Genomic DNA, 57671 nt, shown 5'->3' with positions numbered 1-57671 from the left:
ATTCACACAGTCCTCAACAGCAAGGGGATGAAAGTCAAAAAACGTACGCAATAGATTGGTTTCACCCGGAGTTGGACTGTCAAAATCCACCCAGAACCAATCAGGCTTCATTTCATTGATTTGTCTAAACGGTGGATTGATGATTACTTTATGATCGATGATAGCGATTGTTCGGACCATGATTACACCTTCTTTCTCTTATTATCATTTCCCTAATCTCATTAACTTTTATCAGGGGTTTGAAACATTTATTAGGAATGCAGCATTTATCTACAATAAGCTATGCTTTTTATTTTGACAATGAAAAAACGGTACCTAGTGATGGATAAATAACTTTCATATTTCCTTAATCTGTTAAAATATAATGTAATTATGAGAGGTGGAGTGTAGTATTGAAAAACAGAATCGTAATTTCTTTTGTTTTAATTATTTTGATAATTTCAAGTGTCGCAATATATAAGTACGTGCTAGAAAAAGATCGTTACTCATCCGTTTCCATAGTTCCTGAGAATCGCAACGACCTCCCCCTATACGATGGATTAGAATTTCAAGAACATCATTACTTGATAAAGGGAAACTATTGGTATGATATTTATGAATTTTATAGAGACACTCTTCCGAATCATGGCTGGAAGCTCGTTTTTAAACAAGCTTCTATAGAAGATTCGGGAGGCTTTATGTTGAGATTTCAAAAAAATGATAAAGAACTACATATTGGTGGTGGCTGGAACCCTTATGCTAACGAAACTGAGACTACTTTTGACCTAAACCCCGTTTTGCATAAGACGATGTGGATTGATCAGAAACCCAGAAGCATTTGCGTTTACCTTAATAAGAACGCAGTTAACTGCAATAAGATTACCGATCAAAATAAGATAGAACAGTTTATAAAAATGGTCGACGAAGACGCTGTAAATAAAGACGATGCTCCTTTACAAAAGGAATTTGGGATTGTTGATGTGAACGGGGAAAAGATTGAGATTCATTATGATCCCCTTCTATCCTCTTATACGTTAAAAACAGCCGATGAACGAAAACAGTTGAAACCTGAGGCTTTGTTGGAACTTTTAGGCCTGACCCACTTAAAGGAAAGGTAATGAATCAATCAATTTAAATAAACCCTCGGCCGTAAAATGGGCCAAGGGTTTTTATCTACGCGTTCTTTTGACTAGCTTCTAGTAATGGCTCGTACATCATGATGGCATGGTTCTCGGTTACATATTCATCATCGATCTGTTTTCTTTGGCGGTTAAATACTTTGCGATGAATTAAGTTATGCCTTAAATATCCACCCCAGTAAGCTGGTGTGATCCAATGTTCTTTTTCATACACTTGATACGAGTGCAAAGGTTCTTCGTCTGTCCGCCATTCTCCAACAAGATGAGTATCGGTTAAGTATAGGTGAAGCTGGTAAGTCTGATTAGTCGTGTTCTTAATTTGAAGGTCTAGGTAGTTATAAGCACAAGTCGCTCCGCTTCCAAAAGGCTGGGTGCGCTTCGAATCTGGAAACACATCATAGCTATGACGATGACGCTCTGTTACAGAAAGCGGAGTATGCAATGTCATCCAATAGATTAAGTTTGATAGCTGACACAGCCCTCCCCCCGTCCCCTTCTTAAACTTACCGTAAAACAAAACCATACCATCGACGTACCCTTTCGATCGCGTTGTCGTCCCAATGCTTTTCCAATACGAAAAAGTTTCCCCTGGTTCGACTACGATTCCGTTTAATTGTTTGATAGCAATTCGGAGGTTTTTAACTTTGTTGTGCTGATACCACATATCTACATCTTTTAATTTGCGAAGAAGAATCGTCTGATGCGAAAAATGAATAAAGGAAAGTTGTTCACTCTTCTTTGTTTTGGCATAAGTCTTTTCATCTGTAAACCATTCTATATATCTTCTAAACGTATAATACTTTTTCCCTAACGAGATTCGTAAAGGCGATCGCCGCTTCGGCCGCAGGTCAAAATGGTTCATTTGCTTACTCCTTTTGCTCAATTTCATTATGGGAAATAAATTGTTTGGGGTCAGACCCTATTTCCCATTATCTTCTAATTCTTCATTTGTCATTTATTTTCCTTTGGTGCTTGCGTTATAGTGGGGATATTACAAATTAAATTTACTTCATAAAGTTTATCTTTTATGATGATAGGTAGTTTATAGAGTTGGAGGAATTATCGGATGCTCGACAAATCGTTTTTACAGATGAATACCGTATTTATAAGCATCCTCATCGAGGCACTTCCGTTCGTTCTGATCGGTGTGCTCATTGCTGGTGTCATACAGATGTTTGTCACTGAGGAGATGGTGGCACGCATTATGCCCAAAAATAAGATAGGTGCTGTTCTGTTTGGAACTGTTATAGGTGCGATCTTTCCTGCGTGCGAGTGCGGAATCGTACCGATCACAAGAAAGCTGATTGAAAAAGGTGTCCCTGTTTTTGCGGCCATTCCTTTTATGCTTACAGGTCCGATCATCAATCCTGTCGTATTATTTTCAACGTATGTTGCGTTCGGCAACAGATGGGAAGTTATGATCTATCGAGGCTCTCTTGCCATGATTGTTGCTGTTTTATTAGGTTTTATTCTTGCCGTTCAATTTAAAAATGCAAAAGTACTTAAGAATGAAATAGGTGCTGTTTCCCGCTCACCGTTCAACAACGAAACGGCAGCAACGGTTTCAGCACCAAAGGTTTCTTTTTACAACAAACTGAAAGGTACGTTTGTGCATGCCGTAGAAGAATTCTTCTCTGTCGGAAAATATTTAGTGATCGGTGCTTTGATTGCAGCGAGTATGCAAACTTACGTAAAAACATCAACGCTCCTTGAGATTGGTCAAGGTGAAGTATCATCTTCACTTGTAATGATGGGATTAGCCTTTATACTCTCTCTCTGTTCAGAAGCTGATGCTTTTATCGCGTCTTCGTTTCAAAGCACGTTTACAATGAGTTCAATTGTTGCGTTTCTTGTCTATGGTCCGATGCTTGATGTGAAGAACGTCTTGATGATGCTTGCGGCGTTTAAGAAAAAACTCGTGTTTAGTCTTGTTGGATATATTACGATCCTTGTTCTACTCGGATCTCTATTTCTTTAAAGGAGGTGCACATCTATGATTCGAATCCTGATTTTAATCGGATTTACCTTTTTGTTCATGCACCTGCATGCTACAGGTGATATTAGCAAATATATTAACATGAAATATTCATATATCTCGTTCTCTGCCATATTTATTCTTGGCTTTCTTACGCTCGTTCAGTTCTATATTTATGGAAAGAGTGATGATGGTGAACATGAACACGATGATTTATGCACCCCTGATTGTGGTCACGATCATCATAAGAAACCTTCTCGATTAAAGAATATCACGGTAAACAGTATACTCATTTTCCCGATTATTTCAGGGTTATTCTTTCCTATCGCATCTCTTGATTCTGAAACCGTAAAAACGAAAGGTTTCCACTTTAAAGGTCTTGAGAACGAAGGGGATTTTGGTGAGCACCAGTTCTTAAAGCCTGATACGAGTGTTTATTACGGAAAAGAAAGCTACAATTCAATCATGGATCAAGAACTGAAGCCCTTTACAAAAGGAAATCAGGTTGTACTAAACGATAAGAATTATCTAAAAGGCATGGAGAGTATCTATTATAAACCTGGTATTTTTCTCGGAAAAGAGGTTCAGTTCAAAGGGTTTACTTACAATGCAGAAGATCAAACTTCAAAATCAAACGAACTTTTTCTTTTACGTTTTGGAATCATCCATTGTATTGCCGATTCTGGTGTGTTTGGCATGATGGTCGAATTCCCAAAAGGCACATCATTTCCTAATGACAGATGGATCAAGATTGAAGGGAGTATAGAAACCCAATATTATCAACCCTTTAAAGCCGATATCCCTTATGTAAAAGTGAAGGACTGGAAAGAAATCGAGAAACCAAAAGAAGAGTATGTGTATCGAGGATACTGAGAAATAACCGGACATCTTTCGTCCGGTTATTCTTCTTTCATTATATATTTTGCGATTGTATTAAATTCACTACGATATCACCGAGCTGTCTTCCAAGTGATAATCCTTCATCATTATCTACTTTAAAATGGACACCTGCATATAATCTAGACATCGCGCACTCTTCCATAAGAAAGTGAATGCGGTTTCTTTCTTGAGGAAAATAATAGCTCAATATGGGTTCCGTACAACCCGCCATAACGGCATGTGCGGAAGGATATCCTGGAAAACTCGGAGTCATTAAAACTGTCTTTAAGTTTCGGTCGTATTGACAAGGACGAGCTACATCCCAAAGATATTTAAAATGCCACGTTATGACGAAAGCATCATTGATTGCAGCTTGATAAAACGCTAAAAATCTGGCCGCTCTTGTTGAAGCAAGTCCATATGTTTCCATCATTTGAAATACGATTGGAATGATCTGTTTATTCACTTCTCCTGCAGCCCACATTTGTGCAATGCGTATCTGTTCAGGCGTTATCTGCTGCATCACCTGTTGCACAATTTGAAGTTCATTGGCCCAATTAATTGAATTTGGATCCTTGATTCTCCATGTGATTTGGTTTCGAAATGGATCCAAAAATCTATTACCATCTCGAGCAATGAAAAACATCGGCCAATTACCTGCTTCTGGGGTTACAGGAGTCGGGGGATTGCTCTCACCCGGATAAGGTATTTTTGACCACCTCAAATAACTTCTCATTTCATCCCCCCTGTTTCATGTAATACCTCATGTTATGTAAAGGGACAAAAATTTTAGAACAAGGTATTGATCTTAATAAGGGTTAAACAAACATTTTTTTATATTTTGAGAGATTAACAGCAAATGAAGTTCCTTAAGTACCGTGTATACATATAATGATATATAGTTGACCAAGCTCTAACAGCTTGTGGCAGCTTTTTTAAATGGAAGTTGGTGGATGATTTGAAGAACGTTACAAAAAATGATGTATCCTTTAATGTGTCTGACGATAAACAGTTTGCATACTTTTGGCACACTGTGTTTCCCAATCATTGGGAAGACTTTACATTTGAAGTCTTGGATCATTTCTTACATCCTGATCGAAATTATTTAGATATCGGCTCTTGGATCGGGCCAACTCTACTCTATGCAGCGAGTCTAGCAAAACAATCGTTTGGCGTTGAACCAGATCCAGTAGCCTATGAAGCATTGAAGGCGAATATTGAGTTGAATCAAGAACTCAAAGAGAAAATCACGACTATAAACAAAGCTATGTCTTTTAAGTCAGGAACGATGAACTTATATAAAAGAACACGATTTGGTGATTCTAGTTCAAGTTTAGTTCGATCATTGTCGGATGATTTTCAACCTGTTTCCGTAAGCACCCTTAAAGACTTGGTGTCTGATTATCAGATTACGGATTTGTCACTTATCAAAATGGATATTGAAGGCGGAGAATATCTACTCATACCCGCTATGCGGAAATATTTAAAACGGTACAAGCCCCCCCTTTATCTATCTCTTCATCCCGAATTTTTAAAAAGCTCGATGAAAAAGAGATGTCCTAATTCTTCAGAAAAGAAACTACAAAAAGCCTATTTTAAAAAAGTAAAAAAACTTATTCAAAGCTTAGATATGTATGATTATATTTATCTTTCATCTTCAGAGAGAATTGAAAAATCAAAATTAGTTCAAGCTCTTTTAAAGAATGATAATCCGATAGAACTACTTTTTACAACTACTTCCTTTAATTTAAAACAAAGTTGAGGTGTTGCCGGATCCGCACCTTTTTTCCTTCCTCTATTCAACCCGCCTTTCTTTTGGTATCATTTTCCTTAAATTATTGGGAGCTGATTTTAATGACTTCGCTTAAACAATCGTTTAACCTTGTTGCTGATTCGTATGAAAAATACCGACCAACTTATCCAAAGGAGCTTTTTGAAGATATTATTCGTTTTGCAAACCTTGATGTAAATCACACTCTTTTGGAGGTAGGAAGCGGGACTGGTAAAGCTACAGAAGGTTTTGTAAAACACGGCCTCTCGAAAGTTACATGTATTGAATATGGACAAAACTTAGCTGAGCTGACTCGAAAAAAGTTTTCACCGTATCCATCTCTTCAAGTGATCAACTCTAGTTTTGAAGAATGGAATAATCAAGAAAAAGTCAAATTTGACCTTGTTTATTCTGGGACTGCTTTTCACTTTATTCCTCATGAGACTGGGTATAAAAAAGCCGCTTCTCTGTTAAAAGATAGTGGCGTTCTTGCGCTCTTTTGGTTTGTTCACATTCCTTCTCATGAACCCGTCTACCAGTCCATTCGAAATGCGTATGAATCCTTTGCTCCACATTTAGAAGACAGCAAGGTTCCTACCCTAGCTGAATTTATTGAAGAGCGTAATAAACTGACGCTGCAGTCAGGAGCCTTTCAAGATTTGTGTACACATACTTATACGTGGAACCAAACCTATACAGCCGATGAATATGTAGGACTATTGAACACACATTCAGGTCACCAAATATTGTCTCCTGAACGTAAAGAAGCTCTCTATGAAGCAATCAAAAACGCGATTCTGGAACAAAATTCAGGTGTAATCTCTAAAAAACATGCAGTTGCATTATTTCTTGCCAAAAAGAAAATTGTTTAGTATTAAAAAAAGTTTGTCATCCCCCTTCAAATGTCCTGTTTTCACTTTATCCGATACGTTCCTAGGAAAGCTGTACTATTGTTTCGACAATTAAGAGGATATTTATCGATTGAGAGAGAATTATGGAGAAAACTAAGAAGGGAGGAATAGAAAATGAGTGAAGTGATCATCCGTCATCTTGTGAAACGTCATTTCACAAAGAAAAACATACAAGATCAGCATCTTCAACAGCTGCTTGTGCATTTTCTTCTTTCAGCAAGGAAAGACAAACATTAAAAAAGATAAAGATATCGCCATCATATAATTTCTTTATTAAACAAGAGTATCTGATTTTAGCAGATACTCTTTCTTATTTAGTCGTACTTAATGATTTAGTTAATATTTTTAAAGCTTGTATGATCGTGTTTCTTTCAAATTCAGAGAGTCCTTTAATATTTTGATTTAGCCGTGTGCTTAAAATCGTATTCAAGTGAGATATCGTATGAACACCTTTTTCTGTTAATAGAAGGAAAGAAATTCTTTTGTCATTTGGATTCACTCTTTTTTCAACAAGACCTGTTCTTATTAGTGATTTAACTTGCCTGCTGAATGTCGTAATGTCTACACCAACGTTATCTGCAATGTGCTGCATAGAAGGCTTTGAGTGTTTACTGATTTCATAAAGGATATGACTATGTGCTAATGTTAAATCTTCTTCTACCAAACGACAGCTGTTCTTTTGCAACGTCTCATATTTTCTACTCAAATTCTGCAGCAGATCTCTGACATCCTCCATTACTGAACACCACCTTATTTCCACTATAAGTTATACCTCCGAAAATTAAAATAATTTTCAAAAAATATACTTAATAGAATTTTAGGTTTATTTACCTACAAATCCTTCAATGAAAAGAGCTGATTTTGACGTATTCTGTAGATTAGAGAGTCTTTTTAGTATAAAAGACTTATTCATATGCAAGTATTTAGGTTTAATTGTTATTCTATACGGGTACCCCATAATTATAGAGATAAAATGTGTGAATAAAATGTTTGGGGGTATCATTGAATATGTACAGAGTGGAGCAGAAACGCAGCAAACTAGGTATGTGGCTCAAACAACATAATAAAGATACTGATTGGTTAACCCGAACGTCTGGTATCGAAAGACAAACGATAGAAGAGCTTGCCTACAATCCAAATAAAAATCCAAGAATGATTTGTATAAGAAAAATTTTATATGCGGTTAAAAAAGTGGATCCTACTACTAAACTAAGTGATTTATGGGATATGAACTAAACCAAGCACCTCAGATTAAAATGAGGTGCTTGGTTTGTTATATTAGTCGTTATGCAATAAATCCGTTACTTTTGACTTCATTGAAGTTATTACTGTTTTTTTGTATCGAACAGCAAGTAAAAGCACTTTTAGCTGTTTACTAAGAGGCAGTTCACGAAAACGTGGATTCTCTTTTACGAAACGCTTGATAATTGACAGTGCAGCTGGACTCATCTTCTTAATAAATTTCTTATCTTGTTTCTTCCCCTCTCCTCTTAAGTTCTGTAACCAATTCTTCATGTCTGTTTTTCTAGGATTTTCATCGACCATACATAGAGCATATTTATTTTTTGTGTGCTTTGTTAAAAATTCATAACGGTCATTTCCGCTAATAATACTGAATCCATCTTCCTTATCTCTCTTAACTACAAGCATATGCATAGAGTCCCACATTCTATTTTTAAGCATCTTCACATGATCCGTTAATTTTATTGTATAATCTGGCTTAATTTTAGATAGATGAATATATTGAACATTCAACTTCATCCTATATCTCCTTCTTTCCTGTGGAGTCATTGTGTAAGTATACTATGAAAGTATGTATGCAAAAGGTGCCTATAGGAAGATGCGCGTCTGAGTTGTTTCAGAATTACCTGGATTTGTTGAAATTTCGAAAACGGAATTCCAAGTAACAAGTAAAGCTCCTTTCTATTTCTTCATTGAGGGTTGATTGGAGTGGAAGGTGCTTGCCTACCACCTGTGAAACTTCTAAGCAAAGTATACGGCGAGAAAGCGACCAACCTGGAGCAGTAGACAACTACTTTCGAGGAGCAACAAGGTCTAACGAGTACAGTCCAAGCAAAAAAGCCACTCCCCGCACGTTTTTAATTAACGTAGCGAGTAGTGACTTCTAATGTTTTTATGCTGCTCTATTTTTGCGAATGAAATTACGAATATCACGATTTCCGATAAACTTCTTAGACTGCTCACACCATAGCTTAAACGTTAACGATTTTAAGCTAGTAAGAAGAGTAAGCGTTGGTACATCTTGAAGTCGCGGATCACTTTTGTGTGCTTTTTCCAAGTGATAGTTAGGCACACGAGAGTTCAAGTGGTGCACATGGTGAAATCCGATGTTCCCTGTAAACCATTGTAATACTTTTGGCAACTTATAGAAGGAGCTTCCTTTAAGAGCGGCTTCCACATAGTTCCACTTTTCGTTATGTTCAAAATAACCATCTTCAAACTGATGCTGAACATAGAACAACCAAACTCCGGAGAACGTTGCAATGTAGAAGATCGGCAGTTCAACCAATAAGAAAGCTTTCCAGCCAATCGTAAATCCAACAGCCAATACGATTGTGACTAGTGCGATATTCGTTAACCAAACATGCACTTTTTCTTTCTTAGAAGCATTCTTTGCATTAAATCGATAATCGATTAAGAAAATATATAGTGGTCCGATCAAGAAGAGCACGATCGGATTTCTGTAAGTTCTGTATTGTAATCGCTTAAACCAAGAAGCCTCTGCGTACTCTTGAAGCGTCATTGTCCATACATCACCAACCCCACGTTTTTCAAGGTTTCCGTTCGTTGCATGGTGTGTTGCATGGCTATTCTTCCACTGTTCATACGAACAGAACGTAAACAGGCCTGTAAAAATCCCTACAATCTGATTGGCTTTTCTGCTTTTGAAAAAAGAATAGTGTGTGCAATCATGAAAAATGATAAAGGTTCGAACTAAAAAGCCGGCTGCTGGCACTGCACAGAGCAGCGTTAACCAAAATGATATATTTAAACTCAAATAAGCCAATACCCATAAGATCAAGAATGGTCCTACTGAATTAACTAACTGCCAAACACTTGCTGATATACGCGGGCGCTCAAATGGTGCTAATTTTTTCTTCCATTCACGAATGTCGTACTTCGAATGTTCGCTCATTAAATCAGTCTCCTTTAACTTCACATCTTCCCTATCTTATCACACATTTTGAATTTAGCATCCACCTATATTTGTCGAATTGTGAACTTATTATATGACTTGGTACTAAAACCACGCAAAAACCGGCCTCTCGCAAGGAAAGAGACCGGAAAAATTAAATTTTATTTTTTATTTTTTTGCGTTGATGTAAAGCTTGCCTGTTGCTCGTTCGCTTGTTTTGTTGCCGTAATCATCCGAAGCAATCACTTCAACCACAGCACCTGGTGCTTTAACGTTTGTCGTTGCTGTGTAATAGCCTTCGTAATGTCCCTCAGACGTTTCACGCATCGGAAGCTCTGTTGCGTTCGTTACTCCTCCTGCATTTGTCAGAGGCATATGGATCACGAATACGGCATCCAATCCTGGCTCACTGTCAAATTCAATTTTCACAGACTCCCCGCTCTTCAGCTCTTTGTCTGTGTCTGGTTTCAAGTTCTCAACTACTGGAGCTTCGAACTTTGCATAAACGGTTACAGTCTTTGAGTGACGATTTCCTGCTTTATCAAGCGCGACCACTTTAATCACATTTTCTCCTTCGTTTAGAAGCATGCGGTGACTATAGTTGCCGTCTTCGTCAACTTGCGCTTTTTGTCCGTTAACTTTTACCCAATCAAGGTTGGTTTCATCAACTGTACCTTTTACGGTTACAGATTCACGGTTTGTTTTCATACCGTCAGCCGGTGATGTGATACTCACTTTTGGCTTTGTTTGATCAAGTGTCACTGTTACCGGAGCTGATTCATCTGTTGAACCACTATCTGTTACTGCTTTTGCTGTCAACGTATTAGCGCCCTCTTCTAGCGTAACTTCAGCAGAGAACGTGCCTTCATCCGTCGTTTCGGCAGTTGCTACTTCTTCTCCATCTTTGTAGATTTCGACCGTAGTTGTTGGAGCTGCATTACCTGTTACTGTTACATTTTCTTCATTTGTAAACGACCCATCGACTGGAGAAGTAATAGATGGTGCAGTTACTTCATAATTTACAGTCGCTCTGATCATATAGTTACCTTCTTCTTCTGGAGATTGAGACCACGCCCCACTCAAGCTTTGAAAGCTTCGACCGGACCACTCTCCATCTTCATCTGTTGCCAGTCCTGGTGTGTTCGGGTTCGCAAAGTTTTGGATGTACACCATATAGAAGTCTCCTTCTACCATGATGCCGTGCTGACTTAAGTCAACATGCGTCCACTCTCCATTACGTAATGCTGTAGCATCAAACGGCCCAGCGAGCTTTTTACCTGGTGTCCCATCCGGTCCACTTGCATCGTATACAGCTACTTGGAATGCTGTTCCACCCGGTACTGGCCATTCTGTATCCCAGAATCGGAACAGTCCTCCTGTTACAGCTGCTTTTTCATTACCATTTGCGAGTGACATTTTTACTGCCCAAGCATTTCCTGCAGCGTTCCATGCACGAGCATTTTCAGCTGTACCATCGTCATACCCAATCTCTCCTGGGTAACCGATGAAAGGTTTTAACGCGATGTCTTGATCTGTTGTTTCGCCGCCAGTAACGGTAACAGAAACTTCTTCTCCATAATAAGAAGGTGCAAGTACTTTTAGCGTGTATTCGCCTTCATATGCAGAGATTTCATACGTACCATCTTCATTCGTTTGAACAGGTGCAATTGCAGCATCTTCCATGAGCATCACGGTAGCTCCTGCGATCGGTTCTCCTGTCACTTCATTCGTAACCGTACCTGACACTGTTCCTCTTGGAATTTCTTCTAGTGTAAAGTTTGCACGGGCCGTTCCGTCTGCTTCAAGTGTGACTGATTGTGTTTGCGAACGGAAACCATACGCCTCTGCTTGGACAGTGTATGTGCCTGCCGCATGCGTTAAGCTATACGAACCATCTTGAGGATTCGTATAAACAGAACGTCCTGTTTCTAGGACACTAACTTCCGCACGCATCGGAAGAGCTAGTGGTGCAGCATCGCCATCTTTCGCAGGTTCTTTTTCAGAAGAAGGTTTCATCGGCTTAATTTTTGATGGATCTACTTTTGGTTTTGCTTGAGACATTGGTGCTTTTTCAACCGCTGGAGATCCGCTAAGTTTTGCTTTATTTGCCGGTGTAATCGGTTGGTCATGCAGTTTTACATCATCTAAATACCATCCAGCCTTCACGACAGAACCATCAGAAGTTACATTGAACGCAACGTAAATGCGTTGTCCTGCGTATTCACTTAGATTGACTTCTCCGTCAATCCATCCTCCAGAAGTGGAATTAACGCGTAGCTTTTGCGTCCAGTTTTCCATATCCGTTGAAACAAACACATGTCCATAATCATAGTTACGTTCGAGATCGTGCCACTGTTTGAACTGAAGGTAAGTGTTGCCTTCAGGAAGATCCACTGGAGGCATAACAAGTGTCATGTTAGAGCTGTTCGCATAGTTTCCAGCAAGATTTGAAGCATATACTTTTTCACCAGAGAATGCTGCACCAGGTCCGCTTGTCGGTACACCATGCTCCCAGCTGTTATTTGCTCCAAAAGATGTCCAGCCTGTAGGATTTCCTTCAAAATCCTCACTGTATCCTGAAGAAATTCCAGGTAACAGTGTTACTGTGTAGTTATCTGTTGAAACGGAACTTCCTCCAAAATCAATAGCTGTCCATTTATAGACGATGGAATCACCTGTTAATGCTGATCCTGGAATAGAAGCGCTATACGTACCTGACTTATAATCTCCACCTGTACGTTCTGCAGCCACGTCAGTCCAGCTTCCGTCTTCATTCTGATAGCTTAATGTAACAGAAGTGACACTAATGTTATCTGACACTTCGGCTTCAAGATTTAATGGCATCTCCTTGTAAGATTCAGTAGGTCCCTCATGTGTGATAGAAGGAGCTTCACTATCCTCTCCTTGTTTCGTTACAGTTCCCTCAATTCTTCCTAATCCAGTTACTACTGAGGATACGGCTGTAAATGCGTTCACAAGTCCATGTCCATATCCATTGTTCGGAGATTCAGGGAAAGTCGCATCTGTAAGAGGAGTGGCTGAATTCAACAAGATCTCTTCAAGCTCTTCAACAGTCAGACTCGAATCAGCTTGCTTCAATAAAGCAACTACTGCTGAAACGTGTGGTCCGGCCATTGACGTACCATTCCAACCACCTTCATATGCACTTCCAGGAACCGCTGACCGGATATTCACTCCCGGTGCTGAGATTTCAGGTTTTGTCTCGTCATATGGAGAAGGTCCTTGAAGTGAGAAACTTGCTAAAGTGTTATTGATATCTGTTGCACCTGTTGCAAAAGATTCTGGATAGTTTGCTGGAGTTGCAACTGATCCAGGCCCACCTGGGTTAAAGATCGTCGTGTTACCTGCAGAGAATTCCGGGAAAATCTCAGCAGATCGCCAAGCTTGAACCATCTCTCTGTACCATTCATCAAGTCCTGCTCCGCCACCCCATGAGTTGTTTACAACATCTGGCGCTTTTTCAGGGTGCGGATTACCTTCTGCATCTTTTGGCGCTAAGATCCACTCACCGGCTTCAAGAAGATCAACATCTGATCCACCTGAAGCAGAAAATGCTTTTACAGCAATCCATTTTGCTCCTGGAGCAACACCGATCTGATTGCCTCCGTTCGGTTCAGCACCTACCATTGTTCCCATCGTATGTGTACCATGTCCATCATCATCATATGGAGTAGCTTGATTACCAACAGGATCGAACCAGCTGAACTGGTGATCTGCTGCATCTGGATTTTGAGGATTGTATCCGCGATACTTTTCTTTTAGTGCGGGGTGGTTCCATTGAACACCTGTATCGATATTGGCAACAACTGTACCAGCTCCATCAATACCCATTCCCCAAACCTCAGGAGCACCTACACGTTCGATATTCCATTCAATAGAAGAAGTATCGTTTTTCGGTTGAACCTGTAGAGATGATTTGGGAAGTTGATTTTCTGGCAGCTTTACAGAACTTACGGGTTGAATAAGCTGTCTTGTTTCATTCGGAAGTACTTTTTCAACTTCTGGGAAAGCTGCAATCTCTTCCATTACTTCTTTTGTAGCCGTTACGGCCATACCGTTAACAACATAGAAAGATTGGATTTTTTCAGCTTTACCTGCTTTTTCTTGTTTTTCTAAGTATTGTTTCGTGTGCTGTTGAGTTTCAAGCGCATTGGCGCGAAGTGTGGAAACGATCGTAGAACGTTTCATTAATTTTGTTTGATTAGAAGAAAGTTTTTGAGATTTAGCTTCTTTAGCAGCTTTTTTTGCCACTGCAGCCGTATCTACTTGTTCTTTGAACTTAATGAGGAATGTAACTTTATCCTTCTTGCTGAATTGCTCGTTCAGTTTCTTTGCAACCTTGCTCGTCTTACCGTCTAATGCTGCCTCTTTAGCTGAAGTAGAAGCCTTACCTTTAGTAGTTGCAGCATTCGATTGAGATGGGAACATCATTGGAACAATCATTAAAAAAGCTAAAAATACGGATAGCCATCGTACTTTTCTTCGTTTTTTACTCATGTAACTTTTCCCTCCCTGGTCTATTTGTTTTTGGTTGATCTAACCTAGCAAGAATTCTGTCACACCTCCTGTACTTTTTATGAAAATATAGTAATTCTTTGTTGTTATATAAAGGTTAACGGAACGACTCTGTAAAATTATGTAATAATTTGTCGCGAAAAGTACTAGTAATTGGAAAATAAATCCTTTGTATGACTGCTAATCTACTAACCCGTGACTTTTGATTAGCCATTTTTTTCTTTACATTTATTTTTCCTAGATTGTAAAACTTATGGCACGGTACATAACTACTTGTTTTTGTAATATAAAATAAGGCGCCGTAAAATTGAGGACTCAGTCCCTTTTTTCGTATTAAAAAGAAACTAGATTACTTCCAATATTTTCATTGTGATTTTATGATGGCAGTGATTCAGGAAGCTTTACGAATTCATTAGTGAGACATTGTTCCTTTATTAGATGCAGGTCTTATGTCGGAAAAAACGTTATATCTACCTATTAAAAAAATAGTAATCGAATATTCTAAGTATGATCGTTTGTAAAAATAATTGAATTTCGGACTCTATCTAGTGTCGTTTTTTGACAAGGTTCATCTCGTAAATCAATTGAAAACAACAAAAAACCTCCCTCTAACGAGGAAGGTTAAAAACTATTCTGGCCGTTCTAGCGAAAAAGTCTCTCCAAGCTTTACGTAATTCGATCCTGCTAATCTGCCAACTGGCCTTAACTTATCAGCATCTATTCTTCCATCCTGATAGAGTTCATCTGAGATATGATAATGAACAACTCTTCCGATTAACAGATCAGTGGATGGTTTGTCTGGTGTACCTCCAAGAGGAATGATCTGTTCAACTACACATTCCATGCGTATTTTCGATTCAGCGATGCCTGGAACATCCACCTTTACCGATTGAGCCTTCGTCAAATTAGCAAGTTCAACCTCGCTTTGATCTGGCTCAAGGTTAGCAGCGGTTAGGTTTACAGCTTCTATATACGTTTCGTCTGGAATGTGAACGACGAATTCTCCTAGCTCTTCTGCATTCCGGGACGTATCCTTTTGAATACCATCCTTCCTCCCAATGGAGATGGCGATTAAAGGAGGATTGGAAGTTAATGCATTAAAATAGCTAAATGGAGCAGCGTTAAGCACTCCTTCTGATGAAAGGGTCGTAACGAACGCAATCGGTCTAGGAATAATGCTTCCGGTTAGAAACTTATAATTCTCTTTTATCGATAAATCTTGAGGATCGATGGACTTCAAGAATCTTCACCCACTTTACTCAGTTTTTTGTATGATGAGCATATATTCTTATGAATGAATTAATCGTAACAATTATCGATCTGAATGATCTATTTGTCTTAGGATGTGACTTAACTTTAACAACAATGACTTATAGCAAGTGTTTGTTAAACCATTCAGCCGCTTCTTCTACTTCAGCTCTTGATAACTGATGCCCCATGTTATCCCATTTCAGATGTACTTTTGCCCCAGCATTGTTCAACAGGTGCTCTAACTCTTCAGTTTCTTGAGGTGAACAGATTGGATCGTTTTTTCCCGCACCGATAAATACAGGAAGTCCGTTTAGCTTCGGAAGCTCAATTCCGCGTCTAGGTACCATCGGATGATGAAGGATGGCTCCTTTTAATGAATTTTCATAGTGGAAAATTAAACTTCCTGCAATGTTAGCGCCGTTCGAATAGCCGACAGCTACTACTTGATCACGGTTAAATTCATACTTTTTTGCTGCTTCTTCGATAAACTCATAAAGCTCTTTTGTACGAAAGATTAAGTCTTCTTCATCAAAGACTCCCTCTGCTAGCCGGCGGAAAAATCTCGGCATACCGTTTTCAGAAACATTTCCTCGAACGCTCAATACGGATGATTCTGGTGAGATCATTTCTGCTAAGGAAAGTAAGTCGTTCTCATTTCCTCCAGTACCGTGTAATAACAAGAGTACAGGCTTGTTTACATCTGTGCCTTTTTTAAATAGATGGATCATCGGATATCCTCCTTTAAAATTCTTGCTTCAGCGGGTTGTAGATGATTCTCAATCTGTTCTCGGTGAGGCTCAAGCCATGGTGGAAGTAATAGTTTCTTTCCTAACTCTTCTTCTGATTCATCACGTGTAAACCCTGGTGGGTCAGTTGCGATTTCAAAAAGTATTCCGCCTTCTTCACGGAAATAAATAGCGTTAAAATATTGTCTATCAATGATTTCTGTTACTTGAAATTCCCTTTGTTTCACATGTTGCTGCCATTGTTCATGTTCTTCATAAGAAGAAGCTCGCCAGGCGATATGGTGAACCGTTCCTACTCCACTCACTCCTCTTGCTTCAGGAGATAGTTTGATATCAATTACATTTCCAATATCACTTTTTGCGTGAAACCTGATGTAATCTCCGTCTTGCCCCACTTTTACTAACCCCATCACTTCTGTAAGGACTCGTTCTGTCTCCTGTGGAGCCGCTGAAAGTAGTACCGCTCCTCCAAAGCCTTTAATTGCATGTTGAGCAGTAACCTCGCCAAATGACCATTCACTATTCTTACCTTCTTGTCTTGCTACAATTTCTAGACGCAATCCATGAGGATCGTGGAATTCTAGATATTCTTCTTGAAAGCGGACAGTCTTTTTATACTCTACGGAGAATTTCACAAGCCTTTCTTCCCAAAAAGGTAAAGAACCTTCTGGTACAACAAAGGATGTAGTTCCAACCTGACCTGAACCTACTCTTCCCCTATAAGCATCCGGCCAAGGAAAAAACGTCATGATCGTTCCCGGGCTTCCTCCTTCGTCACCAAAATAAAGGTGATACGTTCCTGGGTCATCAAAGTTTACAGTTTTTTTTACAAGTCTAAGCCCCAGAACACCAGCATAAAAATCTACATTTTCTTGAGGATTACCAACAATCGCAGTTATATGGTGAATTCCATCTGTATGCATCGTCATATTCAAAACATCCTTTCAATATCATGTAACTTATTTTTTGTAAGTTAAGTATATAATTCATCACTTACTTTTGTCAAGTAACTATATTGTTTTGTTTTAAATAATCTAAAATATGTTTGATGACTATTTACTCCTACTCATTATGTACGTACAACCGTTTACTTAAGCTTATACCCTTAATAATTGAGTGATACAACATTCCTAAGGTTTATTCTCGAATATCTAAGAAATAAAAAAACCACGTAGAATCTGTAGATTCCACGTGGACGAAATGTGAATTTTTGTATTTGTTTGGGGTCAGACCCCTTCTTAAAAGTCGAAGTTGTCTGGGTCTGGACCGATGCGACGATCTTCATTTAACGCATCAATTTTCGCCATATCTTCTAGAGATAATTCAAAATCAAAGATATCTGCATTCTCTACGATACGGTGTTGTTTTACAGATTTCGGAATCGTTACAACGCCGTTTTGAACATCCCAACGAAGGATGATTTGTGCTACAGATTTTCCGTGCTTCTTCGCTAGTTCCACCAATGATGGCTCATTTAGCAACTCACCTTGCATTAGCGGGCTCCATGCTTCCAGTTGGATGTTGTTATCTTTACAGAATAAGAGAAGCTCTTTTTGTGCCAAACGCGGATGGTATTCTACCTGGTTGACCATCGGTTTGATCTCACAAACTGCCAAGATGTCTTCTAGGTGGTGAACTTGGAAGTTCGACACACCGATCGCTTTTACTTTTCCATCCTTATAAAGCTTTTCGAGTGCACGCCACGTTTCTTTGTACTTTCCTTTTACCGGCCAGTGAACCAAATATAGATCAAGATATTCAAGACCAAGCTTGTTCATACTCTCTTCAAAAGCGGCAAGTGTTGACTCATAGCCTTGGTCAGCGTTCCAAACTTTTGTTGTGATGAACAATTCTTCGCGAGGAACACCCGCTTCTTTTATAGCTTGTCCAACACCTTCTTCATTTTTGTAGATAGCTGCTGTATCAATGCTCTTATATCCCGCTTCGATTGCCCATTTAACAGAATCGATTACTTCTTGTCCATCTTCAACTTTAAATACACCAAGTCCAAACCATGGCATCTCAACTCCATTGTGTAAGACAGTCGTATCTTGCAATGATTTAATTGTTGTCATCTGTTTAATAGCCTCCCATTTTAAAGCCAAATTTTGTTCCCTAAAAAGATATTGTCACATTCTGCTGTAGAAAGGAAACATTTCGACTTTTAGAAGGTATTTAAATCCTTCTATGGAAGTAGTATCCAACACAATTTAAAAATGGGGTGTTGATGTGAAGGACAATCTGATTCAATTTAAGACTAAAAGCGAATCATCTAAATCTATGCCTGAACAAGAATTTACCCTGATTCAGGAGATACGTGAACTTTTATCAGAGTTTCACTGTAATTATCCTTTGGTAACAAAAAAAGCGATCCTACTTCGTATCGATCAACTAACAGATGAACTCATCTTCAATAAACGATAATTAGAATGAAAATTGTCTTTGATACACATTTAGCAAAACATCTAACTCTTGACTGCATTTTACCGTTTCATTGCTGGTTAATCCATTGCGATCAGCAACCTCTACCAGCTTCTCTTTTTTTTCTTTAATACATTCCATGAGAAGAGAGTTATTCCATTCTTTTTTCTCCACGAAAATCCGCTCCTCTTGTGTCATTTTTATACCTCTCGCTTATTATGACTGCTTTTCTTATTCTTGAAAATAGATTCACCAAAAGAAGAAGTAATCTTACAAAAGCGGACATTTTTTTACATGACGTATCGTCAGAAAGACCCATAATTTCAACCAATATGTTTCAAGATTCAGCCGCATTCGCGTACTTTCTTAGCCGTAAAACTAGCAATTCCACTATTAATGCAGTGTTCTTAAAGGCTTTAAAACAAAGAAAAAAGGATGGGCGACTCCCATCCTTTTAACCTTTTTTATCATTGTAGTAGTTGACAGAGTACATAGCCCCTTCTTCAACCATCTTGTTGTCATCAACATCCATTGGATCAGGGTGGCCTGCTTTATTGATAGGTAGTTGCGTACGATCAATGTGATGAGGGCGAACTCTGCGTTTCATATCTTTAAATTTCATTTTTGTTTTAATACGGTTTGGTTTGAAGGAGAGCCATACTAACGCTCCTGTACCTAGACCAATCAAGGCCCATGATTGTGTTTTCAATAATTTACTCGTTGTTTTCATTTGAGTTTGAGTTTGAGTTGTAGTTTGCATGAATAACGCCTCCTTGCTTACATTTACCCCATTTCCACACAATCGTAACATCACAATTTCTTTTCAATTATTACATCTGCCTATTTCCTCAAAATCTAATCATTTGTCCATACACGCTTTCTGGAGTTTACATATAATGTATCGAAGTCGAAAGTACACTTTTAAGGAGGAGTTTTTAGAATGTATGCAAATTCACCGGTAAATGCTTCACTTGCAAACGCACCAGTATATGGTGGCGGATATGGTTATTGTGGTGGCGGAGGTTATGGCAAGAGTTTTGCGATCATAGTAGTTCTATTTGTCCTTCTCATAATTGTTGGCTGTTCGTGGGCATATAAAGGCAAAGACTGCTAATTTTATGTGCAGCATAAAGAGGTGCGGGTATGAAATCCGCACCTCTTTTTTTTGTATAAATGGTTTTGTTGTTTTCTTTAGATGTAACGTCCTTACAAAATCAATGAGTCTAGTGCTAATCCATTGCCCCATGAATGCGAATAAATCACCTGAGAATCAAGGTGTTTTACAAGATAGAACACATATAAACAGGAGTCGCAGCATATCTTTTTAATGATTACTCCTTTTTAGAGGAATAGGGCCCTGTTCATCTCTTTTGCGGGAATAACACGAAATGTGTGAGCAGCAGAAAGGTGGACAAGAAAATTGACACAGCATAATAAAAGGGAAATTGAGATGCTTGAGCAAAAAGCGCGCGAAGAGCACAAAGAGGCTGAACAAGCACGGTCGGTAGTTGTAGATGTCTATATTAAAAAGAAATTTCATGATAGCCGATCAACTGTTAAACCTAAAAATAACAAATAAAAAAAGCAGTCGAATGGCTGCTTTTTTTTAATTTATCTTACATATTTTTATGATAATGAACCTGTTCCTAAACTGCGTAATGCATCAACTGCACCCCTGCTATCCTCTCCAGTTGCAGAAACGCAACAGACCCCTTGCATGCCATTTAAAAGACTCATACTAAGGTGGCTTTTTGCATTGATTCTTAACGTATTGCATTCAAAAAAGATCTGGCATTGTTCAAACTCATTCGCTTTAACCACCATCTCATGAATCCAAGTAGGTCTGATTTTTTCTTGTACCATAAAGTAAGTTTTCATTGTATGACCCTCTTTCAGTCCTCTTCATTTTTTATTTTACTAGCGAAATGTAAAGAGCGTTTTAACTCCATGTTAGAGTTTTATTGCTTATGCATTCAATTTATGAAGAAACTGAAAAATAATGGTATGAAAAAAGAACTAAATTGCAACATTATGAGTATGACTTAAAAAGGAGTAAAAATTATGGCCTATTACATAGCATGCGATTATGATGAACCCGATCGCCAAAGTTACAGAGGAATCGTGATCATTGATACACTAACAAACGAGGTAGCACACCGTTTCTTTTCGGGAGACTTTAATCAAGATTTTCAAGAATACAGAAGCTGGCTAGAGGATACAGAACCTTTTTACTTTGAAGGTGACAGTTTATTAAATTTCGTTGGGGATTTGCATGATCCTGCTTTAAACGAAGACGATGAATATTATCACTAGCAATTGTTTTACCTCAAAAAAAGCAAGTAAAAACACCATTCATGAGAAATTGGATGGTGTTTTTTCAAATATATCTAGTCTTTATTCGTAGAATCAATAATTCGGATGGGATTCCCTGTTGCATCTCGATAGATCGCATACCTTCCTGGAGGAATTGTACAAGGTAATTTAACAAAATTCAGCTTTCCCTCATGTTCATGATAGAAGTCATCTACACTATCTACTAAAAACACTCCGCCTGGTCCTAGATCATGCTCATCTTCTTCTATCATCAGCTGCACTTCACAATCTTTCATCGACATCCCTAGTACTTGATTACCTTCACGCCAGGCTTCAGTCATGCCTAGCCCTTCATAATATTGCTGTGACTCTTGTAAATCTTTTACTGGGTGAAACAAAAACGCGAGCTTCATACCACTACCCCCTCGTAAAAAATTCGTGATCATTTGCTAGATTTATATTCATTTTTAATTTTATGTATTCGTTAAATTCCCTCTCTTCTTCTTCATTTCCTGCTCATTTTTGTAAAAAAGGTTTATTTTATAAGGCGGTTTTCGTATACATTGTTGCTCTTTAAAAGAAGTTGTTTTCCGCTGAAACGCTCGCTTCCATGTGACGTGTGGTGTGCCTCATGCAAACTTTACTCCATTAGAAGTCTCTTAGAAAACAACCATCCATAAAGAGCAAAATAAAAGACTGATCCATCTACACTTAATGTGTAGTATGAACTCAGTCTTATAAAACTTAATACGGATACGGTGGATATGGATATGGCGGATAGACAGGATAGATTGGGTACGGTCGTGGTGCTAGCGCTAGACCGGCGATGGTTCCTAGTGTTAGTCCTACTAATGCAGGTGCAAAAAAGAAGCGGTTGCTGCTCTCGTCCTGACCTTCTGAACTATACGGTAAAATATACGCTTTACTCTCATCTACGTGCTTAAGAACACCATGATATCTTGTGCCACAATGACAATCAATATATACCGATCTGCCTAAATAACTACGGCACAGGTGATATGTTTGGTATGACAATGGGGTAAACCTCCCAGCTTGTTTTTGCCTTCTCTACACCATATGTCCAACCTGTTATTTTGACAGAGACAAGAGTCTACCATTTTTTATTTTTCTACTTTTGGCTGCAAAACGAGATGCTGATCCTTCGGCCATTTTTTCTGATCTAGAACGGTTTCGTGATACTTTCCTGTTGCCCAATCTTCAACCTGATCCTCATACCAAGGGCTCAGCACATGACCAGATTGACCTGGCCCTACCACATGAAACGCTCTCGATGTATCAGACATATCAATCACCATTCGCCAAGCTCCCCCGTGAGTAATGCTACCCGTTTCACGGTCCCAGCCAGCTACACCGACTGACACTCTACTTCCGCCCATACTTTGAGTACCAGGATTAAACAATAGATGTAATGGTTTAATCGCAGCAAGTGGATGTTCAAATGTTAACGTATGAAAGTTTCCCCATTCCCACTTTGATGGATCTTCACCAAATTTTTCTGATAGAAAAGTTATCATCGATTCAAAAGAGTGTTGGGTAACTTTTTCTAACCCGCCATTTTCTCTAATCCATGGACCTGGATCCCCAGAGTTCGCCTTTCTTATCAGTTCGTCCACCACTTGTTCTCTGCCATCAAACATCTTCAGCATCTCTTCACTGATCTCTTCCTTAAACAACTCATCACTAAAATGACTCATCCAGATATGGAAGATTAATGGAGCAGCACTTTTCTTACTATCAACATTGTTCCATTTTTTCAGAAGTGAGATGACTTCCTTTTCCTTATCGTTCAATGGTTTTTTCATAACCTGTTGCATCAAAATAGGCAGCATTTCTTCTGCTTGCTTGTTTTTTTGATCGAATTGCAAGGATTGCATGTCTGTTGCCGTAAGCTTTTCTTTCCCTTCAAGAACTTCTACGATTCGTTGTTGTCTATAAGGTTGAGCAAATGTATCCGAAATATGATAAGGATAGGAATCAGCAGTAACTTTATTGTTCGCAGTCGCTATATATCCTTTTTCAGGATTAACACTTGTTGGCAGTTCATTCCATGGGATGTAGCCTTCCCATTCATATTGATCTGTCCATCCTGGAACAGGAAGTGACGTATACTCTTGTTTGCGAATAGGGATCAACCCGTTTGCTTTGTATGCAATCGTTCCATCTGTACTAGCAAAAACAAAATTCTGCGCAGGGGTATGAAACGATTGGAGCGCTTTTTCGAACTGATTCCAGTTTTTAGAGCGGTTCATCATAATGACAGCCTCGAGCTCTTTTGAAGGTTGAAGAGCTGTCCACTTTAATGAAAGGGCTGTACCTGGTTTATCGTGATGTGCAAACTCTGAAATAACAGGTCCGTGTCTCGTGATAACAACTTCATGATCCACATCTACTTTATCCTTTACTTTAATTCTCTCTTTAACGACATCAGCTTTTTCCCAGTTTGCCAAGTATTGAAATTCATATGGATTCTTTGGATTTCTTTTTTCTACATATAGTTCTTGAACATCTGGACCAACGTTCGTAACACCCCATGCGATCGTCTTGTTATTGCCCACAATGATACCAGGTATTCCTGCAAATATAACACCAGAAACTTCATAATCTGGAGCTTTTAGATGGGCCTGATACCATATAGAAGGCGTACCTAGTGAAAGGTGAGGATCGTTGGCAAGAAGCGGCTTACCAGATTTCGTCTTCTTGCCCGCAACTACCCAATTGTTACTTCCATTATGATAGTTTGGTATAACGGATCCTGCGAAACTTTTCTCAAAATCAATACCTTCTGTTTGCAGATCTTCTAATATGGATGGTGCGTCTTTCGGATATCCTGGAAATAAATCCAGAGCTTTTTCTTTTGAGAACGTTTCTGTTAAATAATATCGAAACGCTTGTCCTTCCCAATGTCCCCCAAGATCGAAAGCCATATATTTACCGATTACGAGCGAATCAACCGGGGTCCATTTCTCTGGCTCATACCCAACGAGCAAAAATTCAATAGGTAGCGTGTTATTTTTCTTCGCTTGGTCCATATAAGCGTTCACACCATCTGCGTACCATGAAAGATATTGTTTCATTTCTTTAGAATACTCACCATAAGAGGCTTCCGCTGCTCTTCTCAAACCAAGTGTTCTAAAAAACTTATCACGAGTCAGTGTCTTTTCCCCAATAACCTCACTGAGCATTCCTGATGCTTGTCTTCTGCTTAAATCCATTTGAAACATCCTGTCCTGAGCCGTTACAAATCCTTGAGCCATAAATAGGTCTTTCATCGAATTTGCTTCAATATGGGGAACCCCATCTCTATCTCTGTAAACATCTACCGTTGCATGGAGTCCGGTTAGCGGTATTGTCCCATTTATTACGGGCTTACTTTTTTGAAGCAAAAAATAGGCAGTACCTGCTGCCGCTACAAGAATCACGACTATAGCAATTCCGATGATAACTAAACTTTTCTTCCATGATAATCGTTTAACAGACTTTTTTTTCTGAAGCGTACTCTCCACCTATAGACCCCCTGCCACTACAATCTTCCTAATTACATTCTATAATATGACGGATTTCCCCTGTAAAAATTTGATAAAAGTAAATGTATTGAAAAACCTCAATACTTTTCGCCTAATTTCTCTATTTAAAGACAGGATTTTCAGGAAAATGTCGAATACCTCAACAAGCAGTCTATGACATAAATGAAAAGGAGAATTAAGATGGCTAAAATTGTAGTGGATTTCCAGCTTAGTCATGGTGAGGAAAGAATTACAGAAGGAAACATCGTGATTTTAAATATTTATCCCAGCAAAGCCAATCTCCACAAACAAGTAAAGGAGCTGATCGCCGATCAATTCAATTGCTCTGCTACGATCATCTCCATTAAACAAATAAGAATGAATGCATAATTTAATATTAATCGTACAGAATGTGGCTCAACGCTTGCTCCACAGAAAGCGGTCGCATGGAATGGAAATTAACTACTGCCCAAATTACAAAAAACCTTTAGATAAGAAAAAATCAATAAAAAAAGAGGTGCTTCTCTGAAGGAAGCACCTCTATATGTATAGGGGACTTTATTATCTCATCGATTTCTAAATCTCGTAAGTTCCATTAGACGTATACCGCTGGGCCTATGTTCAACCCTTTAATCGGTAAATTAGCCGGTGGTTGGACAAGTTATCTTGCTTTTGTCATGCTAAAAATACATTTTAATTATATTTTCAATCTCATCATCCTTCATTCGACCTGCAATTCCAGGGGTTTGAGCAAAATATTTTACCGCTTCACCGCAAGATAGACCTATCTGACTAAGCCCTTTTGCAATCGTAATGAGATAAGTGGCTGGTGGTGGATTCAAATCCTGTTCATGCATATCAAGGTTGCAAGTGAAAGTAACCATGGGATATCCTTGATCCTCACCTAGATAGACCATTCGACTATACCATCCTTGACCAAAGTGGATATGTCCTTTTTTGATAACCTCCTCCAAATCAGCTTCTATCTCATCACAGCTGTTTTCTTGAGCTGTAACATCTAAAAATTGCTCAACAGTGACCAAATATTTTCTACCATACGTCTCATATGCTTCGTTTTTTTCATGTCCGATAAAAGCAACTCCACCTTCTCCCCATTTTGTTCGCTCTCTTGCAAAGTAAAGGGGATATGGCAGAACTGCTTTACCGTTCTTCAGAGGCATTGCTGGATTTCTGCAGCCTCTCTCCCGTTGAGTAGAACCTTCTGGCTGATCGCCAAGTATATAACATAAAAAACGATGCTCCATTAGATTAGATCCATAACTTACATACCAAACATAAGATGTGTCCAACGATTAATCCTCCTTAAAATTTTCCTTGAATAATAGTCATGAAGAATATCATTTTTTTATACATTGATATACACAAGGGGATGAAAAGAATGAAAAAAAAATGCTTGCTTTACGTTCTGTGTCTGTTTATATTTCTTTTCGCGATATTCCTGGCTACACCTGTTATCTAGATGTATTTATAATTGATTTTTTTATAGGTCTTTTAGTCCACCCCGGCAAAAATTAAATATGAATTCGTTTTCTGCTCCAAAATAATATTGGTAAAATAATCCTATTTACCTAAATAAAGTAATTAGAAATAGTCTTTCCGATTCTTGTTTCATTTTATAAATCAGGATAAAATGGTAAATACACAATACTTTTCCTTCTCTAGTTTCTGTACGAGTCTTGCTCCTAATTTGTAAGGAGGGATGGGGATGACAGTATTTGAAGCGATGTCGCTCATGATTGGTTTTTCAATGCTTGTTCTTACCATAATCCGCTCCAAAGATAATTCATAAAGACAGAGAGTTTTGTTTCTTATCATTCTGCCATGCAGAGGCATGGCTTATTTTTTCGGATAAATTTATTTAAATGCTCAAAAGACCCTATTTATCAATAGTAAAACAAAAACCTTGCTGGAGATAGTCTCCAAGCAAGGTTTTTAGTTTTAGCTGTTGCTTCGAACCTTCTTTATAGCAACCCTTGACTAGCCTTACGCTTTTTTCACAACAATCTGTCCTTCAGAAACATTTACTGTTAGCTTTCCTACATTCTCATCATCTAAGAGAACATCTGCAATTTTATCTTCAATGTGTTCTTGAATGATACGACGAAGTGGTCTTGCTCCGAAAGCCGGGTGATAACCTAGTTTAGCAAGTTTTTGTTTAGCTGCAGAAGTTACTGAGATCGAGATGTTTTGTTCTTCAAGTTGAACAGAAAGCTCTTCCAGCATCAAATCAACAATCTTCACAAGGTGATCTTCTTTTAAAGACTGGAATTGTACGATGCTATCAAAACGGTTAAGAAACTCTGGTTTGAAATAGCCGCCTAATGAGTCTAAAATCTGCGTCTCTTTTTCAACCTCTTCTGTATTAAAACCAAGTTTCTTTGTCTGTTTTACAGCTGAACCCGCATTACTTGTCATGATGATCACAGTATCTTTAAAACTTACTGTACGGCCTTGGCTGTCAGTCAGTCTACCGTCTTCCATGATCTGAAGAAACATGTGCTGTACGTCTGGATGAGCTTTTTCGATCTCATCAAGCAGCAAGATGCTGTATGGCTTACGGCGGATTTGTTCTGTCAATTGTCCAGCCTCTTCATGACCCACATATCCTGGAGGAGAACCGATCAACTTGGATACGGCATGCTTTTCCATGTATTCACTCATGTCGAGACGAATCATGCTTTCTTCATCACCAAAGATTTCTTTAGCTAATGTTTTCGTTAATTCTGTTTTACCTACACCCGTTGGTCCTACAAATAAGAAGGAACCGATCGGACGTTTTTTCGCTTTTATTCCTGCGCGACTTCTGCGGATTGCTTTTGCTACCTTTTCCACCGCTTCATCTTGTCCGATTACTTGAGCTGAAAGTTTTGCAGCAAGCTCTTTCATTTTAGACTGTTCATCACTTTGTAGTTTACGAACTGGAATTCCTGTTTTCTGTTCAACGATAAGTTGGATGTCTTCTACTTGAACAATCGCTGCCTTTTTATCTTCTTCTTGTGTTTTAAGTTTCTCATCGAGTAATAATTCTTCTTGTCGAAGCTTAGCTGCGAGTTCATAGTTTTCATCTGCTGCAGCTTTTTCTTTTTCTTTAACGAGTTCCTCTAGGCGCTCTTCAATAGATGATTTTTCGATCGTAATATGTTGAAGATTGCTCTTTGAACCTGCTTCATCCATAAGATCGATTGCTTTATCTGGCAAAAATCTGTCTTGAATATAACGATGCGATAAAGTAACACAAGCTTTTAAAGCTTCTTCTGTAAATTTAACTTGGTGATAATCTTCATACCGAGTCGCAAGTCCTTTAAGAATTTCAAACGCTTCATCCGTAGTTGGTTCGTTAACGATAACAGGCTGGAAGCGTCGTTCTAGGGCTGCATCTTTTTCGATCTGGCGGTATTCTTTAAGGGTTGTAGCACCAACCATCTGCAGTTCACCGCGAGCGAGTGCTGGCTTTAAAATGTTTCCTGCGTCCATTGATCCTTCAGCAGAGCCTGCTCCTACAATCTGATGAACCTCGTCCACAAAGAGAATTACGTTCTTGCGTTTTTGAAGTTCGGCAATGAGTTGTTTCATTCTTTCTTCAAACTGCCCTCTTACACCAGTATCTGCAACGAGTGAAGCAACATCTAACAAGTAGACTTCTTTGTTCAGAAGCTTTGCCGGAACATTGCCTTCTACAATTTTAGTAGCTAAGCCTTCAGCTATTGCAGTTTTACCTACACCTGGCTCCCCTATTAACACCGGGTTATTTTTTGTACGGCGATTCAATATTTCAATGACACGACGCACCTCTTGATCACGCCCGATGACCGGATCGATGATTCCTGCCTTTGCCGCATCTGTTAAGTTACGGCCAAATTTATCTAAGAAGCCTCCGCCTCGTTTTCCGTTTTGAGTTTGTTGATGCTGATGACTATTAGCTTGGTCTGCAAATGCTTGACCATTCATCATCTGTTGAAAAATATCATCGAAAGAAGAAAAATTCATGTTCATTCCCCCTCCAGTAGTCATTTCTTGTTTTACTTTATGGTAACAATTAGAGCAGAGCACAAATTGTTTCTTTTCCTTATTCATAGAGATACTCATTTGAATCGTAGCAGGATTAACTTCACATTGTTCACAACGCATACTTGTAACCCCCTATTAAGATTTTTTTTTGAAAATTTGTATAAAGTATTTGCGATTATAACGGTATGCATTTCGTTACGCAACTTATATGATTAAGGTGCCTTGGTCAGATTATTAAAAGTTTGACTTTGACTTTCTTTGACCTTTCGCCTTTAATCATATTATACTTTGACCTTTTTTGACTTTCAAGTATTTTGTTTGACTGTTAAAAATAACAAAAAGAGATGAGCTCTTAACTCATCTCTTCCCCAAATTAGTTCCAATTAAAAGTGATTTTTTGTCTGTAATCTTCTGTTTCCCCGGTTGGAGTCAACCATACTTCAAGTGTATGAGACCCTGGCTCAAGGTTGTTCACTAAAATATCCTGCTTAAATACATCTCCTTGTTTCAATTTTAATGAAGTAAGAACCTGCATGAACATATGGTTTTTAGAGTATTGGTAAACAATTTTATCACTCTTGTCTTTAATCACATAATCAAATTTTTGACTAGATGAAAATTGGAACACCTTTTCTTTTTCTGTTTGATTTTTTAATTCATATCGAAATAATATACCTTTTGCGTTCTGCTGTTCTTGAACCTTAATCGTGCCTTCCATGTTCCCAGCAACGATGCCGTTCTGACCATCTTGTCCAGATCGCTCTTCTTTGCCATCCTTAGGACTTTGTTGGTTCTTAGTGTCTTCTTTACCATCACCTATCACCGGTTGCTCTCTCCCCTCGGATTGGTTTTGGCTGTCGTTGTTTCCACAGCCTGTAGCGACTATCGAAATACATAATATGATCAGTATAACATGCCATTTGTTTATCCTACATTTTATCATCGTTCTTCACCTCACTTGTTAGTTTGGGCATATATACGTAATTTCATGTTAAAAAAGGATTTTTAGCTTCGTTCATGTAAAATAGAAGTTAACTCATACGTATAAGGAGTGTGTTTCTTTGGAAATGACAAAGTCAGACCTTTTGCTTGAAATGCAGAAAATAACTTCTGAAAAACGTGCCACACAAAATGAAACGATCCTTTGGCAGCATAGCCATGATGAATCTTATCACCACCCTGTTTCTCCTGATGTAGTTGTATACCCTAATTCATCCGATGAAATTTCTTCTATATTAAAATTCGCAAATGAAAACAAAATCCCTGTCGTGCCTTACGGAGCCGGTTCCAGTCTTGAAGGTCACTGTATACCCATAAAAGGTGGCATCTCTCTTAACTTTCAAGAAATGAATGAAGTACTGGAGATTCGTCCAGATGATTTTTTAGTAAAAGTACAACCTGGCGTTACACGTACTCAGCTTAACCTAGCCTTAAAAAAATTCGGTTTGTTCTTTCCAGTCGATCCTGGAGCAGATGCTACGATCGGTGGGATGGCAGCTACGAATGCAAGCGGAACAACAAGCGTAAAATATGGAATCATGCGCGACCAAGTCAGAAATCTTCAAGTAGTACTAGCTGATGGAAAAGTCATCCAAACTGGCGGAATGGCTGCTAAATCGTCAGCCGGCTATCACTTGACCTCCATGTTTGTAGGCTCAGAAGGTACTCTCGGGGTTTTTACTGAGATTACATTAAAAGTATACGGCATTCCTGAATCCGTTCTTGCAGCAAGGTGCACATTTCCATCTGTTCAAACGGCAGTTGAAGCAGCAAGTGCGGTTCTTGGCTCTGGCACCGGAATCGCGAGGATGGAGTTAGTCGATGAACGTTCGATCGTCCAAGTGAACCACAATAGTGATACGGCGTATACGGAAGCACCTACCTTATTTCTAGAGTTTCAAGGCAATCCAGCAAGTGTTACATATGAAGCAGCACTAACTAAGGAGTTGCTTGAGAGCTTTGGAGGTCTAGAATGGGTAGAGGAACGTGATTCAAAAGCTCGTGCCAAGCTTTGGGAAGCCCGACACCATTTAGCTTATGCATTTAAACATGGCTATCCTGGAAAATCAATGATGTTCACGGATGTTTGCCTTCCACTCTCTGAATTATCTGGAGCAATCGTACATGCGAGAAAAACGATGGATGAGGTGGGTGTTCCAGGTGCAGTGCTCGGTCATGTAGGGGATGGAAATTTTCATGCCATTTTGATGTATGATAGCTCGATTATAGAAGAGCGCGAAAAAGCAGATACGGTGAACACTCGTATAGTGGACTATGCTCTTCAAAAAGGCGGTACTTGTACAGGAGAGCACGGTATTGGAATCGGAAAAGCAAAATATTTGGCTAAAGAACATGCTGACACACTTCCCATCATGTTAGCTATAAAAAAACAATTGGATCCAAACGACATTTTAAACCCAGGTAAGATCATAATATAGAAATGAAACGATAGGCTTGTATGATTCGTAAATAGAGTTATCACAAACCAAGGAGGCGTTTTTCATGATCGTCGTTACCACTGAGAATATAAAAGGCTATGATGTGAAGGAAGTAAAAGGTTCTGCTTTTGGAGTTGTCGTACGTGCTCGTGGAATCGGAGGCGACATTATGGCAGGACTGCGAGGCATAATGGGCGGAGAGATCAAAGAGTATACGAGCATGCTTGAAGATGCCCGTAAGCAAGCAGTTGACCGTATGGTTAAGAATGCTACGGAGATGGGTGGCAACGCAATCATCATGATGCGCTTTGATTCTGGTGAGATGGGCAATAATATGAGCGAGATTGTTGCTTATGGAACAGTTGTTGTCATTGAAAAACAATGAATATCATAAACATCCTTATCGGCTGGCAGGTTCTGTCTATCCTCTTCTTAATTGTCTTAGGCATCATCTCTTGGCTTTATTTTGATAAACGATACAAAAAAAGTGAAACAAAAGTGCCCTCAGGCTATATTTGGACAGATGAGATATCTATCGATCCTACTTCAGGAAAAAGAGAACGCGTCTATTATAATCCAGATACGGGTGATCGGTTTTATAAAGAAGAGTAAATTATTTTGTATAATAAGCAGCACTTTTTGAAGAGCTGCTTTTTTGTTTGGCCTTTTTATTTATAGTAGAAGAATATTATGAAATTTACAGTACGTGGTTTTATATTCTGTTACACGTTCGCCGCTAAATCACCTACTACCAACTGAAAATCATGATTGATCACCGGTAAATGCTCTATGACCACCTGGAGGTTACTGCTTTTCACCTAAAACTACTCTCTTACCACCGATAAAGCACTCCTACACCTTTTTAGATCACGCACTTTACCTTAAAAATAATCATTCTTCAGCCAAAACTTGATTTCAAACAAAAAAGCCACCCATTTTAGCTGGATGGCTTCACTTTCCGTCAAATTTTACACTTTAAATTTATTTATAGCTTCATTCATCTCTTCAGCCAGCTGTGAAAGTGCATTTGATGAAGACGAGATCTCCTCCATGCTTGCTAGCTGTTCTTCTGCAGAAGCAGAAACTTCTTGCGTGGACGAAGCTGCTGTTTCTGCCATCGAAGAGATCACATCGATCGAGCCAACGACATGTTCTGTACTAGCTGTCATCTGCTCTGTTGCGGCTGAGATATCGCTTACTTGATTAGAAACCTCTGCAACTGTTTCGTACAGACTTTTAAAGGCTTCTCCTGATTGATAGACGAGTTCCCTACCGTCATTTACTTCTATCGCACCGTTATTCATTGCGGTAACAGCTTTTTCAGTAAGTTCCTGAATGCTAGTAATCAGTTGACCAATCTGAGATGCAGACGCTGAAGATTGCTCTGCTAACTTTCGAACTTCATCTGCAACTACTGCAAAACCTCTGCCTTGTTCTCCTGCACGTGCTGCCTCGATCGCTGCATTCAGTGCTAGCAAGTTGGTCTGACCTGCAATATCCGTGATCACGTCAACAATATTTGTAATTTCCTGAGACTGTTCACCAAGATCCTTTACAACTTGAGAAGTGCTGTCCATAGAAGTATGAATTGCATCCATTTGGCCGATCGTTTTTTGAATCGTATCATTGCCACCTTCTGCTACATGCATAGAACGAGATGATGCTTCAGACATGTTCTGCATACTAACTGCAATCTGTTGAATGCCTGCAGAAAGCTGGTTCATGGCTTCAACAATATCGTCTACTGTTCGAACTTGTTCTTGAGATCCACCTGCCACTTCACCAATCGTTGTTGCGATTTGTTCTGTTGCCATACTCGTTTGCTCAGCCGAAGCCGTTAATTCTTCAGAAGATGCTGCCACTTGTTCTGCTGTGGCTCTTACTTGTCTAATTAAGGTTGCAAGGTTTGTTCCCATATGGTTGATGCCATCCGCGAGCATACCAATCTCATCTTTATTTTTTACCGAGATCGGATCCATGGTCAGATCACCGTCTGCAATATCATTTAGCATCTTGGACATTCTCACCACAGGTCTAGAGATCATGAGCGAAATCGTGTAACCGATTACAATTGCAGACACAACAATAACGATTCCTAAAATTGTGATGAGAGAGACAACAAACTTCTCTTCGTCTGCAACGACTACCCTGCCCTCAGCCATTAGATTTGCTTGCCTCTTACCCATCTCTTCTGTAACAGCTCGCATTTCTCTGCCTAGTGGAAAAAGAGTGCTTTTCGCATATTCATTTGCAGCTTCCATGTTACTCATTGAATTTTGCAGAACGCGGTCTGATTCAGTTTTGTAATCATTGTTTAGATAATAAATCTTCTCAAGTCTATCTTTATCTGCTTTAACTTTAACCAGTTTCATCGTGTCATTTACGAGTGTATTAATCCTTTGATTTGCGTCGGTCAACTTTTGTTTGCTTTCAGTCGATTGCTCGAGCAAGTACTCGCGAACACTATTATTTTGCACGGTCGCTTGAAGTTCAATCTCTTTAGCATTGTTATAGATTACCGTTCTTCTGTCTAATAGTTCACTATATGTATGTTGCATATCTTTTAAAAAGTAAAAGAAAACACCGCAAGTTGCAGCAAAAAGTACGGCAATCGTTAAAAAAGATCCTACTAGCTTTTTTCTCAACGTCAGTTTCATACGTCACCTCTTATAAATTTCTGTTTCTAAAAATAACAGGACAATTTAGCACAATGATTAGGTGATCATCCTGCTTAGAGACTCCTTGTATTAACGAGTCCTCTTTTGAACGAAAACTTCCTGGTGATTGTATGGAATCTACTTCGATATCAATAACATCGGTTGCAGCTTCAGTTAAAAGTCCTAAAAAACTTTCTTCGTTCTGCAAAATAACGATTCTAGTTTGATCTATGATTTCAGTCTTTCCTTTGCCGATCAGCTGTCCAAAATCAATGATCGGAATAACTTTCCCTCTTAAATGAATGATTCCTAATACATCTGAAGGCATCTCTGGCATAGGTGTTATTTCCAGAACGCGCTCAATTGAAGCCACGTGTTCAATCGACAGCCCATATTGTTCAACACCAGCTGTAATTACAACAATCTTTAAAGTTTGAGTGCTAAGTGACATCTCACTTGCTCCTTTTCTAGGTATTTCTTCATTAAACTATAGACATAAGTCCTCTTCTTTTTATCGGTTAAGAATTTCAAATGTTTTAGTCTCAAAATGATAATAAAACTACTAGTCATTTATAGAGTTTCTTAACTTATCTACCATCAATAAAAAAACACCTGAGCAAATTTCTGCTCAGGTGTTTTTCTTACTTATCTTTTTAATTCTACATTCTCTACCGTATTTGGTGGAATGGTTACTTGCACCTCTACGAACTGTTTCGAACCATATAATTGTGTTTCAACTACTTTACCAACAGAAGGCGTGTAGGTGCCTTGTTTCATATAGAATGGGATATTAACGGTCAAAGATTTATTTAAACGATTCGTAATTGTAGCTGTTTGGGTAACTTGAGATCCATCGTTTGGCAGTTGAAACTTATTTTCAAATGAAACAACTCCAGCTGACGTATTCCCATTTTGATAAACCGGCATGGATCGATCTGGACCTTCATATACGTATGAACTAAATTTATTATCAGCTGCATTCTTCTCAAACAAACGATAGCCTACCCATGGTTTAGCTGATAATTCAATAGAAGCAGTCGTGGAATACAAAATACCGTCTTGCTCTGTAATGTTATCGATGTGCGTATGTCCATGCAAAGATATATTAACGTTGTTCTGCTTCATTATATCAATCAGTTCATGAGATCCTTCACCATGCCATTGCTGATCGTATTTAATACCGAGCGCCTCACCTTTTATGAGTGTTGTTAAATGCTGAGGATCATGCTTAGCATCGTATTCTTTCCAATACTCGTTTACATGCGGATCTGTTGACGGCCATATGTCACGATCACGCCATAATGGATTATGGTGAGAAAATAATCCCCTTACTTGTTCAGGTTGTGCACTGGATTTGTTATCTGCTAAATCTTTTTTAATCCACTCCATCTGCTCATCACGTATTTGTCCACCCCAAGTTGGAACAGATACGGATCCGTGGCCTTGTCTATCAAACTTGTGCCAATCAAAAGAGTTGTATCCGATCATGTGAGCATATGGTCCATAATCAAATGAGAAATACTGGGGACCGAAATATTGTTCCCAATACTTAGCACCATCAGTTAGTGTAGCATCTTGTGCATAATAATCATGGTTCCCTGGGACGATATACACAGGAACATCAAACTGCTTCAGCATGCGGTATGTTTCTTCATATTCATAGATATATTCTTTCGGATTCATCTGACCATACATTAAATCACCAGTCATCACCACAAAATCTGGTTTTAACAAATTCACTTGTTTAATCGTTTTTTGGAGATATAACCAACGTTTCGTTCGATCTGGGTGCCACAATCCAGCTTCAGTAATATTAGCAGGGTCTGCAATATTACGTGGAGAGCCAACATGAATATCCGTTAGATGCATAAACTTAAATTCTTTCTTGAACTCTTTAACTACCTTTACCGAGTTTGGTTCATCATCTGTAATACGCGTTCCATTCCCAGTATAAGAAACTTGCAGATCAAATAACTCTTCTGGAACCTCATCTGGAATTTGTACCGTAACTTCATAAATAGAAGAGCTGTCCTTCCAATAAGAAGATCCTTTTTGCACATTTTTTACAGGAAGAGTAAATGTTCCATCAATATTCGCTGCTTCAGTTGGATTTAAAGAAACTTCCCATCCTGCAGGTTCTTTATCTTTAGTATCCACCTTAATCGTCAGATCTGATCCGTTCTTTTTTATTGCCGGAGTTGACATAAGTGGATAAATAACATTATCTACTTTTGGATCTAGTGCCAAATTAGGTACATGATCCAAATAATTTTCAGTGTTTCCAATCCCACCATCTTGTTTGTCTATACCAGACAAGAAGGCATGTGCTTGGCCAGCAGGTATCGTTAAAGCACCCGAAATAACAAGTGCTGTTAGCTTCGTTCTCCAATTCATGTGTAACTCTCCCTTCAAAATAACTTGCATCTTGAAAGTAACAGCACAACGTAAATTTCATGTAACAGCACATTAAACATTTTATGAATAAATTATTTTACTATATCTCTTTCAATCTCTTTCTTGCTTCATTTTCTTCAAAGGAACTATATACCCGATAATCATTTTGATCAAGAATTCGGAAATGCTGACTGATTACATTCTGCTGAAGCCGGTAGCCTTTAAGTGAATCTATCTCTTTCCACCAGACATGTCCACCCCATGTTTTTTCTTTAGATCTCGCTACATACTCATGGACGACTAGTTCCATAACATCAAGCGGATTTCCACCAAGCGCATGATTAAGAATGTCAGAATTTCGAAATAATGCACACATAGCAACGATTACAGTCCAGCTCGCTTTGATTCTTTCTTTTTCGATCTGTACTAGCGTTTTCTTTGAAATACCTAATATATCGGCCATCTTGTCTTGTGTATATCCAAGTTCAGTTCGAACAAGTTTGATTTTGCCTGTTAACAAATCTACAATTTCGTCTTGCGTCATAATCAGAAATTCTCCTTTTATTCTTTTAGGAACATTTTACACAAAAAAACTCCTTTCAACAAAATGAAAGGAGCTTCAGCTGTACGTATATGGTTCCCAATGAGCGAGATCATAGTGGCCAGAATTAATTCGTGTGCTCTCTGCCTCCAACAATGACAACAGTTCAATAGGAAGCTCACTGTGATGATTCACTAGATTCATCTCATCGTTTGGAGAGGAAATCAGAACCGTGAACAACTTCTTATTTTCCATGTTCATCCCATGCACATGAATATAATTTATATCTTTCACTCTATACACAAAAAAGATACGGTATTTATTCATCTCTCCCACACTCCCTTATGAACAGTGTGGTCGGATTTTACACACATTAAACCTTATTTCGATGAAGATGGTGCAGTTGGAAGTTCTATTTCTACTTTTGTTCCTTCGTTCTCAACCGAAGAAAATTGAATAGCTCCACCGTGCTCTTCAATGATCTTAAAACACACCATCAATCCTAATCCCGTGCCCTTTTCCTTCGTTGTATAGAAGGGTTCTCCAAGGGTTTTTAAACGTTCTGCTGGAATACCACAGCCTTGATCTTTTAACTCGAGAAGGACAGAATCGTTTCGTGTTCCGATCTTAATATGGATCTCTCCGTCCTTCTCCATACTTTCGATCGCATTCTTTAATAGATTGATGAAGAGCTGTTTAAGCTGATTCTCCACTCCATATACAAGCGGAATGTTATCTGAGATGTTTACCCAAATCTGAATGTTTTTCATGATTGCTTGCGTTTCTAGCAATCTTACTACACTATAGATCAATTCTTGAATGTTCGTATGTTCAAAGCTGACTGCCTGTGGTTTAGCTACAAGCATAAGCTCACCTACGATATCGTTGATTCGATTCAATTCTGACTCCATGATTCTTAAATATTCTAGACGGATCACATCGTCTGCATCTGTTAAAAGTTTCGTAAACCCTTTTAGTGAAGTTAGTGGATTTCGAATTTCATGTGCGACTCCTGCAGCAAGCTCACCTAGAACAGATAGCTTCTCTGATTTTAACATGAGTTCTTCTGTCTGCTTTGCTTTCGTTACATCTCTAGCAAACGTAACTAAGCTCTCGACATGACCTTCCTTTGTCATTACTGGAACACCGCGCGCCTCCAATAATATCCAATCACCATTTTTATGCAACAGCCTGAACTCTGACTGGAAAGGTTCTTTTTTTACAAGTGCTCTCATGAACTGATCAGAGAGACTCTCCATATCATCGGGATGAACCATCTCGAGGATAGCACCTTTAATCTCACCATCTTCGTAGCCAAGTACAGGCAAATGTGATGGAGATACATACTGAATAATACCTGATGGATCAATAACAGTAATCAGATCTGTAGAATGTTCTGCGATCAAACGATATTTCGCCTCACTTTCCCGTAGAGCACGCTCTACTTTTTTCTGAGAAGTAATATCACGGTATACAATTACAAACCCCATAATTTTACCGTCCATGTCACATATGTTTGAAAAAGAAGCGGATACGTCAAATACGGTTCCGTCTTTGTGTATACGCTGTGTTTCATGAAGCGGAACGGATTGTCCTTGTTTTAAAAGATCAATGATCTCCTTCGATTCACCTTGCAAGTGTGCTGGTGTAATAACAGGATAATCGTCATTATCCTCCGAGAAATCTTCTTCGGCCCAGCCGAACATCTGAATGAATGCATCGTTCACCTTAATGACTTCTTGTCTTGTATTGATGATGAGAATGGCATCTGTTGTTCCTTTTAAAACTGACTCTAAAAGGTCTAGAGCAACACTCAGCTCTTCTTCCTTCTGTTTATGAGGTGTTATATCACGTCCTGTGATGACCAACACTTGTGGTTTACCATCACTCGTAAAGGTTGGTTGCTTGATGAGCTCTAGCATCACTTTACGACCGTTCTTCATGATAATCTTTTCAGCGGTTTTTATTGGTTTTCTTGTTTCCCAAGCTCTCTTATCGGAAAGGTTACATCTTTCAATTGCTTCATATGAAAGTCTTGTTTCAAGTTCCTCAAGACTTTTTCCTTTATATTCATCGTGGTTGATTCCATAAATATTAAGAGCGAACCGGTTCGCTTCTGCCCATGTTCCATCCGGATACCTTAAACAAACAAATTCGGGCAGGACATCAATCATTTCTTTTAAAGTGGCAACTGCAGGTAATTCGTCCTGACTCAATACTTTCATCTTATCCACCCTTTTTTTACTAAAACTTTCTTAACGTCTATAAATTAAATAAAAGGGGCTATTTTCCTTTATTTTTTTCGGAGATTCGCACGTCAAATTCGTTTATTTTTCGCCTAAATATGACAAAAAGACGCTTTCCCAGTGGAAAGCGTCCTTTGTATATGCTGACGATTAAACGGCTTTTACCGCTTCTTTTAGCGATTTACCTGGCTTGAAAGCTGGCACGTTACTTGCTTGAATCATAATTTCTTCACCAGTAAGAGGATTGCGTCCTTTTCTTGCGTTACGGTTTCTTGTTTCAAATGTTCCGAAACCGATAAGCTGCACGCTTTCACCGTTTTTCAAAGCATCTGTAATCGCATCTAGCACAGCATCAACGGCAAGCGCTGATTCTTTTTTGTTCATACTCGTTGCATTTCGAACTGCATCTACTAAATCCATCTTTTTCATTATAAGTTGCTCCCTTCAAACATTAAATGAACTGCTTGTGTAGCAACATTATTAACGAAAAAGATAGGTTTCATACAGAAAGATACAAAATTCCGAAAAATATTTATATAGTTTAATAATTCATTTTCTAATCAGAACCCTTGAATGGTCATTCCACCATCAACAAAAAGTGTTTGACCGTTCACATAATCAGCTGCTTCACTTGCTAAGAATACCGCAGGTCCCACAAGGTCAGGTAGTTCTCCTACTCTTCTTTGCGGGGTAACAGCAAGTATATCTTGCAGATATTCCTCGTCAGCTAGAAGTTTCTCTGTTAATGGTGTCTTAAAATACCATGGCCCTATGCTGTTCACATTAATTCCGTATTGTCCCCACTCAAGTGCTAAGTTCTTTGTCATCTGTATGATAGCAGCTTTAGTAGAGGCATATACTACACCTGTACGAAGAGCAACATGTCCAGCAACAGAAGAAATCGTAATGATCTTTCCTCCTCCAGCTTCCTTCATTCGTTTCCCTGCTTGTTGTGAGAACCAAAAAGCTGAACGAAGGTTCGTGTGCATGATCGTATCCCATTCCTCATCAGAGACATCTAAAGCTTTTGATCGGATATTCATTCCAGCATTGTTCACAAGTACATCGACGCTGATCTGCTCTGAATCTAGTGTTTCAAAGATTCCTATCACCTGATCCTTGTTCGTAACGTCCGCTTCAAAAAGATACGCCTTTGTTCCTGCACGTTCGATCAACTGTGCTGTCTTTTCCAGATCAGATTGTGTTCTGGATACAATGATCACATCCGCTCCGGCTTCTGCATATCCAATCGCGATCGCTTGTCCGATCCCCCTTCCAGCACCCGTTACGAGTGCTGTTTTGCCTTTAAGTGAAAATGACGGTAGATACACGTATATGACCTCCTCTATTTAGTTAAAAAGTTCCGGGGAAATGATGAAGTAACGGACTTGATCTGACTGATAGGCTCCCGCTCCCATAGCATTCATCGTATTGATGCTAATATGATAAGCTTCAAATTCCGTTTCTTCCTCGGTTTCAGAATTGTCTTCAGCAGTTACAGCTACTGCTGTCTTTTCAGTAATACCTGATCTCTCTATATTCCATAGAGAGCTGTTCTTATCAAGGTGGATTGCATCAGAGTTCGTAAAACTCACGTAATAGGAATCACCCTTTGGCACCATATTTTTTAAGCCATGCAGATCGAGAGCTTTAAAATAAATGCTAGGTGAAGAAATAAAGTTTTCACGATTTACCATTTCGAGCTCTTCATCCATAACATGTGTACTTATTTGATAATTCCCATTATGCAACGAGATCCATGCATTCATATCTCTTCCATCTCTATAATAAGAAGTTTCATAATTAAACTGCCGAACTTCTCCATCGCTATTAAAGTTGATTTCCACATTGTTTATAGCAAGCTCTCCCTCTGCATGTAGCACTTTCTTTACCTTCTCATACTCATTATAAAAATTCATCTCATACACATTTGTTGCTGCTTTAACATGAAGCATTTCTTCATAAAAAGCCGCTACTGAGTGATTCACAATGATGCTTGATATAAAAGATAACACCCCAAGAGAAGCAGCCCACTTTTTTGAATCTTTATTAACGATAAGTTTAGGAAGAAAAAAGAGTAAAAAAAATCGCAATACCTACAGGCAATACCAGTGATTCAATACGAAACGTAAACGTCCCCAATAAAAAGTAACCAATCAGTTTCCACCCAATATTAGATTCTTCACGATTTGCTTTTTTCGTATAGATAAGGAGTAATAATACAAGAAAAATAGCTGACATTCCCCAAACTAGAAACGATTCCAGTCGCATCGTTCTCCCCCTATTTTTTGGATAATACTATTAGTTTATCAGAAAATTCACGAAAAAGACGCTGCTATAACATAGAAATTGAAATGCATAAAAAGCTTTACTCATAAGCCGTTCTTTAACATTCAACAACTAAACTATCCTGTAAAGTCCAATAAAAAAGCACAGCTCAACGGCTGTGCTTTACTTACGATTCTACCCACTCTTTTCTCAGCGTAAATAGATCTTTTAATTCGTCTGTTGATAATTCTGTAATCCAATTCTCACTCTGAATGACTTTTTCTGAGAGTTCTTTCTTGCTCTCTAGCATCATGTCGATTTTCTCTTCTAATGTGCCAAGCGTAATCATCTTATGCACCGTCACGAATTTTTTCTGTCCAATACGATGGGCACGATCTGTCGCTTGATTTTCAACAGCTGGATTCCACCATCGATCGTAATGAATAACGTGATTTGCTTCGGTCAAGTTGAGTCCGGTTCCGCCAGCTTTTAGAGATAATATAAAGATAGGATGCTCTCCATCTTGAAAGCTTTCGATCATTTGGTCACGTTTTTGCTTGCTTAAACTGCCATGCAAAAAGAGTACGGTCCGGCCAAATTTTTTCTCTACATACTTCTTTATTAATTCACCCATAAAAATAAACTGAGTAAAGATTAAACACTTTTCATCCTTTTCAAGAATAGCATCGATCAATTCAATCGTCTTAGCGAATTTTACAGATTGATCCTCAAGTTTACCTAGCTTGTCGTTCTTTGTGTATAGTGCAGGATGATCGCATATTTGCTTTAGTTTTCCTAGCATCGCGAGTAATAGTCCACGCCTTTGCATCCCTGTAACCTTTTCCAACTGCTCAAACGTATCTTGTACAAGTCTTTCATATAGAGAAGCCTGTTCTTTTGATAATGGACAATATTCTTTGATCTCTTGTTTCTCAGGCAGATTAAGCTGTACCGCTGGATCCATCTTCGTCCGTCGCAGCAGGAATGGTTGAACAAGCTGTTTTAACTGCTGTAAACGCAGCGTATCATTGTCTTTCTCAACAGGCACCACGAACTTTTTCTGAAACGATGGTTCGCTCCCTAAATAGCCTGGGTTCAAAAAATCAAAAATCGCCCATAGTTCGAGAAGTCTGTTTTCTACAGGAGTTCCCGTTAGCGCAATCTTGTGGCGTCCGTTAAGTCTACGAATACTTCTTGATTGTTTTGTATAGCTGTTCTTGATGTTCTGTGCTTCATCAAGCACGATCGCTTCCCAATACGTTTCACTCATCTCACTAAAATCAAGCTGGCATGTTGTATAAGAAGTGATAACAACATCAAATTTTTTGTACCACTCAGCAAATTGATCTCCTTTTTTCCGGTTCCCACCGTAATGAAGACCTACGGATAAAGTCGGTGAAAAGTTTTGAAGCTCTTTTTGCCAGTTACCGATTACAGAAGTAGGACATACGAGTAAGAACGTACCTTCTTGCTTTTCCTTTTCTTTCACTTTTAAGAAATAGTCAATGGTCTGAACTGTTTTTCCCAATCCCATATCATCTGCTAAACAACCACCAAGGCCGAATTCTCTTAGAAAATACATCCATGAACTTCCTGTCTTCTGATAGTCTCTTAACGTTCCGATCAAGCTTTCAGCTTTAGGCTCAATAGGAAGTGTTTTGATTTCCGTAAGCTGATCCATCCAGGCGTTTAATGGTTCATCCCACTCTATGTCGAGCATTGGTCCATCTGACTCTATTCCTTCAAGACCATCTTCAGCAGGATTCGTTTCCATATTCAAAAGATGTTGTTCTAAGACGTCCTTCAATTGAATTCCTGTACGATCCACGTTCTTTATCAGATGACGTACTTGTTTCATCCACTCAGGATCTACTCTGTACCATTGACCGTTTCTTCTCACGAGCCTTCTACTTCCATCAACCAGTTTTCGAAACTCTTCTTCCGTTAGCTCTTCGTCCCCCGTTGACATTCGCCAATCAAATTGCATAATCGCATTTAATCCAAGGAACGACGGTGCTCCACCAGATTGCTGCGATTTTGTTTTGATCTTTGCCTTTACTTTTGGTTGAAGTTCTTGAACGGTTTGCCACCATGCCGGAAGGACAACAGTAAGTCCGATTTGTCTTAACAGATCACTTTTTAGCGTTAAAAAATCCCAAGCCTCTTTTTCAGTTATTTCATTTCGTATTTCTTTACGCGCATTTGGTTTTAACCATGAGATTAATTTCGTCACGAGCTCGATATCAGATTCTAGCATCTCTTTAAAAGGCTTCCATTCCTCTGGTAGAAGAGTGCTCTTTCCAAGATAGGGTACAGCTATTCCATCTTCTTTCTCTTGAAGAATAACGTGTAACTTCCATATATCTTCATTATCTTCACCATCATTTGCTGGTTCAGACAGTTCAAATATAATATCAAAGGGCTTCGGATCCCTTCTCCAGCCAATCTTAATCAGCCATTCCTCTTCACTTAAATGGTTTAAGGCGGAAATGATCTGACGAGGTATACCCTTCATACGATCTCTGTTAAAGCTTGAAGGCATAGATGTGTTTCCGTCTTGTGGCAATGTGGAGAGAGCTTCGTTTACCCAGGCAGATTCAATTCTCTCTCCATCCGTTCTCCATGCCCATGACCCTGTCTTCCATGCCTCGTAATCAGGAGTAACCTTTTCTTTTTGCATCAAACGAAAGACAGCATTAGCCTCTTCTACAAAAGTCCAAGAATCATCTTCCCAATTGCTTTTCGTTAAAAAAAAGTCGGGATATCGATTAAAGAGATCAAAAGCTTCTCCTGCATCTAAATATACATTCTGGTCATCATCAACATCTAGCATCGTCCCATAGAATGAAGGCTTATGCCATGTAAATAAAAGAGGTTTCCAGTCGTTTACATGCACTCTTTTCGAATGTTTAGTGGCCCACAAAACCATGTTTCCATGAAGCCATTTCGCGTGTAGCAAAAGATTGCTTGTATCGATCATGAAATAAACTTTCCTTTCCTTAGCTCTTCCTGAAAGGCTCTAAGCCGCCCGTAAACAGTAGCAATCTGGTTGATATACTGTGAAAAACGTTCTTCTTCACCAAGATCAAAATATAAGGATCGAAGTGTTTTTAAATGTTTAATGGCCGATTGATACGATTTTCTAGTCCTCTCATTAATCAGCCTATCAATCGCTTGATGATAGATTGGCAATACAGATTCTTTTTGAAAGGAGACGACCTCTTTTAAATCCTTTCTTTGAATCAATTCAGGAGAGTAGCCCATAATCACTTGCAGTTCTACCCATCTCTCATGCTCACCGATCACCATCAAATATTCACCGTACTCATAAAACGTAATAGGTAAAAATTCAATGAGCATTTCTTCATACTGATCCTCGTCACCAGTGTGTTGAGCGTACTTCCAAAAATAGCTTAAGTACTCATGAAAAAATTCCCTAGAATCGGAATGGTAATAGTACGTCCCAACACCTTCTAAAAAAAATGGCTTTAGGTCTAGGAGCCATAATAAGAGACGATCCCATTCTTGTTTATCTACTAATAACTTCATCCAAACAAGATAATGAACCATATCTACTTTCTTCTCACACTGAGTTAGTCGTTTAAAAGCAAGTTCTTCATTTCCACTCGCAAAGGCAAAATGAACAAGAGCTAGTTCAAGCATTTGAGATGTTTTTCCACTCTCTTTTTCTTCTAAAAGCTGCTTTTCATATTTAGTAACCCAAGCTTGTTCAATATAAAGTAACGACCAGCTGATCTGAAATAGATAAAAGAGAAGATGTCCCCACTTAGGAGGGATTTCATAAAGACTCTGAAAGTTTCTTAAACTCTCTTCCACAAGCTTTTTATTCTCATTCAGTAACTTTTTACTGTCGATCTTTTTTAATGTTATATACATCTGATCACATAGTTTCTCCACGGTAGCATCAAAGTTTGACTGCATATATGTGGCTATGCCATATTGACCTTCAAATGAAAACAATCGGATCAGCGTTTCAATCTGTACGTGATATTTATATAATAACGCAATATCTTCGTCGAAGAATTGCCCTGCATTTAAAAGCGCTGGGTAATAATCGCGATAGATATGAACAAACGTATAGCTCGTATCTTTTCCGTCAACGAGATCTCGAAAGGAGACGGTTTGCAATTTACGTCTCTCGAATGTTTCGAACCGTTCTGAAAAATATTCTCGCCATAGTTGCACAGAATGTGTGTTTTGCACTTTTTGCTCAGGTGTTTCATAATGGACTTGAGTTTCGCCTTTGTCTTTTTGTTCTTCAGTTGGTTTCATTCCGTCTCCCTCCTTTCTTTTTATTACCAATTATAGCAAAATACATCTGTACTCATTCATGTATATCATATCTATTTTAAAGGAAACCGTTGAAATTGACCAAAGATACACATTAAACTTCTTAAACTATTCCATTTTTTACCGATAATATGAAGAGAAGAGTCTGTTTTTAGACATTTAGTAACAATACAAAAATATATGGAGTTAGGCCCATCTTTAATGATATGCCTAAAGTTACCATAAAGACTTCTTCGTCCTTACAACCTGAAAGGAAGTACTAAATATGATAGAAAAAAGTGTTCAAGAACGAATCCGCTTATTAAGAGAAGAATTATACAGCATTTCAAATCAACTAAACTATGAATTAACACACCCTAAACTTGTCACAATAAGCCAGCAGCTCGATCAACTACTAAACCAGTATGCTAAAATTGAACAAAAAGCATAAAAACGACCTCTAGCTAGGTCGTTTTTCACATTCGAGTAATATCTTCTTTTTAACCAAAAATCCTCCCGATTGGAATTCGACATTCTCTCCCTTCATTTTTGTAGCTTTTTGTAACATTATCACTATTTTAGACGAAACCCTTTTTCTTTTTGTAAATTTATTGCATATTAAGTGAAGACAAAATCTCTCATGAAAGTTGTGAATGAAACATGCTATTGCAATTAATTGAGGACAAACGTGAAGTTTTGCTATGTCTCGGCAAAACATATGGATTAACGGCAAAAGAAACAGTCATCTGCAGTCAGGAATTAGATCAGTTGTTAAATCGCTTAGATGGTTTTGTAAGTGAACAAAGCGATAACTCGTAATTTTTTGTCTATTTCCTGGGAAATTTGTCGTTTGGAGGCCTAATTTCCTACTTATTCCTACCCTACATAATCAATATCTATTAATTTCCATAATTACCTATTATTATATGAAAATAGTAATGTAATCTCTTTGTTACCTTCTCCTAACGAGTTTGTTACATTCGATTAGTATAATTGGCAACCGAGGCGTATTTAACCAATTATACATATTAGGAGGAGTTATCATGATAAAAAAATGGGTAATTACAGGAGCTCTAGCATTCGGATTGCTCGTTTCTGCTCCCGTTAGTGGATTTGCAGCAATGGGGGATCACACTCTCCGACCGGGTACTTGGGACAATGACGTGTATGAACTTCAAGGAAAACTAAAAGCGTTAGGATTCTATGATTTTGCTGTAACAACAGGCTATTATGGTCCCGTTACAAAACAAGCCGTAACGGACTATCAACGAGCTAAGAGTTTATCAGTAGACGGTATTGCTGGACCTCAAACGTTTAACAGCATTCAAAATAATGTTACAAAAAAGAGTATGACTGTATCTGCGACTGCCTATACGGCAAGCTGTGAAGGCTGCAGTGGAACAACATTCAATGGTACAAATCTAAAAGAAATCCCTTATGCAAAAGTAATCGCTGTTGATCCTAATGTGATTCCAATAGGATCAGTCGTCTATGTTCCAGGTTACGGTTATGCTGTAGCTGACGATACAGGTGGTGGAATCAATGGGAAAGAAATTGATATATTTATGAAAAACTATTCTGATGCCGTTAATTGGGGAAGAAAAAGCGTAAATATTACAATCTTGAACTAAATGAGATGGAGTCACTGGCCTCATCTTCTCTTCGCTCACAGCTTAAAAATTTGCTGTGAGCTTTTTTTATGATTACATTAATTTCAAAAATATTACATTTTTCATTTTCTAAATATTATAATAATGATAAAGTTAAATTAATATTTTTGAGAGGATGTACATACATGAACATGAAGGATCAGATGACGATCATAAAAAACGCAATAGCAGAAGTATTAACTGGAAAAGATGAACTTGTCGAATTAACGATGATTGCGATTGTCAATAGAGGTCATTTATTGTTAGAGGATGTTCCGGGAACAGGAAAAACAGTACTCGCTAAAAGCCTCGCTCGTTTAATAGGTGGAGAATTTAAAAGAATTCAGTTCACACCAGATATCCTTCCAGCTGATATAACAGGTATACAGTTCTTTCATCCAAAACATCAAGAGTTTGAACTGCGACCCGGTCCGGTTATGACGAACATCTTATTAGCGGATGAAATTAACCGTGCAACACCTCGTGCTCAATCCAGTCTATTAGAAGTAATGGAAGAAAGACAAGTTACGATTGATGGCGAAACGCTTCCCCTTCCGTCTCCTTTCCTAGTTCTAGCAACTCAGAATCCTATAGAATCTCATGGAACATTTCCGCTTCCTGAGGCTCAGCTTGATCGTTTTTTTATGAAATTGCCGTCTGGCTTTCCAAATTACGACCAGGAGAAAGAAATGCTTCATATGTATCGCAAAAATAATCCTCAAGACTCTTTAGAACCTGTCTTCTCTTTAGAAGATATATTAGTCATGCAAGAAGAAGTGAAGCACACTCATGTAAGTGATAGCGTTGAAAACTATTTACTATCCATTGTTCACGCTACTCGCATTCATGAGTTTATTGAGAACGGTGTATCTCCTCGTGGCACTCTTGCTTTCATGAGAGCAGCTCAAGGTGCTGCTTATGTTCAAGGAAGAACCTTCGTTACTCCGGACGATGTTCAATTGGTAGCACCGTATGTATTAACTCACCGATTAGTATTGACGATGGAGGGCACGATGAGAAAGACGAAAGATCAAGTGTTGAAAGAAATCCTTGAATCTATAGTTGTCCCTGTAGAGTCTGAGGCGGGTAGATAATATGCAATGGAACAGCGAGGTGTGGATTAAATCCACCTTTCGGGTCTTAGTTGTTTTCAGCCCATTAATATTTGTAATTGGTTTTTATCGTAATATTCCATTCCTGTTTTTATTAGGGCTGGCCATCATTTTTTTATATGGCACACTATCGCTGCAATCTCGTTCAGCTATAAATGAGATTGTATTAGATACTACAAAACAAGTTCATCGCTTGTTTCCTGGTGATACAGATCAGTTCTATGTAAAACTTCTTCACAAAGGAAGATGGCCTTCTTATAGAGGAGAACTCATCTTCACACACCGAGCACCGATATCTGTCACAGGAGATGTTGAATCGAACAACACTGCAAAAGGAAGAATTGAAGTTAAACGGCATTTTGCGCTCTATCGTCAAACATCTTTTACACAAACAGTACATTTTACTGCTACAAGAAGAGGAACAACAAGGATTTCTAACCTGACACTGCAAGTACAAGATCCTCTTTCTCTAAGTGGGCAAGCCTTGACTTATAAGGGTATCTTTCCAACTGAAATTGTTGTTTATCCAAGACCACTTCCTGTTCATCGCATTGAGCACCTGTTTTCTCAAAGCAGTGGTGAAGCTTTAAGACCTTTTGCTTTATTCGAGAACGTATCTCTTCCTGCTGGGAATCGAGAATACGCTCCTGGAGATGCCTTTCATAAAATACATTGGAAAGCTACAGCACGTTCAGGCTCTCTTCAAACGAAGGTATTTGAAAAAACGGTTGTGTACCATTGGACATTTGTTTATACGATACTCCCTGACCATAAAGAGATGAAATCTTCTGAGGATATGGAGAGCGAGATTAGCCACTTGGCATACATGTGTCAGTATGCTGCTGAAAAAGGAATACCCTTTGAAGTATACATTAACTTTAAAGTACCTGGCCCGATGGGAATGTATCATGTACCAACTGGGAGCGGAGCGGTACACTTAAGCAGCATACTTGAAGGTTTGGCGAGGATAGATCGTTCCAATGTCATCGTGAAACCTCAAATCATGTGGAATAAGATGGATCGTAATTTTGTTGGCACGAGTCCGTTCGTCATCTTTTTAGGCCATATTCCTACCGATCCGAATTCTCAGATCTTGATTAAGAAATGGTATAGATCAGGTGGAAGAACCTTTTATGTCGAACACAACGAAGAACATGCCATTCTGATGCCATATCTTTCATCGGAGGCCGCATCATGTTAAAGAATAGTCAGCAGTTTACTCTTTATGGAATGAACTTAAGCTTTGACGCCATGCTCATTTTTATTTTGCTGACCATCTTTTCAGGGGGAGCAACTTGGCTTGAGTTCGTATGGTTCACTGCAAATCTAATACCGCTTATCGCAATTAGCGGGGCTTTATATCTCTTCAAACCTAACTTATTCAAAATAACACTTGTTTGTATTGTGATTCTATCATCAGTTCTGATTTGGTACATGACTTCTTCTCTCGTGTTATCAATTCTGATTTCAATCGTCCTTATGTGGAGAAGCGCAGAAAATTGGAATGATCTCTTTAAGACTGATTTAGAAGTAATCTTAGCGATTAGCGCTGTTTTAACAGTCGTTCTTTCTCTGTTTTTTAAGGATGGCTATACGGTGATGTATGGAGCTGTATGGATTCAATTTTTGCTCATGATGCTCATTAAAATGACTCTCCATTATAATAAGAGTAATTCTTCTATTAGTCTTGTAATGAAGGATTTTGCTGTTCCTTTAACACTGGTTGGGTTAAGCGGATTGATTCTAGCTGTATTAGGACCTTTAAAACAACTCCTTTATTGGGTATTAGACGGCGTGTTCTTTATCCTGTATTATATTTTGGCAGTTCCGCTCTGGAAGTTATTTTCCCTTCTTCCCCCAATAATCCAAATGCTTAAACAATTGCTTAAAACGGAAAAAGGCGGAAAGGTGGATACAGTAAATAAGCCAGACGTATTAGAACAGCGTCCTGAAACGCTCGGGGAATCTCCGATGCTCTTATACACAACAATCGCAATACTTATCATCATTGTTCTTTTCTTTCTTTGGAAAAAGAGAAATGTGTTCAACAATCAGTCCAGCTTAGTGCTTAACGGAAACATTTCAGTTCTTGATAATTCTTATGCTAACAGCCAGTTGTTGGGCAAAAAAAGATGGCTTCAGTCCAAAGACAGAACTAGAAAAAGGTTTTTACACTTTGAAAAAGTAATGGACAAAAAGGGATTCGGAAGGCAACCTGGTGAATCTGCTACAAATTGGTTTATGAGACTTGATCTATCCGGAAAAGAAGCAGATTCTGTTTTAGATGCTTACGAGAAAGTACGTTATGGTGAAGAAAGCATTTCTGACGATGAGTACGATCATTATGTAAATGCATTAAAGAAGTTCGAAAAGTCAGAGCACTTGAAGAAGCCGAAATAAAACGGCTTCTTTTTCTGTTCAGAACTCTCCATATAATATAGACTAATAATATATTATTAGTCGGAATTCTTGCATTCAAGGAGGATATTATGACAAAGAAAATATATGTTATTCATGAAAATAGTGAATGGACAGCCCCGTTATTCCAACGTTTTGAAGAACTAGGGCTTCCCTATGAAGATTGGCATATGGCAAAGGGACACATTGATCTGACAGAAGCTCCTCCACAAGGTATCTTCTATAACCGAATGAGTGCCTCTTCTCATACGAGAGGACATAGATATGCCCCTGAATATACGTCAGCGGTACTGTCTTGGCTTGAAAGTTATGACCGTAAAGTATTCAACGACTCTAGAGCACTTCAGCTAGAGATCAGTAAAGTGAACCAATACAGCGCATTAAAAGCATTTGATATCCCTGTTCCAAGAACGATTGCTGCCTACGGAAAAGATGAGCTGCTACACGCTGCAACGAAGTTTAACGGCCCTTTCATCACCAAGCATAATCGTGCGGGTAAAGGTCTTGGCGTTCAGTTGTTTCAAACACAAACTGCTTTAGAATCTTATGTACATTCGGCGAGTTTTGATGAATCAATCGATGGCATCACATTATTGCAAGATTATATTGAAGCACCAGAACCATTTATCGTACGGTGTGAATTTATTGGTGGCAAGTTTTTATATGCCGTTCAAGTGAATACTTCTGATGGATTTGAACTTTGTCCGGCAGATGCTTGCCAGATTGGTGATCAGTTCTGTCCGATTACAGATCAGCCAGAGGAACCAACACCAAAGTTTAAGATTCTTAAAGATTTTGTTCTACCTCACCAGGAAAGGTACGAGGCGTTCATAGACGCAAATGGCATTACGTTTGCCGGCATTGAGATTATTACGGACAAAAGTGGAAACGTGTATACTTATGATGTAAACACAAATACGAACTACAATCGTGATGCTGAAGCAGAAGCCGGCATATATGGCATGAAGGCGATCGCTGAATTTTTAGGTAGAGAATTATAAATGAAAAAGGTGAGGGGCATTTTAGAATACCACTCACCTCTTTTTTAAGTATGATCTGCAACAGCAGGGGTCTGATTTAAACTCTCCCATAGATAATACGTGATATATGTACGCCAAGGTTTCCAATCCATAGCAAGCATCCTTACCTCTTCTTCTGATGGTTGATCAGCTAACTTCCAAACTTGACGGATAGCATTTCTTAATCCAATATCTGCAGCGGGCAGTACATCGGTTCTTCCCATACCAAAGATTAAAAGACATTCAATCGTCCATTTCCCTATTCCTCTTATAGGCAACAGCGTTTGCATCACATCTTCATCTGACATACTCCATAAGCTTTCAAAATCCATAGCACCCTCTGTGATCAGTTTGGCTAGATCGATGATATATTCTGCTTTTCTCTGACTGAATTGAAGCTCGCGTAGGTCTTCATACTTTAGCTTTGCAACAGATGTTGGAGTTGGAAAGACCTGAAATGTACTTCCTTCTACCTTAACCTGATTCCCAGCAAGCTCAATCAGGTGTTCTGTCAAGGTTCCAGCAAAGGTTAAATTCACTTGTTGACCAATAATAATTTTTACAATGGATTCAAACAGGTCGGTGTCTGTTAGAAGTTTTAACCCTTCAAAGCGTTGTAGTACGAGATCCAATCTCTCGTGTTTGGAGAAGTGCTCATAAAGAGGAGAAAGATCGACTTCTGTTGAAAACAGTTGCTGAATCTTTTTCTTAACTGCTTCTTCAGATACATGACCATTTAAAGGTATAGCCTTACAGTTCAGAATAGGGCTTGTAACGGTTCCGCTTGATACAACTTTTACAAAACAAGAAACCTCTTGGATTCTAATTATTTTTTCGTATTCTGTAAATTGTTCATTGAGTTTTATGACATGAGTTTTCCCTGTAACCGTTAATCGCTGCATCATCTTTTGAAAATCGAACGGTGGTTTCGGTTCTATCACAAACTTCATCCTTATACCTCCCTTCTTATTAATGCTCCTTGCCTTCTTTTGCTTCCTTCTCTTTCGTTTCATTTTTTAGATATGGATTGTCGTCTAACTGATCGATCGTATGTTTGTAGGAATACCCTTTTGTGATGGCGGCCGCAAAAATAATGACGACAAAGATGATGATAACGAGGGTAATTACTATTGAAATGGTTAATGTACTCATACTGACTCCTTACCAAACTGATTTTACTTGTATGATAGCACATTTTCACATCAAGCAAACTTAGCACTTTGTGTTAGTAAATTTGAAAAAAGCAGCTATGCCGATATAAGGCACAACTGCTTAGAAGTAAACATTTATTTTTCTTCAAATTTATCATGCATCACAATGCGATTGACATCAAAACGCTCTGTAGGTTTTGCTGGACCGTCAGCATATCCTAAAGTGATCATCATTACAGGAATGAAACGTTCTGGGATTCCAAGTGCAGGCACTATAGCAGCATGATCGAATCCTGTCATCGGACATGAATCAACTCCAACTGCTTTAGCGGCAAGCATAAGCTGCATCGCACCGAGTGATGCATTCTTAAGTGCTTCTCTCTCACCAACTGCTCGCCCTTGTGAATAGGCAGAGTTAATATTTTTCAATAAAATATTTCTTGCTTCTTCTGGAGCTTTTTCAAATACTTCTGCAGCAACTTTATCTGCTTCTGTATCTCCTAAGACAACAACAACCGCAGATGCATCTAAGACATGCTTTTGATTATAAGCAATCGGGAAAAGTTTCTCTTTTTGTTCTTGAGATGTTACTACAATAAAACGCCAGTGCTGCAGATTCCATGCTGATGGAGCTTTCCCAGCCATCTCAAAAATCTGGTGAAGTGTTTCGCTCGGAATTTCTTTGTCTTTCTGATACAAACGGACAGAAGATCGTTCTTCCATAACTTTAAATGTTTCGTTCATTTCTTCCACTCCCTATTCCGCTTTTTCTATACATCTCTATAAATAAAGAGGTGCAACTTTTGGTTGACACCTCGTTACTATTCCACCAATTATAGTGGCTTATCAGTTGAAGTCAAAAATTATGCATTGCGTTTAGCTAAGACTAATTCCTTAGCTAATTCTGTAGCTCTTTCTCTTGCATCCGCCAAAATTTCTTCCGCACGATCTGGAGCTGCTGCCATACCTTCTGTAAATACATGATGATAATCAGTAATTCCGATGAATGCCATCACGCCTTGAAGATAGCCGTTCGTGAACTCAAAAGCTTGAGCAGGACCTTCAGAATACACACCGCCACGAGATTGAATATGCACTGCCGTCTTTCCACCTAGTAAGCCAGCTGGGCCGTTCTCTGTGTATTTAAACGTCTTACCTGCCATCACTACATTATCGATATACGCTTTTAGCATTGGCGGATAGCTCAAGTTCCACATTGGTGTGTTGAATACATACATGTCTGCTGAAAGGAATTGTTCTAAAATTTCTCCCATACGGCTTGTTTTTTCAACTTGTGATGGAGAAAGCTCTTGACCAGCAGCTAATTTACCCCAAGCATCTAAAACATCTGCATCGATGAATGGAATGTTCTCTTCATAAAGATTTACCGTTTCGATTTCAATGTTTTCGTTTTGATTTGTTAATTCGTTTAAAAAGTGACGTCCTAAACGAAGTCCGAACGATTGATCCATAGGTTTTGGATTAGAGTTAATGTAAAGTACTTTCATTTGTGATTCTCTCCTTTTATATCTGTTCTAATTAGTGATTAACTTCTCTTTAGTAAGTTGATTCCTTTACATCATAATTCCATAACTTACTTTTGTCAAGCACTAAACTTTTAATTATTATCATGTTTTATTTTAGTGATTTTTTCCATTAAAAAACGCTTTCTAGCTAATAGCCAGAAAGCGATAAGGGGGAGCGAGTTGAGTGTTGCGTTAAAAGGAACTAGTACCTTTATAAAAATTATATTCTTCAAGGCCGTCAAAACATTGCAAACGGTCACCGATCGTTAAACCAAAATCAATATAAGCATGACTCTTTGCTGTTAACAGATTTTTATCTTCAACAATCTGCTTTGCTTGATAAGTTCCATTCAACCAGCTGTTTGTTTTAGCAAATTCATCTTCGCGTAAAGAAACGGTATATGACCTGCCGTTTAAAATGCCGGCTCGTCCTAGAATGACAGCTCCATTTCCAATAGCTGCAATCTTAATATTCTCTCTGTTGAACACTTGCAACAGATGCAGAAGTCTCGGATTTCCTTGTGTAAATGCTTGTTTTCCTCCTGGAATAATAAGCATCTCATAATCAATAGGACTAATATTCTTCATCTTAATCGTAGGCTGCATCAGTAAACCACATTCACTAGTAACAGTTCCTGGCAACAGCGAGAAAGGCAGCACTTCATATTTTTTACCGATGATAGATAAAGTCGTCATTACTTCAACTTCTCTAAATTGTGGATACAAATAGACAAGTACTTTCTTTTTCAATGGTATTCACCCATTCCTGTTACTTTTCTACCCGTCTTGCAGGGAAGAGGGGGTATAATTATTGTAACAGGATGCCGACTTGCTTTGTATTGGGAAAATTGAAGGAGAACATGTGCTTTCTTTTTAGTAAAATACAAGCAGTTTTCCCAACTTATTAGATAGAAATGATAGGTTATCTATATAACATTTTGCTCTAAAGGAGCTATTTTCTGGTCAGAATGTAGGACCTTACGATTCAAAAATGCGATCGAAAAGGAAATCAGAAACAGAAAACTCACTAAAATATATGTATCACGAACTCCAAATTTTTCTGCAAACCAACCGAGTATTAGTGTCGCTATTCCAAATGTCCCATACACGAGAGTTCCATGAGAGGCATAAACTTTTGCAAGCTGCTTATCTCTATAGGATTCTTGGATTAAAGTGTTTTGGGAAACATCTCTAGCCATCTGCGGAAAACCAAAAACAAATGACACCAATAAAGCAATCCACGCTGATGAAGTCAATCCGAACCACACATTTAGTAACATCAAGCAAATAGTTGATGTCATAATGACAAAGCCCAGATATGATTCCATTTTCTTAGAAAACCGATATACTACAAGACCCGCTACCATCATTCCTGCAAAAAAAGACGCATTGATGTAGCCCCACCACGCTTCTCCTTTTCCTATCGCCGTTTCAACATACACATAAAGGATTGCCGCTATCCAAACCCCATGACCGAAGTTTTCAAGCACATCCATAACCGTTAAAGTGGTTAGCTTTTTAGATTGAAAGATCAGTTGCCATCCTTCTTTCATCGCATCCCACTTAGATTCTTGTGTTCCAACTTTCTCTGTTTCCTTTACCTTTATTTGTGTTGTAAGTAAAGTCGCAGCTACAAATAAGAAGAAAGTAACCCATAGCATGTTTTGTTCACCCCACATCACTAAGAGCACACTCCCAAGCGGCCAGGATAAAAGCATTGAGGTTTGGTTTGCGATACTAATAAAACTGTTTGCTTTTACAAGCTCAGAGCTTTCTACAAGATCTGGTACCATTGATCTTCGTGCAGGATTTCCTACCCCTTCAAGAAGGGAAATTACCACGATTAATGCATATAAAAGGGTAAATGTTATAGCGGTATGTATGCCATATAAACTCAATAAACACAAACAGAGTAAAAATCCCGTTTTAAGAAATAGCGTATTGATCAGCAAACTTGTTCGTTTGTACTTATCAATAAATAGAGGTGCTATAAAACCTGATAGGAGCAATGACATCGTCTTCGCAAATGGAATAAGTGCCATATGCAGGACGGATCCCGTTTCATTATATACAAGTGTAATCAGACAAATAATATATAGAATATCTCCTAAATTCCCGAGTGTCTGTCCGCTCCATAAAAAATGAAAATAGCGATTAGCTTTGTTCATATATACATCATCCTTTTTATGGTAATCCGAAGCAAATAAAGTGTACCACAGGAGAGATGATTACGTCTTTGGCCGTGTTTGAGTAGTTGACGAGAGTGTCGAATAAAAGTGAGATCTTTGTAGAGGTGTGGAACTTGTGGGGATCGCTAGGACATTTCCCAGCACGATCATAAATTCTCGGTATCGATCATAAAATCTCGGTGTCTAACATAAATCCTTGGCATCGATCATAAATCTTGAGAATCGATCATAAATCCTGAGAATCGATCATAAATCCTAAAACACTGGACCCCTCTTCAAAAACCTCTCTTCACTTCCCTAACTTTAAAAACACTCAAAGAAAACTGGCCTATAAATAGGCCAGCGAGCAATGTAATAATTTATTTATTAAAATTATTTATGCCCTCTACCTTTTGTTAGATGGCATGGTACGCCTTTTCCTATAGCTCCTGGTTGAGACATTCGTTCCATGTAAGCCAATCCTCTTACGCATTGTGTTTTACATGCGATGCATGTTTCACTTGTGACCATCTTTTGTGTGTGTTGGTATTTATTAACCTGACTGTCATATTTATTTTTTGTCGTTTTCTTTGCATTTTTTTTGGCCATATCTGTGCCCTCCCCCTCAAATCCTAAACACAGTGTATGTAGGAAGAGTGGCTTTTGACATACGCAAAAATAAAAAAACTACCCAATGTACAGGTAGTCTTCATCATGTTCGATTTGATATTGAATGCTTTGCCGTTCAGCAAGTGACATGATGTAGTCACTGTCTAATTTGTCATACGCTAATAAAAACTCGTGTAATGGCATGTTATATTTGTTCCAGACCACTTCCATCAGCCACTTTTGGCTAATCATAAAGTACTCACCATTATAACGATCTACTTTTATGGTATTGCCTACATACATCCATAACACTCCCTTTCAAAGAGGTTAAATATGCATTAGGTCTTACGGTTGTACCTCCATTATATTCCTTTTATCAGAAAAGTCAAAAAAGAATAATCTGAATATATAATAAACGGGTACATTTACTACTTGACGCAAATAGTGGCAAAGAAATTTTAACCGTACTTGGGAAGACTAGACATAACAATAAATTGAGATAAAATTTATAGTAGAATACGTCTCATGACCTATGACAAATAAACCATAATATG

The 57671-nt window shown here is 38.6% G+C and carries 63 protein-coding genes (1 of these 63 running past the window's edge); 23 read left to right on the top strand and 40 right to left on the bottom strand.

The genetic code is table 11. The annotated features are described in order from the left end of the window. Window positions 1–180, bottom strand: partial view of a magnesium/cobalt transporter CorA gene (corA, locus tag I5J82_RS01560; protein ID WP_198766361.1) — the 5' end (the start) only. The gene continues 774 nt to the left of window position 1, outside the view; 180 of the gene's 954 nt are visible here — the first part of the coding sequence; its start codon is at window positions 178–180; its stop codon lies beyond the left edge, outside the window. Between the two features lie 212 nt (window positions 181–392). Here corA and I5J82_RS01555 point away from each other — a divergent pair, with 212 nt between their 5' ends. After that, window positions 393–1097: a hypothetical protein gene (locus I5J82_RS01555; RefSeq protein ID WP_198766360.1), complete on the top strand. Its 705-nt coding sequence runs from the start codon at window positions 393–395 to the stop codon at window positions 1095–1097. A 55-nt stretch (window positions 1098–1152) separates the two neighbouring features. Here I5J82_RS01555 and I5J82_RS01550 read toward each other — a convergent pair whose 3' ends face one another. Next, the gene (locus I5J82_RS01550; RefSeq protein WP_198766359.1) at window positions 1153–1980 is read right to left on the bottom strand and encodes a VanW family protein; all 828 of its coding nucleotides are present in this window, start codon (window positions 1978–1980) and stop codon (window positions 1153–1155) included. A gap of 204 nt (window positions 1981–2184) precedes the next feature. Between I5J82_RS01550 and I5J82_RS01545 the strand changes: the two genes are divergently transcribed. After that, window positions 2185–3096 carry a permease gene (locus tag I5J82_RS01545; protein WP_198766358.1) on the top strand — a complete coding sequence of 304 codons (912 nt, stop codon included), beginning with the start codon at window positions 2185–2187 and terminating at the stop codon, window positions 3094–3096. A gap of 15 nt (window positions 3097–3111) precedes the next feature. Then, a complete protein-coding gene (locus I5J82_RS01540) occupies window positions 3112–3966 on the top strand; it encodes a TIGR03943 family putative permease subunit (RefSeq protein ID WP_198766357.1) in 855 nt (284 codons plus the stop codon). A gap of 40 nt (window positions 3967–4006) precedes the next feature. On the opposite strand, the gene I5J82_RS01535 is transcribed toward I5J82_RS01540, so the two are convergent. Beyond that, the gene (locus tag I5J82_RS01535; protein ID WP_198766356.1) at window positions 4007–4708 is read right to left on the bottom strand and encodes a vanadium-dependent haloperoxidase; all 702 of its coding nucleotides are present in this window, start codon (window positions 4706–4708) and stop codon (window positions 4007–4009) included. Window positions 4709–4930: 222 nt separating this feature from the next. On the opposite strand from I5J82_RS01535, the gene I5J82_RS01530 reads away from it, so the two are divergent. The 3 genes from I5J82_RS01530 to I5J82_RS20475 all read left to right on the top strand — a co-directional run bounded on the left by I5J82_RS01530 (window position 4931) and on the right by I5J82_RS20475 (window position 6891). Next, complete coding sequence (locus I5J82_RS01530) at window positions 4931–5734, top strand: FkbM family methyltransferase (protein WP_198766355.1); 804 nt, start codon at window positions 4931–4933, stop codon at window positions 5732–5734. A gap of 92 nt (window positions 5735–5826) precedes the next feature. Further along, window positions 5827–6615 carry a class I SAM-dependent methyltransferase gene (locus I5J82_RS01525; protein ID WP_198766354.1) on the top strand — a complete coding sequence of 263 codons (789 nt, stop codon included), beginning with the start codon at window positions 5827–5829 and terminating at the stop codon, window positions 6613–6615. A 153-nt stretch (window positions 6616–6768) separates the two neighbouring features. Continuing rightward, on the top strand, window positions 6769–6891 hold the full coding sequence (locus I5J82_RS20475) for a hypothetical protein (RefSeq protein WP_255520062.1): 123 nt from the start codon (window positions 6769–6771) through the stop codon (window positions 6889–6891). Between the two features lie 73 nt (window positions 6892–6964). Here the strand turns inward: I5J82_RS20475 and I5J82_RS01520 are convergent, their stop codons facing one another. Continuing rightward, a complete protein-coding gene (locus I5J82_RS01520; protein ID WP_198766353.1) occupies window positions 6965–7390 on the bottom strand; it encodes a MarR family winged helix-turn-helix transcriptional regulator in 426 nt (141 codons plus the stop codon). Between the two features lie 266 nt (window positions 7391–7656). On the opposite strand from I5J82_RS01520, the gene I5J82_RS01515 reads away from it, so the two are divergent. Further along, window positions 7657–7890: an XRE family transcriptional regulator gene (locus tag I5J82_RS01515; RefSeq protein ID WP_198766352.1), complete on the top strand. Its 234-nt coding sequence runs from the start codon at window positions 7657–7659 to the stop codon at window positions 7888–7890. 42 nt (window positions 7891–7932) lie between these two features. Here I5J82_RS01515 and I5J82_RS01510 read toward each other — a convergent pair whose 3' ends face one another. The 7 genes from I5J82_RS01510 to I5J82_RS01480 all read right to left on the bottom strand — a co-directional run bounded on the left by I5J82_RS01510 (window position 7933) and on the right by I5J82_RS01480 (window position 18419). Further along, window positions 7933–8415, bottom strand: a complete 483-nt coding sequence (locus I5J82_RS01510; protein WP_198766351.1) for a hypothetical protein — start codon at window positions 8413–8415, stop codon at window positions 7933–7935. A gap of 373 nt (window positions 8416–8788) precedes the next feature. Next, window positions 8789–9811: a Delta(5) desaturase DesA gene (gene desA / locus I5J82_RS01505; protein ID WP_197127000.1), complete on the bottom strand. Its 1023-nt coding sequence runs from the start codon at window positions 9809–9811 to the stop codon at window positions 8789–8791. Between the two features lie 168 nt (window positions 9812–9979). Beyond that, a complete protein-coding gene (locus I5J82_RS01500) occupies window positions 9980–14329 on the bottom strand; it encodes a S8 family peptidase (RefSeq protein WP_198766350.1) in 4350 nt (1449 codons plus the stop codon). A gap of 646 nt (window positions 14330–14975) precedes the next feature. Next, window positions 14976–15587, bottom strand: coding sequence for a flavin reductase family protein (locus I5J82_RS01495; protein WP_198766349.1), 612 nt, complete (start codon window positions 15585–15587; stop codon window positions 14976–14978). A 130-nt stretch (window positions 15588–15717) separates the two neighbouring features. After that, entirely contained in the window at window positions 15718–16326 is a 609-nt protein-coding gene (locus I5J82_RS01490) for an alpha/beta hydrolase (protein WP_198766348.1), read from the bottom strand. Continuing rightward, window positions 16323–17273: a ring-cleaving dioxygenase gene (locus I5J82_RS01485; RefSeq protein ID WP_198766347.1), complete on the bottom strand. Its 951-nt coding sequence runs from the start codon at window positions 17271–17273 to the stop codon at window positions 16323–16325. The genes I5J82_RS01490 and I5J82_RS01485 overlap by 4 nt, the downstream gene beginning before the upstream one ends. A gap of 309 nt (window positions 17274–17582) precedes the next feature. After that, window positions 17583–18419, bottom strand: a complete 837-nt coding sequence (locus I5J82_RS01480) for an aldo/keto reductase (protein ID WP_198766346.1) — start codon at window positions 18417–18419, stop codon at window positions 17583–17585. Window positions 18420–18573: 154 nt separating this feature from the next. On the opposite strand from I5J82_RS01480, the gene I5J82_RS01475 reads away from it, so the two are divergent. Next, window positions 18574–18768 (top strand): hypothetical protein, encoded by a 195-nt coding sequence (locus I5J82_RS01475; protein ID WP_137790405.1) that lies wholly within the window; start codon window positions 18574–18576, stop codon window positions 18766–18768. On the opposite strand, the gene I5J82_RS01470 is transcribed toward I5J82_RS01475, so the two are convergent. Continuing rightward, entirely contained in the window at window positions 18769–18939 is a 171-nt protein-coding gene (locus I5J82_RS01470; protein WP_370568694.1) for an aspartyl-phosphate phosphatase Spo0E family protein, read from the bottom strand. A 280-nt stretch (window positions 18940–19219) separates the two neighbouring features. Next, entirely contained in the window at window positions 19220–19525 is a 306-nt protein-coding gene (locus tag I5J82_RS01465) for a hypothetical protein (protein ID WP_198766345.1), read from the bottom strand. 180 nt (window positions 19526–19705) lie between these two features. Between I5J82_RS01465 and I5J82_RS01460 the strand changes: the two genes are divergently transcribed. Together I5J82_RS01460 and I5J82_RS01455 are read left to right on the top strand one after the other, a co-directional pair. Beyond that, window positions 19706–19879 carry a YjcZ family sporulation protein gene (locus I5J82_RS01460; RefSeq protein WP_082861284.1) on the top strand — a complete coding sequence of 58 codons (174 nt, stop codon included), beginning with the start codon at window positions 19706–19708 and terminating at the stop codon, window positions 19877–19879. A gap of 306 nt (window positions 19880–20185) precedes the next feature. Beyond that, on the top strand, window positions 20186–20344 hold the full coding sequence (locus I5J82_RS01455) for a hypothetical protein (RefSeq protein WP_198766344.1): 159 nt from the start codon (window positions 20186–20188) through the stop codon (window positions 20342–20344). Window positions 20345–20391: 47 nt separating this feature from the next. On the opposite strand, the gene I5J82_RS01450 is transcribed toward I5J82_RS01455, so the two are convergent. Next, window positions 20392–20643, bottom strand: a complete 252-nt coding sequence (locus tag I5J82_RS01450; RefSeq protein WP_137790407.1) for an HPr family phosphocarrier protein — start codon at window positions 20641–20643, stop codon at window positions 20392–20394. A 183-nt stretch (window positions 20644–20826) separates the two neighbouring features. Between I5J82_RS01450 and I5J82_RS01445 the strand changes: the two genes are divergently transcribed. After that, on the top strand, window positions 20827–21078 hold the full coding sequence (locus I5J82_RS01445) for a hypothetical protein (RefSeq protein ID WP_198766343.1): 252 nt from the start codon (window positions 20827–20829) through the stop codon (window positions 21076–21078). A gap of 74 nt (window positions 21079–21152) precedes the next feature. Here I5J82_RS01445 and I5J82_RS01440 read toward each other — a convergent pair whose 3' ends face one another. The 3 genes from I5J82_RS01440 to I5J82_RS01430 all read right to left on the bottom strand — a co-directional run bounded on the left by I5J82_RS01440 (window position 21153) and on the right by I5J82_RS01430 (window position 24602). After that, the gene (locus I5J82_RS01440; protein ID WP_198766342.1) at window positions 21153–21491 is read right to left on the bottom strand and encodes a VOC family protein; all 339 of its coding nucleotides are present in this window, start codon (window positions 21489–21491) and stop codon (window positions 21153–21155) included. 331 nt (window positions 21492–21822) lie between these two features. Next, the gene (locus tag I5J82_RS01435) at window positions 21823–22113 is read right to left on the bottom strand and encodes a hypothetical protein (protein WP_137790410.1); all 291 of its coding nucleotides are present in this window, start codon (window positions 22111–22113) and stop codon (window positions 21823–21825) included. A gap of 86 nt (window positions 22114–22199) precedes the next feature. After that, window positions 22200–24602 carry a penicillin acylase family protein gene (locus I5J82_RS01430; RefSeq protein WP_198766341.1) on the bottom strand — a complete coding sequence of 801 codons (2403 nt, stop codon included), beginning with the start codon at window positions 24600–24602 and terminating at the stop codon, window positions 22200–22202. A 201-nt stretch (window positions 24603–24803) separates the two neighbouring features. Here I5J82_RS01430 and I5J82_RS01425 point away from each other — a divergent pair, with 201 nt between their 5' ends. Then, window positions 24804–24992, top strand: a complete 189-nt coding sequence (locus I5J82_RS01425; protein ID WP_198766340.1) for a hypothetical protein — start codon at window positions 24804–24806, stop codon at window positions 24990–24992. Window positions 24993–25282: 290 nt separating this feature from the next. Here I5J82_RS01425 and I5J82_RS01420 read toward each other — a convergent pair whose 3' ends face one another. Continuing rightward, a complete protein-coding gene (locus tag I5J82_RS01420; RefSeq protein ID WP_233096375.1) occupies window positions 25283–25912 on the bottom strand; it encodes a hypothetical protein in 630 nt (209 codons plus the stop codon). 410 nt (window positions 25913–26322) lie between these two features. Between I5J82_RS01420 and I5J82_RS20235 the strand changes: the two genes are divergently transcribed. Then, window positions 26323–26412 carry a putative holin-like toxin gene (locus I5J82_RS20235; RefSeq protein ID WP_229754327.1) on the top strand — a complete coding sequence of 30 codons (90 nt, stop codon included), beginning with the start codon at window positions 26323–26325 and terminating at the stop codon, window positions 26410–26412. Window positions 26413–26606: 194 nt separating this feature from the next. Here I5J82_RS20235 and I5J82_RS01410 read toward each other — a convergent pair whose 3' ends face one another. After that, a complete protein-coding gene (locus I5J82_RS01410; RefSeq protein ID WP_198766338.1) occupies window positions 26607–28751 on the bottom strand; it encodes an ATP-dependent Clp protease ATP-binding subunit in 2145 nt (714 codons plus the stop codon). A gap of 253 nt (window positions 28752–29004) precedes the next feature. Continuing rightward, entirely contained in the window at window positions 29005–29454 is a 450-nt protein-coding gene (locus I5J82_RS01405) for a BsuPI-related putative proteinase inhibitor (protein ID WP_198766337.1), read from the bottom strand. Window positions 29455–29698: 244 nt separating this feature from the next. Here I5J82_RS01405 and I5J82_RS01400 point away from each other — a divergent pair, with 244 nt between their 5' ends. The 3 genes from I5J82_RS01400 (at window position 29699) to I5J82_RS01390 (ending at window position 31681) form a co-directional block, all read left to right on the top strand. Next, a complete protein-coding gene (locus tag I5J82_RS01400; protein WP_198768871.1) occupies window positions 29699–31069 on the top strand; it encodes an FAD-binding oxidoreductase in 1371 nt (456 codons plus the stop codon). 64 nt (window positions 31070–31133) lie between these two features. Beyond that, the gene (locus tag I5J82_RS01395; RefSeq protein WP_066391660.1) at window positions 31134–31454 is read left to right on the top strand and encodes a YbjQ family protein; all 321 of its coding nucleotides are present in this window, start codon (window positions 31134–31136) and stop codon (window positions 31452–31454) included. After that, complete coding sequence (locus I5J82_RS01390) at window positions 31451–31681, top strand: hypothetical protein (RefSeq protein ID WP_233096374.1); 231 nt, start codon at window positions 31451–31453, stop codon at window positions 31679–31681. The genes I5J82_RS01395 and I5J82_RS01390 overlap by 4 nt, the downstream gene beginning before the upstream one ends. 356 nt (window positions 31682–32037) lie before the next feature. Here I5J82_RS01390 and I5J82_RS01385 read toward each other — a convergent pair whose 3' ends face one another. From I5J82_RS01385 to I5J82_RS01330, 12 genes are all read right to left on the bottom strand, one after another. Continuing rightward, window positions 32038–33726, bottom strand: a complete 1689-nt coding sequence (locus tag I5J82_RS01385; protein WP_198766336.1) for a methyl-accepting chemotaxis protein — start codon at window positions 33724–33726, stop codon at window positions 32038–32040. 10 nt (window positions 33727–33736) lie between these two features. Next, window positions 33737–34177: a chemotaxis protein CheW gene (locus I5J82_RS01380; RefSeq protein ID WP_198766335.1), complete on the bottom strand. Its 441-nt coding sequence runs from the start codon at window positions 34175–34177 to the stop codon at window positions 33737–33739. 194 nt (window positions 34178–34371) lie between these two features. Continuing rightward, window positions 34372–36120: a metallophosphoesterase family protein gene (locus I5J82_RS01375; RefSeq protein WP_198766334.1), complete on the bottom strand. Its 1749-nt coding sequence runs from the start codon at window positions 36118–36120 to the stop codon at window positions 34372–34374. A 100-nt stretch (window positions 36121–36220) separates the two neighbouring features. Further along, window positions 36221–36664, bottom strand: a complete 444-nt coding sequence (locus I5J82_RS01370) for a helix-turn-helix transcriptional regulator (RefSeq protein WP_198766333.1) — start codon at window positions 36662–36664, stop codon at window positions 36221–36223. 75 nt (window positions 36665–36739) lie between these two features. Next, window positions 36740–36988, bottom strand: a complete 249-nt coding sequence (locus tag I5J82_RS01365; RefSeq protein WP_198766332.1) for a hypothetical protein — start codon at window positions 36986–36988, stop codon at window positions 36740–36742. A gap of 53 nt (window positions 36989–37041) precedes the next feature. Next, entirely contained in the window at window positions 37042–38886 is a 1845-nt protein-coding gene (locus I5J82_RS01360) for a PAS domain-containing sensor histidine kinase (protein ID WP_198766331.1), read from the bottom strand. A 171-nt stretch (window positions 38887–39057) separates the two neighbouring features. Beyond that, window positions 39058–39336 (bottom strand): HU family DNA-binding protein, encoded by a 279-nt coding sequence (locus I5J82_RS01355; protein ID WP_066236049.1) that lies wholly within the window; start codon window positions 39334–39336, stop codon window positions 39058–39060. A gap of 131 nt (window positions 39337–39467) precedes the next feature. After that, the gene (locus tag I5J82_RS01350) at window positions 39468–40238 is read right to left on the bottom strand and encodes an SDR family NAD(P)-dependent oxidoreductase (protein ID WP_198766330.1); all 771 of its coding nucleotides are present in this window, start codon (window positions 40236–40238) and stop codon (window positions 39468–39470) included. Window positions 40239–40256: 18 nt separating this feature from the next. Further along, complete coding sequence (locus I5J82_RS01345; protein WP_198766329.1) at window positions 40257–40922, bottom strand: hypothetical protein; 666 nt, start codon at window positions 40920–40922, stop codon at window positions 40257–40259. Between the two features lie 46 nt (window positions 40923–40968). Continuing rightward, entirely contained in the window at window positions 40969–41178 is a 210-nt protein-coding gene (locus I5J82_RS01340; protein WP_198766328.1) for a hypothetical protein, read from the bottom strand. 184 nt (window positions 41179–41362) lie between these two features. Beyond that, entirely contained in the window at window positions 41363–44155 is a 2793-nt protein-coding gene (locus tag I5J82_RS01335; RefSeq protein ID WP_198766327.1) for a DEAD/DEAH box helicase, read from the bottom strand. Further along, window positions 44152–45468, bottom strand: coding sequence for a hypothetical protein (locus I5J82_RS01330; protein ID WP_198766326.1), 1317 nt, complete (start codon window positions 45466–45468; stop codon window positions 44152–44154). The genes I5J82_RS01335 and I5J82_RS01330 overlap by 4 nt, the downstream gene beginning before the upstream one ends. A 283-nt stretch (window positions 45469–45751) precedes the next feature. On the opposite strand from I5J82_RS01330, the gene I5J82_RS01325 reads away from it, so the two are divergent. The 7 genes from I5J82_RS01325 to I5J82_RS01295 all read left to right on the top strand — a co-directional run bounded on the left by I5J82_RS01325 (window position 45752) and on the right by I5J82_RS01295 (window position 51645). Next, window positions 45752–45916 carry an aspartyl-phosphate phosphatase Spo0E family protein gene (locus tag I5J82_RS01325; protein ID WP_198766325.1) on the top strand — a complete coding sequence of 55 codons (165 nt, stop codon included), beginning with the start codon at window positions 45752–45754 and terminating at the stop codon, window positions 45914–45916. Window positions 45917–46125: 209 nt separating this feature from the next. After that, window positions 46126–46284 (top strand): aspartyl-phosphate phosphatase Spo0E family protein, encoded by a 159-nt coding sequence (locus tag I5J82_RS01320; protein WP_198766324.1) that lies wholly within the window; start codon window positions 46126–46128, stop codon window positions 46282–46284. Window positions 46285–46508: 224 nt separating this feature from the next. Further along, the gene (locus I5J82_RS20640; protein WP_198766323.1) at window positions 46509–47096 is read left to right on the top strand and encodes a 3D domain-containing protein; all 588 of its coding nucleotides are present in this window, start codon (window positions 46509–46511) and stop codon (window positions 47094–47096) included. Between the two features lie 164 nt (window positions 47097–47260). Beyond that, complete coding sequence (locus I5J82_RS01310) at window positions 47261–48208, top strand: AAA family ATPase (protein WP_408610371.1); 948 nt, start codon at window positions 47261–47263, stop codon at window positions 48206–48208. A gap of 1 nt (window position 48209) precedes the next feature. Beyond that, window positions 48210–49427: a DUF58 domain-containing protein gene (locus tag I5J82_RS01305; RefSeq protein WP_198766322.1), complete on the top strand. Its 1218-nt coding sequence runs from the start codon at window positions 48210–48212 to the stop codon at window positions 49425–49427. Further along, on the top strand, window positions 49421–50626 hold the full coding sequence (locus tag I5J82_RS01300) for a DUF4129 domain-containing protein (protein WP_198766321.1): 1206 nt from the start codon (window positions 49421–49423) through the stop codon (window positions 50624–50626). The genes I5J82_RS01305 and I5J82_RS01300 overlap by 7 nt, the downstream gene beginning before the upstream one ends. An 89-nt stretch (window positions 50627–50715) precedes the next feature. After that, window positions 50716–51645, top strand: coding sequence for an ATP-grasp domain-containing protein (locus I5J82_RS01295; RefSeq protein ID WP_198766320.1), 930 nt, complete (start codon window positions 50716–50718; stop codon window positions 51643–51645). A 44-nt stretch (window positions 51646–51689) separates the two neighbouring features. Here the strand turns inward: I5J82_RS01295 and I5J82_RS01290 are convergent, their stop codons facing one another. The 8 genes from I5J82_RS01290 to I5J82_RS01255 all read right to left on the bottom strand — a co-directional run bounded on the left by I5J82_RS01290 (window position 51690) and on the right by I5J82_RS01255 (window position 57420). Beyond that, the gene (locus I5J82_RS01290) at window positions 51690–52613 is read right to left on the bottom strand and encodes a DNA-3-methyladenine glycosylase family protein (protein WP_198766319.1); all 924 of its coding nucleotides are present in this window, start codon (window positions 52611–52613) and stop codon (window positions 51690–51692) included. 19 nt (window positions 52614–52632) lie between these two features. Then, the gene (ytzI, locus tag I5J82_RS01285) at window positions 52633–52815 is read right to left on the bottom strand and encodes a YtzI protein (RefSeq protein WP_198766318.1); all 183 of its coding nucleotides are present in this window, start codon (window positions 52813–52815) and stop codon (window positions 52633–52635) included. 134 nt (window positions 52816–52949) lie between these two features. After that, window positions 52950–53558: a nitroreductase family protein gene (locus I5J82_RS01280; protein ID WP_198766317.1), complete on the bottom strand. Its 609-nt coding sequence runs from the start codon at window positions 53556–53558 to the stop codon at window positions 52950–52952. Between the two features lie 119 nt (window positions 53559–53677). Beyond that, entirely contained in the window at window positions 53678–54322 is a 645-nt protein-coding gene (locus I5J82_RS01275) for an FMN-dependent NADH-azoreductase (protein WP_198766316.1), read from the bottom strand. Between the two features lie 210 nt (window positions 54323–54532). After that, on the bottom strand, window positions 54533–55090 hold the full coding sequence (locus I5J82_RS01270; RefSeq protein ID WP_198766315.1) for a DJ-1/PfpI family protein: 558 nt from the start codon (window positions 55088–55090) through the stop codon (window positions 54533–54535). A gap of 176 nt (window positions 55091–55266) precedes the next feature. Next, complete coding sequence (locus I5J82_RS01265; RefSeq protein WP_198766314.1) at window positions 55267–56508, bottom strand: MFS transporter; 1242 nt, start codon at window positions 56506–56508, stop codon at window positions 55267–55269. Between the two features lie 393 nt (window positions 56509–56901). Then, window positions 56902–57117: a hypothetical protein gene (locus I5J82_RS01260; RefSeq protein ID WP_066391601.1), complete on the bottom strand. Its 216-nt coding sequence runs from the start codon at window positions 57115–57117 to the stop codon at window positions 56902–56904. Between the two features lie 78 nt (window positions 57118–57195). Continuing rightward, entirely contained in the window at window positions 57196–57420 is a 225-nt protein-coding gene (locus tag I5J82_RS01255) for a hypothetical protein (RefSeq protein WP_198766313.1), read from the bottom strand. Window positions 57421–57671 lie beyond the last annotated feature (251 nt).

This window comes from Fictibacillus halophilus (genome assembly GCF_016401385.1).
In the GTDB taxonomy this organism is placed as follows: domain Bacteria; phylum Bacillota; class Bacilli; order Bacillales; family Fictibacillaceae; genus Fictibacillus; species Fictibacillus halophilus.
This window is presented reverse-complemented; position numbering and strand designations above follow the sequence as displayed.

What these genes read in the sequence shown, in the direction of transcription:
- I5J82_RS01550 (WP_198766359.1), bottom strand. Translation starts at nt 1,980, where the DNA reads ATGAACCATTTTGACCTGCGGCCGAAGCGGCGATCGCCTTTACGAATC.
- I5J82_RS01545 (WP_198766358.1), top strand. Translation starts at nt 2,185, where the DNA reads ATGCTCGACAAATCGTTTTTACAGATGAATACCGTATTTATAAGCATC.
- I5J82_RS01540 (WP_198766357.1), top strand. Translation starts at nt 3,112, where the DNA reads ATGATTCGAATCCTGATTTTAATCGGATTTACCTTTTTGTTCATGCAC.
- I5J82_RS01535 (WP_198766356.1), bottom strand. Translation starts at nt 4,708, where the DNA reads ATGAGAAGTTATTTGAGGTGGTCAAAAATACCTTATCCGGGTGAGAGC.
- I5J82_RS01525 (WP_198766354.1), top strand. Translation starts at nt 5,827, where the DNA reads ATGACTTCGCTTAAACAATCGTTTAACCTTGTTGCTGATTCGTATGAA.
- I5J82_RS20475 (WP_255520062.1), top strand. Translation starts at nt 6,769, where the DNA reads ATGAGTGAAGTGATCATCCGTCATCTTGTGAAACGTCATTTCACAAAG.
- I5J82_RS01520 (WP_198766353.1), bottom strand. Translation starts at nt 7,390, where the DNA reads ATGGAGGATGTCAGAGATCTGCTGCAGAATTTGAGTAGAAAATATGAG.
- I5J82_RS01510 (WP_198766351.1), bottom strand. Translation starts at nt 8,415, where the DNA reads ATGAAGTTGAATGTTCAATATATTCATCTATCTAAAATTAAGCCAGAT.
- desA (WP_197127000.1), bottom strand. Translation starts at nt 9,811, where the DNA reads ATGAGCGAACATTCGAAGTACGACATTCGTGAATGGAAGAAAAAATTA.
- I5J82_RS01500 (WP_198766350.1), bottom strand. Translation starts at nt 14,329, where the DNA reads ATGAGTAAAAAACGAAGAAAAGTACGATGGCTATCCGTATTTTTAGCT.
- I5J82_RS01490 (WP_198766348.1), bottom strand. Translation starts at nt 16,326, where the DNA reads ATGATCCATCTATTTAAAAAAGGCACAGATGTAAACAAGCCTGTACTC.
- I5J82_RS01485 (WP_198766347.1), bottom strand. Translation starts at nt 17,273, where the DNA reads ATGACGATGCATACAGATGGAATTCACCATATAACTGCGATTGTTGGT.
- I5J82_RS01480 (WP_198766346.1), bottom strand. Translation starts at nt 18,419, where the DNA reads ATGACAACAATTAAATCATTGCAAGATACGACTGTCTTACACAATGGA.
- I5J82_RS01465 (WP_198766345.1), bottom strand. Translation starts at nt 19,525, where the DNA reads ATGCAAACTACAACTCAAACTCAAACTCAAATGAAAACAACGAGTAAA.
- I5J82_RS01460 (WP_082861284.1), top strand. Translation starts at nt 19,706, where the DNA reads ATGTATGCAAATTCACCGGTAAATGCTTCACTTGCAAACGCACCAGTA.
- I5J82_RS01450 (WP_137790407.1), bottom strand. Translation starts at nt 20,643, where the DNA reads ATGAAAACTTACTTTATGGTACAAGAAAAAATCAGACCTACTTGGATT.
- I5J82_RS01445 (WP_198766343.1), top strand. Translation starts at nt 20,827, where the DNA reads ATGGCCTATTACATAGCATGCGATTATGATGAACCCGATCGCCAAAGT.
- I5J82_RS01440 (WP_198766342.1), bottom strand. Translation starts at nt 21,491, where the DNA reads ATGAAGCTCGCGTTTTTGTTTCACCCAGTAAAAGATTTACAAGAGTCA.
- I5J82_RS01425 (WP_198766340.1), top strand. Translation starts at nt 24,804, where the DNA reads ATGGCTAAAATTGTAGTGGATTTCCAGCTTAGTCATGGTGAGGAAAGA.
- I5J82_RS20235 (WP_229754327.1), top strand. Translation starts at nt 26,323, where the DNA reads ATGGGGATGACAGTATTTGAAGCGATGTCGCTCATGATTGGTTTTTCA.
- I5J82_RS01410 (WP_198766338.1), bottom strand. Translation starts at nt 28,751, where the DNA reads ATGCGTTGTGAACAATGTGAAGTTAATCCTGCTACGATTCAAATGAGT.
- I5J82_RS01400 (WP_198768871.1), top strand. Translation starts at nt 29,699, where the DNA reads ATGACAAAGTCAGACCTTTTGCTTGAAATGCAGAAAATAACTTCTGAA.
- I5J82_RS01395 (WP_066391660.1), top strand. Translation starts at nt 31,134, where the DNA reads ATGATCGTCGTTACCACTGAGAATATAAAAGGCTATGATGTGAAGGAA.
- I5J82_RS01390 (WP_233096374.1), top strand. Translation starts at nt 31,451, where the DNA reads ATGAATATCATAAACATCCTTATCGGCTGGCAGGTTCTGTCTATCCTC.
- I5J82_RS01385 (WP_198766336.1), bottom strand. Translation starts at nt 33,726, where the DNA reads ATGAAACTGACGTTGAGAAAAAAGCTAGTAGGATCTTTTTTAACGATT.
- I5J82_RS01380 (WP_198766335.1), bottom strand. Translation starts at nt 34,177, where the DNA reads ATGTCACTTAGCACTCAAACTTTAAAGATTGTTGTAATTACAGCTGGT.
- I5J82_RS01375 (WP_198766334.1), bottom strand. Translation starts at nt 36,120, where the DNA reads ATGAATTGGAGAACGAAGCTAACAGCACTTGTTATTTCGGGTGCTTTA.
- I5J82_RS01370 (WP_198766333.1), bottom strand. Translation starts at nt 36,664, where the DNA reads ATGACGCAAGACGAAATTGTAGATTTGTTAACAGGCAAAATCAAACTT.
- I5J82_RS01365 (WP_198766332.1), bottom strand. Translation starts at nt 36,988, where the DNA reads ATGAATAAATACCGTATCTTTTTTGTGTATAGAGTGAAAGATATAAAT.
- I5J82_RS01360 (WP_198766331.1), bottom strand. Translation starts at nt 38,886, where the DNA reads ATGAAAGTATTGAGTCAGGACGAATTACCTGCAGTTGCCACTTTAAAA.
- I5J82_RS01355 (WP_066236049.1), bottom strand. Translation starts at nt 39,336, where the DNA reads ATGAAAAAGATGGATTTAGTAGATGCAGTTCGAAATGCAACGAGTATG.
- I5J82_RS01340 (WP_198766328.1), bottom strand. Translation starts at nt 41,178, where the DNA reads ATGCGACTGGAATCGTTTCTAGTTTGGGGAATGTCAGCTATTTTTCTT.
- I5J82_RS01335 (WP_198766327.1), bottom strand. Translation starts at nt 44,155, where the DNA reads ATGATCGATACAAGCAATCTTTTGCTACACGCGAAATGGCTTCATGGA.
- I5J82_RS01330 (WP_198766326.1), bottom strand. Translation starts at nt 45,468, where the DNA reads ATGAAACCAACTGAAGAACAAAAAGACAAAGGCGAAACTCAAGTCCAT.
- I5J82_RS01325 (WP_198766325.1), top strand. Translation starts at nt 45,752, where the DNA reads ATGATAGAAAAAAGTGTTCAAGAACGAATCCGCTTATTAAGAGAAGAA.
- I5J82_RS01320 (WP_198766324.1), top strand. Translation starts at nt 46,126, where the DNA reads ATGCTATTGCAATTAATTGAGGACAAACGTGAAGTTTTGCTATGTCTC.
- I5J82_RS20640 (WP_198766323.1), top strand. Translation starts at nt 46,509, where the DNA reads ATGATAAAAAAATGGGTAATTACAGGAGCTCTAGCATTCGGATTGCTC.
- I5J82_RS01310 (WP_408610371.1), top strand. Translation starts at nt 47,261, where the DNA reads ATGAACATGAAGGATCAGATGACGATCATAAAAAACGCAATAGCAGAA.
- I5J82_RS01305 (WP_198766322.1), top strand. Translation starts at nt 48,210, where the DNA reads ATGCAATGGAACAGCGAGGTGTGGATTAAATCCACCTTTCGGGTCTTA.
- I5J82_RS01300 (WP_198766321.1), top strand. Translation starts at nt 49,421, where the DNA reads ATGTTAAAGAATAGTCAGCAGTTTACTCTTTATGGAATGAACTTAAGC.
- I5J82_RS01295 (WP_198766320.1), top strand. Translation starts at nt 50,716, where the DNA reads ATGACAAAGAAAATATATGTTATTCATGAAAATAGTGAATGGACAGCC.
- I5J82_RS01290 (WP_198766319.1), bottom strand. Translation starts at nt 52,613, where the DNA reads ATGAAGTTTGTGATAGAACCGAAACCACCGTTCGATTTTCAAAAGATG.
- ytzI (WP_198766318.1), bottom strand. Translation starts at nt 52,815, where the DNA reads ATGAGTACATTAACCATTTCAATAGTAATTACCCTCGTTATCATCATC.
- I5J82_RS01280 (WP_198766317.1), bottom strand. Translation starts at nt 53,558, where the DNA reads ATGAACGAAACATTTAAAGTTATGGAAGAACGATCTTCTGTCCGTTTG.
- I5J82_RS01275 (WP_198766316.1), bottom strand. Translation starts at nt 54,322, where the DNA reads ATGAAAGTACTTTACATTAACTCTAATCCAAAACCTATGGATCAATCG.
- I5J82_RS01265 (WP_198766314.1), bottom strand. Translation starts at nt 56,508, where the DNA reads ATGAACAAAGCTAATCGCTATTTTCATTTTTTATGGAGCGGACAGACA.
- I5J82_RS01260 (WP_066391601.1), bottom strand. Translation starts at nt 57,117, where the DNA reads ATGGCCAAAAAAAATGCAAAGAAAACGACAAAAAATAAATATGACAGT.
- I5J82_RS01255 (WP_198766313.1), bottom strand. Translation starts at nt 57,420, where the DNA reads ATGTATGTAGGCAATACCATAAAAGTAGATCGTTATAATGGTGAGTAC.